Origin of the sequence: Pseudomonas siliginis (genome assembly GCF_024072275.1) — a bacterium.
Taxonomy (GTDB): Bacteria; Pseudomonadota; Gammaproteobacteria; order Pseudomonadales; family Pseudomonadaceae; genus Aquipseudomonas; species Aquipseudomonas siliginis.
Genome location: NZ_CP099597.1, coordinates 1 through 53812, shown reverse-complemented (window position 1 = coordinate 53812; position 53812 = coordinate 1). Strand labels below are relative to the sequence as shown.

General features: G+C 54.5%; 76 protein-coding genes (1 of these 76 cut by a window edge). 62 read left to right on the top strand and 14 right to left on the bottom strand.

Annotation, left to right across the window (positions count from 1 at the left end; all coding sequences use genetic code 11):
* The 8 genes in view from NF676_RS00380 to NF676_RS00345 are tightly spaced (at most 44 nt apart) and all read right to left on the bottom strand, a layout consistent with a single transcriptional unit that may run on beyond the window.
* Nucleotides 1-529, bottom strand: partial view of a putative type IV secretion/conjugal transfer ATPase gene (locus NF676_RS00380; protein ID WP_252886077.1) — the 5' end (the start) only. 2546 nt of this gene lie to the left of the window's left edge; only the first 529 of its 3075 coding nucleotides appear in the window; the start codon lies at nt 527-529; the stop codon falls past the left edge of the window.
* Between the two features lie 16 nt (nt 530-545).
* A complete protein-coding gene (locus NF676_RS00375; RefSeq protein WP_252886076.1) occupies nt 546-1292 on the bottom strand; it encodes an HNH endonuclease in 747 nt (248 codons plus the stop codon).
* Between the two features lie 44 nt (nt 1293-1336).
* Entirely contained in the window at nt 1337-1792 is a 456-nt protein-coding gene (locus NF676_RS00370; RefSeq protein ID WP_252886075.1) for a DUF6750 family protein, read from the bottom strand.
* A gap of 19 nt (nt 1793-1811) precedes the next feature.
* A complete protein-coding gene (gene traQ / locus NF676_RS00365; RefSeq protein ID WP_252886189.1) occupies nt 1812-2345 on the bottom strand; it encodes a conjugal transfer protein TraQ in 534 nt (177 codons plus the stop codon).
* Between the two features lie 9 nt (nt 2346-2354).
* Nucleotides 2355-3194: a hypothetical protein gene (locus NF676_RS00360; RefSeq protein ID WP_252886188.1), complete on the bottom strand. Its 840-nt coding sequence runs from the start codon at nt 3192-3194 to the stop codon at nt 2355-2357.
* A gap of 37 nt (nt 3195-3231) precedes the next feature.
* Nucleotides 3232-4593: a conjugal transfer protein TraO gene (gene traO, locus NF676_RS00355; RefSeq protein WP_252886187.1), complete on the bottom strand. Its 1362-nt coding sequence runs from the start codon at nt 4591-4593 to the stop codon at nt 3232-3234.
* Between the two features lie 10 nt (nt 4594-4603).
* On the bottom strand, nt 4604-5833 hold the full coding sequence (locus NF676_RS00350) for a DotH/IcmK family type IV secretion protein (RefSeq protein WP_252886186.1): 1230 nt from the start codon (nt 5831-5833) through the stop codon (nt 4604-4606).
* 8 nt (nt 5834-5841) lie between these two features.
* The gene (locus tag NF676_RS00345; RefSeq protein ID WP_252886185.1) at nt 5842-6588 is read right to left on the bottom strand and encodes a DotI/IcmL family type IV secretion protein; all 747 of its coding nucleotides are present in this window, start codon (nt 6586-6588) and stop codon (nt 5842-5844) included.
* 1315 nt (nt 6589-7903) lie between these two features.
* Here NF676_RS00345 and NF676_RS00340 point away from each other — a divergent pair.
* The 41 genes from NF676_RS00340 to ligD all read left to right on the top strand — a co-directional run bounded on the left by NF676_RS00340 (nt 7904) and on the right by ligD (nt 32439).
* Nucleotides 7904-8806, top strand: coding sequence for a replication initiator protein A (locus tag NF676_RS00340; RefSeq protein ID WP_252886184.1), 903 nt, complete (start codon nt 7904-7906; stop codon nt 8804-8806).
* Nucleotides 8807-9139: 333 nt separating this feature from the next.
* Nucleotides 9140-9433 carry a hypothetical protein gene (locus tag NF676_RS00335; RefSeq protein ID WP_252886183.1) on the top strand — a complete coding sequence of 98 codons (294 nt, stop codon included), beginning with the start codon at nt 9140-9142 and terminating at the stop codon, nt 9431-9433.
* Nucleotides 9417-9662, top strand: a complete 246-nt coding sequence (locus tag NF676_RS00330) for a hypothetical protein (protein WP_252886182.1) — start codon at nt 9417-9419, stop codon at nt 9660-9662. The genes NF676_RS00335 and NF676_RS00330 overlap by 17 nt, the downstream gene beginning before the upstream one ends.
* 105 nt (nt 9663-9767) lie before the next feature.
* The gene (locus NF676_RS00325) at nt 9768-10052 is read left to right on the top strand and encodes a hypothetical protein (RefSeq protein ID WP_252886181.1); all 285 of its coding nucleotides are present in this window, start codon (nt 9768-9770) and stop codon (nt 10050-10052) included.
* 871 nt (nt 10053-10923) lie between these two features.
* A complete protein-coding gene (locus NF676_RS00320; RefSeq protein WP_252886180.1) occupies nt 10924-12084 on the top strand; it encodes a ParA family protein in 1161 nt (386 codons plus the stop codon).
* A gap of 129 nt (nt 12085-12213) precedes the next feature.
* The gene (locus NF676_RS00315; RefSeq protein ID WP_252886179.1) at nt 12214-13230 is read left to right on the top strand and encodes a ParB/RepB/Spo0J family partition protein; all 1017 of its coding nucleotides are present in this window, start codon (nt 12214-12216) and stop codon (nt 13228-13230) included.
* 1092 nt (nt 13231-14322) lie between these two features.
* Nucleotides 14323-14559 carry a hypothetical protein gene (locus tag NF676_RS00310; RefSeq protein ID WP_252886178.1) on the top strand — a complete coding sequence of 79 codons (237 nt, stop codon included), beginning with the start codon at nt 14323-14325 and terminating at the stop codon, nt 14557-14559.
* A 422-nt stretch (nt 14560-14981) separates the two neighbouring features.
* Nucleotides 14982-15158: a hypothetical protein gene (locus NF676_RS00305; RefSeq protein ID WP_252886177.1), complete on the top strand. Its 177-nt coding sequence runs from the start codon at nt 14982-14984 to the stop codon at nt 15156-15158.
* Nucleotides 15159-15344: 186 nt separating this feature from the next.
* Nucleotides 15345-16016 carry a tyrosine-type recombinase/integrase gene (locus NF676_RS00300; protein WP_252886176.1) on the top strand — a complete coding sequence of 224 codons (672 nt, stop codon included), beginning with the start codon at nt 15345-15347 and terminating at the stop codon, nt 16014-16016.
* Between the two features lie 68 nt (nt 16017-16084).
* Nucleotides 16085-16333 carry an adhesin biosynthesis transcription regulatory family protein gene (locus tag NF676_RS00295; protein WP_252886175.1) on the top strand — a complete coding sequence of 83 codons (249 nt, stop codon included), beginning with the start codon at nt 16085-16087 and terminating at the stop codon, nt 16331-16333.
* A gap of 77 nt (nt 16334-16410) precedes the next feature.
* Nucleotides 16411-16749, top strand: coding sequence for a hypothetical protein (locus NF676_RS00290; protein WP_252886174.1), 339 nt, complete (start codon nt 16411-16413; stop codon nt 16747-16749).
* 47 nt (nt 16750-16796) lie between these two features.
* Nucleotides 16797-16955 carry a hypothetical protein gene (locus NF676_RS00285; protein ID WP_252886173.1) on the top strand — a complete coding sequence of 53 codons (159 nt, stop codon included), beginning with the start codon at nt 16797-16799 and terminating at the stop codon, nt 16953-16955.
* A gap of 43 nt (nt 16956-16998) precedes the next feature.
* Nucleotides 16999-17436 carry a hypothetical protein gene (locus tag NF676_RS00280; protein ID WP_252886172.1) on the top strand — a complete coding sequence of 146 codons (438 nt, stop codon included), beginning with the start codon at nt 16999-17001 and terminating at the stop codon, nt 17434-17436.
* Between the two features lie 130 nt (nt 17437-17566).
* Nucleotides 17567-17815, top strand: a complete 249-nt coding sequence (locus tag NF676_RS00275) for a hypothetical protein (protein WP_252886171.1) — start codon at nt 17567-17569, stop codon at nt 17813-17815.
* A gap of 360 nt (nt 17816-18175) precedes the next feature.
* Complete coding sequence (locus tag NF676_RS00270) at nt 18176-18316, top strand: hypothetical protein (RefSeq protein WP_252886170.1); 141 nt, start codon at nt 18176-18178, stop codon at nt 18314-18316.
* Nucleotide 18317: 1 nt separating this feature from the next.
* Entirely contained in the window at nt 18318-18488 is a 171-nt protein-coding gene (locus NF676_RS00265; RefSeq protein ID WP_252886169.1) for a hypothetical protein, read from the top strand.
* 153 nt (nt 18489-18641) lie between these two features.
* Nucleotides 18642-18857, top strand: a complete 216-nt coding sequence (locus tag NF676_RS00260) for a hypothetical protein (RefSeq protein ID WP_252886168.1) — start codon at nt 18642-18644, stop codon at nt 18855-18857.
* Nucleotides 18858-18958: 101 nt separating this feature from the next.
* Entirely contained in the window at nt 18959-19450 is a 492-nt protein-coding gene (locus NF676_RS00255) for a hypothetical protein (RefSeq protein ID WP_252886167.1), read from the top strand.
* 120 nt (nt 19451-19570) lie between these two features.
* Complete coding sequence (locus NF676_RS00250; protein ID WP_252886166.1) at nt 19571-19861, top strand: hypothetical protein; 291 nt, start codon at nt 19571-19573, stop codon at nt 19859-19861.
* A gap of 101 nt (nt 19862-19962) precedes the next feature.
* On the top strand, nt 19963-20577 hold the full coding sequence (locus NF676_RS00245; protein WP_252886165.1) for a hypothetical protein: 615 nt from the start codon (nt 19963-19965) through the stop codon (nt 20575-20577).
* A 15-nt stretch (nt 20578-20592) separates the two neighbouring features.
* A complete protein-coding gene (locus tag NF676_RS00240) occupies nt 20593-20835 on the top strand; it encodes a hypothetical protein (RefSeq protein WP_252886164.1) in 243 nt (80 codons plus the stop codon).
* A gap of 11 nt (nt 20836-20846) precedes the next feature.
* A complete protein-coding gene (locus tag NF676_RS00235) occupies nt 20847-21110 on the top strand; it encodes a hypothetical protein (RefSeq protein WP_252886163.1) in 264 nt (87 codons plus the stop codon).
* Nucleotides 21111-21118: 8 nt separating this feature from the next.
* Nucleotides 21119-21337, top strand: a complete 219-nt coding sequence (locus NF676_RS00230) for a hypothetical protein (protein ID WP_252886162.1) — start codon at nt 21119-21121, stop codon at nt 21335-21337.
* A 90-nt stretch (nt 21338-21427) separates the two neighbouring features.
* Entirely contained in the window at nt 21428-21748 is a 321-nt protein-coding gene (locus NF676_RS00225) for a hypothetical protein (protein WP_252886161.1), read from the top strand.
* Nucleotides 21749-22420: 672 nt separating this feature from the next.
* Entirely contained in the window at nt 22421-22840 is a 420-nt protein-coding gene (locus NF676_RS00220) for a DUF7831 domain-containing protein (RefSeq protein WP_252886160.1), read from the top strand.
* A 61-nt stretch (nt 22841-22901) separates the two neighbouring features.
* On the top strand, nt 22902-23132 hold the full coding sequence (locus NF676_RS00215; RefSeq protein WP_252886159.1) for a hypothetical protein: 231 nt from the start codon (nt 22902-22904) through the stop codon (nt 23130-23132).
* A gap of 268 nt (nt 23133-23400) precedes the next feature.
* Nucleotides 23401-23742 (top strand): hypothetical protein, encoded by a 342-nt coding sequence (locus NF676_RS00210; protein ID WP_252886158.1) that lies wholly within the window; start codon nt 23401-23403, stop codon nt 23740-23742.
* A gap of 714 nt (nt 23743-24456) precedes the next feature.
* Nucleotides 24457-25188 (top strand): hypothetical protein, encoded by a 732-nt coding sequence (locus NF676_RS00205; RefSeq protein WP_252886157.1) that lies wholly within the window; start codon nt 24457-24459, stop codon nt 25186-25188.
* 12 nt (nt 25189-25200) lie between these two features.
* Nucleotides 25201-25560 (top strand): hypothetical protein, encoded by a 360-nt coding sequence (locus NF676_RS00200; RefSeq protein ID WP_252886156.1) that lies wholly within the window; start codon nt 25201-25203, stop codon nt 25558-25560.
* A 341-nt stretch (nt 25561-25901) separates the two neighbouring features.
* Entirely contained in the window at nt 25902-26372 is a 471-nt protein-coding gene (locus NF676_RS00195) for a hypothetical protein (protein WP_252886155.1), read from the top strand.
* Nucleotides 26373-26389: 17 nt separating this feature from the next.
* On the top strand, nt 26390-26764 hold the full coding sequence (locus NF676_RS00190; RefSeq protein ID WP_252886154.1) for a hypothetical protein: 375 nt from the start codon (nt 26390-26392) through the stop codon (nt 26762-26764).
* A 98-nt stretch (nt 26765-26862) separates the two neighbouring features.
* A complete protein-coding gene (locus NF676_RS00185) occupies nt 26863-27372 on the top strand; it encodes a hypothetical protein (protein WP_252886153.1) in 510 nt (169 codons plus the stop codon).
* A gap of 902 nt (nt 27373-28274) precedes the next feature.
* A complete protein-coding gene (locus tag NF676_RS00180; protein WP_252886152.1) occupies nt 28275-28457 on the top strand; it encodes a hypothetical protein in 183 nt (60 codons plus the stop codon).
* 14 nt (nt 28458-28471) lie between these two features.
* Nucleotides 28472-28609 carry a hypothetical protein gene (locus NF676_RS00175; protein WP_252886151.1) on the top strand — a complete coding sequence of 46 codons (138 nt, stop codon included), beginning with the start codon at nt 28472-28474 and terminating at the stop codon, nt 28607-28609.
* 132 nt (nt 28610-28741) lie between these two features.
* Entirely contained in the window at nt 28742-28978 is a 237-nt protein-coding gene (locus tag NF676_RS00170) for a hypothetical protein (RefSeq protein WP_252886150.1), read from the top strand.
* A 15-nt stretch (nt 28979-28993) separates the two neighbouring features.
* Nucleotides 28994-29191, top strand: coding sequence for a hypothetical protein (locus NF676_RS00165; protein ID WP_252886149.1), 198 nt, complete (start codon nt 28994-28996; stop codon nt 29189-29191).
* Nucleotides 29192-29296: 105 nt separating this feature from the next.
* Nucleotides 29297-30016 carry a hypothetical protein gene (locus NF676_RS00160; RefSeq protein WP_252886148.1) on the top strand — a complete coding sequence of 240 codons (720 nt, stop codon included), beginning with the start codon at nt 29297-29299 and terminating at the stop codon, nt 30014-30016.
* 19 nt (nt 30017-30035) lie between these two features.
* On the top strand, nt 30036-30392 hold the full coding sequence (locus NF676_RS00155; RefSeq protein WP_252886147.1) for a hypothetical protein: 357 nt from the start codon (nt 30036-30038) through the stop codon (nt 30390-30392).
* Nucleotides 30393-30409: 17 nt separating this feature from the next.
* Nucleotides 30410-30643 (top strand): hypothetical protein, encoded by a 234-nt coding sequence (locus NF676_RS00150; protein ID WP_252886146.1) that lies wholly within the window; start codon nt 30410-30412, stop codon nt 30641-30643.
* Between the two features lie 81 nt (nt 30644-30724).
* Nucleotides 30725-31210, top strand: a complete 486-nt coding sequence (locus tag NF676_RS00145) for a hypothetical protein (RefSeq protein ID WP_252886145.1) — start codon at nt 30725-30727, stop codon at nt 31208-31210.
* Nucleotides 31211-31485: 275 nt separating this feature from the next.
* Nucleotides 31486-32439: a non-homologous end-joining DNA ligase gene (ligD, locus tag NF676_RS00140; RefSeq protein WP_252886144.1), complete on the top strand. Its 954-nt coding sequence runs from the start codon at nt 31486-31488 to the stop codon at nt 32437-32439.
* A gap of 6 nt (nt 32440-32445) precedes the next feature.
* On the opposite strand, the gene NF676_RS00135 is transcribed toward ligD, so the two are convergent.
* On the bottom strand, nt 32446-32724 hold the full coding sequence (locus tag NF676_RS00135; protein WP_252886143.1) for a hypothetical protein: 279 nt from the start codon (nt 32722-32724) through the stop codon (nt 32446-32448).
* 427 nt (nt 32725-33151) lie between these two features.
* On the opposite strand from NF676_RS00135, the gene NF676_RS00130 reads away from it, so the two are divergent.
* Genes NF676_RS00130 through NF676_RS00095 form a run of 8 tightly spaced genes read left to right on the top strand, consistent with a single transcriptional unit; the run spans nt 33152 to nt 35985 of the window.
* The gene (locus NF676_RS00130; RefSeq protein WP_016359316.1) at nt 33152-33334 is read left to right on the top strand and encodes a type II toxin-antitoxin system HicA family toxin; all 183 of its coding nucleotides are present in this window, start codon (nt 33152-33154) and stop codon (nt 33332-33334) included.
* 29 nt (nt 33335-33363) lie between these two features.
* A complete protein-coding gene (locus NF676_RS00125; RefSeq protein ID WP_252886142.1) occupies nt 33364-33786 on the top strand; it encodes a type II toxin-antitoxin system HicB family antitoxin in 423 nt (140 codons plus the stop codon).
* Nucleotides 33787-33806: 20 nt separating this feature from the next.
* The gene (locus NF676_RS00120; protein WP_252886141.1) at nt 33807-34490 is read left to right on the top strand and encodes a hypothetical protein; all 684 of its coding nucleotides are present in this window, start codon (nt 33807-33809) and stop codon (nt 34488-34490) included.
* Between the two features lie 15 nt (nt 34491-34505).
* Nucleotides 34506-34946, top strand: a complete 441-nt coding sequence (locus tag NF676_RS00115; protein WP_252886140.1) for a hypothetical protein — start codon at nt 34506-34508, stop codon at nt 34944-34946.
* An 11-nt stretch (nt 34947-34957) separates the two neighbouring features.
* Nucleotides 34958-35179 (top strand): hypothetical protein, encoded by a 222-nt coding sequence (locus tag NF676_RS00110; protein ID WP_252886139.1) that lies wholly within the window; start codon nt 34958-34960, stop codon nt 35177-35179.
* Between the two features lie 28 nt (nt 35180-35207).
* A complete protein-coding gene (locus tag NF676_RS00105; RefSeq protein WP_252886138.1) occupies nt 35208-35483 on the top strand; it encodes a hypothetical protein in 276 nt (91 codons plus the stop codon).
* Between the two features lie 16 nt (nt 35484-35499).
* Complete coding sequence (locus NF676_RS00100) at nt 35500-35721, top strand: hypothetical protein (RefSeq protein ID WP_252886137.1); 222 nt, start codon at nt 35500-35502, stop codon at nt 35719-35721.
* Between the two features lie 18 nt (nt 35722-35739).
* Nucleotides 35740-35985 (top strand): hypothetical protein, encoded by a 246-nt coding sequence (locus NF676_RS00095; protein ID WP_252886136.1) that lies wholly within the window; start codon nt 35740-35742, stop codon nt 35983-35985.
* Nucleotides 35986-36034: 49 nt separating this feature from the next.
* Here the strand turns inward: NF676_RS00095 and NF676_RS00090 are convergent, their stop codons facing one another.
* The 4 genes from NF676_RS00090 to NF676_RS00075 all read right to left on the bottom strand — a co-directional run bounded on the left by NF676_RS00090 (nt 36035) and on the right by NF676_RS00075 (nt 38178).
* Nucleotides 36035-36196, bottom strand: coding sequence for a hypothetical protein (locus tag NF676_RS00090; protein ID WP_252886135.1), 162 nt, complete (start codon nt 36194-36196; stop codon nt 36035-36037).
* A gap of 162 nt (nt 36197-36358) precedes the next feature.
* Nucleotides 36359-37006 (bottom strand): hypothetical protein, encoded by a 648-nt coding sequence (locus tag NF676_RS00085; RefSeq protein WP_252886134.1) that lies wholly within the window; start codon nt 37004-37006, stop codon nt 36359-36361.
* Nucleotides 36999-37703 carry a nucleotide-binding protein gene (locus NF676_RS00080; RefSeq protein ID WP_252886133.1) on the bottom strand — a complete coding sequence of 235 codons (705 nt, stop codon included), beginning with the start codon at nt 37701-37703 and terminating at the stop codon, nt 36999-37001. The genes NF676_RS00085 and NF676_RS00080 overlap by 8 nt, the downstream gene beginning before the upstream one ends.
* Nucleotides 37693-38178, bottom strand: coding sequence for a hypothetical protein (locus tag NF676_RS00075; RefSeq protein ID WP_252886132.1), 486 nt, complete (start codon nt 38176-38178; stop codon nt 37693-37695). Before NF676_RS00075 ends, NF676_RS00080 begins: the two co-directional genes overlap by 11 nt.
* Nucleotides 38179-38417: 239 nt before the next feature.
* On the opposite strand from NF676_RS00075, the gene mobA reads away from it, so the two are divergent.
* From mobA to NF676_RS00010, 13 genes are all read left to right on the top strand, one after another.
* On the top strand, nt 38418-38726 hold the full coding sequence (mobA, locus tag NF676_RS00070) for a plasmid mobilization protein MobA (RefSeq protein ID WP_252886131.1): 309 nt from the start codon (nt 38418-38420) through the stop codon (nt 38724-38726).
* Nucleotides 38723-40948, top strand: a complete 2226-nt coding sequence (gene traI, locus NF676_RS00065) for a TraI/MobA(P) family conjugative relaxase (protein WP_252886130.1) — start codon at nt 38723-38725, stop codon at nt 40946-40948. The genes mobA and traI overlap by 4 nt, the downstream gene beginning before the upstream one ends.
* Nucleotides 40949-41008: 60 nt before the next feature.
* Nucleotides 41009-41464 (top strand): DotD/TraH family lipoprotein, encoded by a 456-nt coding sequence (locus tag NF676_RS00060; protein WP_252886129.1) that lies wholly within the window; start codon nt 41009-41011, stop codon nt 41462-41464.
* A gap of 12 nt (nt 41465-41476) precedes the next feature.
* The gene (locus NF676_RS00055; RefSeq protein ID WP_252886128.1) at nt 41477-42988 is read left to right on the top strand and encodes a type IV secretory system conjugative DNA transfer family protein; all 1512 of its coding nucleotides are present in this window, start codon (nt 41477-41479) and stop codon (nt 42986-42988) included.
* A gap of 11 nt (nt 42989-42999) precedes the next feature.
* Nucleotides 43000-44688 carry a PilN family type IVB pilus formation outer membrane protein gene (gene pilN, locus NF676_RS00050; RefSeq protein ID WP_252886127.1) on the top strand — a complete coding sequence of 563 codons (1689 nt, stop codon included), beginning with the start codon at nt 43000-43002 and terminating at the stop codon, nt 44686-44688.
* A gap of 3 nt (nt 44689-44691) precedes the next feature.
* Nucleotides 44692-46041 carry a type 4b pilus protein PilO2 gene (pilO2, locus tag NF676_RS00045; protein ID WP_252886126.1) on the top strand — a complete coding sequence of 450 codons (1350 nt, stop codon included), beginning with the start codon at nt 44692-44694 and terminating at the stop codon, nt 46039-46041.
* Nucleotides 46028-46555, top strand: coding sequence for a type IV pilus biogenesis protein PilP (pilP, locus tag NF676_RS00040; protein ID WP_252886125.1), 528 nt, complete (start codon nt 46028-46030; stop codon nt 46553-46555). The genes pilO2 and pilP overlap by 14 nt, the downstream gene beginning before the upstream one ends.
* Before the next feature lie 8 nt (nt 46556-46563).
* Nucleotides 46564-48105 (top strand): GspE/PulE family protein, encoded by a 1542-nt coding sequence (locus NF676_RS00035; RefSeq protein WP_252886124.1) that lies wholly within the window; start codon nt 46564-46566, stop codon nt 48103-48105.
* Nucleotides 48102-49193: a type II secretion system F family protein gene (locus tag NF676_RS00030; protein WP_252886123.1), complete on the top strand. Its 1092-nt coding sequence runs from the start codon at nt 48102-48104 to the stop codon at nt 49191-49193. The genes NF676_RS00035 and NF676_RS00030 overlap by 4 nt, the downstream gene beginning before the upstream one ends.
* A gap of 19 nt (nt 49194-49212) precedes the next feature.
* Nucleotides 49213-49743, top strand: coding sequence for a type 4 pilus major pilin (locus tag NF676_RS00025; RefSeq protein WP_252886122.1), 531 nt, complete (start codon nt 49213-49215; stop codon nt 49741-49743).
* Nucleotides 49740-50681: an ATPase, T2SS/T4P/T4SS family gene (locus tag NF676_RS00020; protein WP_252886121.1), complete on the top strand. Its 942-nt coding sequence runs from the start codon at nt 49740-49742 to the stop codon at nt 50679-50681. Before NF676_RS00025 ends, NF676_RS00020 begins: the two co-directional genes overlap by 4 nt.
* A 23-nt stretch (nt 50682-50704) precedes the next feature.
* On the top strand, nt 50705-52033 hold the full coding sequence (gene pilV / locus NF676_RS00015; RefSeq protein WP_252886120.1) for a shufflon system plasmid conjugative transfer pilus tip adhesin PilV: 1329 nt from the start codon (nt 50705-50707) through the stop codon (nt 52031-52033).
* Nucleotides 52034-52268: 235 nt separating this feature from the next.
* Entirely contained in the window at nt 52269-53381 is a 1113-nt protein-coding gene (locus NF676_RS00010; protein WP_252886119.1) for an acyltransferase family protein, read from the top strand.
* 25 nt (nt 53382-53406) lie between these two features.
* On the opposite strand, the gene NF676_RS00005 is transcribed toward NF676_RS00010, so the two are convergent.
* The gene (locus NF676_RS00005) at nt 53407-53664 is read right to left on the bottom strand and encodes a helix-turn-helix domain-containing protein (RefSeq protein ID WP_252886118.1); all 258 of its coding nucleotides are present in this window, start codon (nt 53662-53664) and stop codon (nt 53407-53409) included.
* Between the last annotated feature and the right edge of the window lie 148 nt (nt 53665-53812).

Below are 53812 nucleotides of genomic sequence, written 5' to 3'. Positions count from 1 at the left end.
CGCGCTTAAGGTCGACACCGATACAACTCGCGTGGGTGTATACCACCAGCAGATTTTGCTCCCACGCAACCAGGGGTGCATTTCGCTTCACCCGGTCAATGATGATGTCTTCAGTGTTGAGTCCCATGCGCCGTGCCGCAACTATCTGCGGCTCTGCCAAACGCATGAGTTCGTCCATTGCCCGGTCAGGATCTCGCTCGAACCCAATCGAAATGCTGTGCCCAGGCTCACGCATATACCCGCTCATCTTCAATCGCAGGTTTTCTATCAACTCGTCGAAATCATGCTCAGACAGGATCTGGTACGTGCCCTGCACGTCAAACACAGTCAGCAAAGAGCCGTCATGCGTCACTAGCGTATAGGGATCTTTCAGCGATGGATCGCGGCTAATGTCATCGTCAGTGAGGCCGATCGCCGTCGCGAGCTCGCAATAACCGGCCAAGTCTTTACCGACCATGTACCGAGATACGTAGGCGAAAAACGCTTCCGTTGCATCGACCAAACCATCAAGAAACTTAGCAACGCCCATCGTGCTTTCCTCAAAACTATGCAGGTGGATTCATAACGCTGAAATAGACTTCCGACCATTTAGCGACGGGGTAGGATGAGCGCGATTCGCTCGCCCAGAGGGCAGCAACTTGGCTATATGGCCCGGGGTTAAAAACAATCGCCAGATCCTCAAAAACCAGCTCTCGAACCCCTTTGTCACCGTCGTCTTGACGAACCATGGCCTGCGCGAAGACTGCAGGCGCGAAAGTGCCCCAGGCGTCCTGCACGTATCGCCGGTGCGAGCCAAGCCAGTTCAGTATTTTTTTTGCGTCTGCTCGAACGCTCGGATCATCCGCTTGTAACGCAATCATGATGCTGCGCTGCAGGTGATTGACGTCTTGAGCAGCAAGCCCGGGTAGAAACGCGACTACGGCATTTCCGTCGCCCAACTCGCCTAAATGTTGCCAGCCGTGACAGAGATGATCGGCTACCCGCAAGTTCTGTTCGCGGATATCCCGATGATTATCCGAAAGGCTATGTATCTGGTTGTGGCTGGAATGGAAGCCGCAAAACATGCAGCGGAAGCCATCCTTGAGCATTACTTTATTTTTCAAGCCGCTGGACTTGTAATCACGACCAACGGGCTCAAGCTCGTTCCCTGACTTGTCACCCCAGATCTTGCTTTTTGTCGAAAAAAACAAAGCCGGCAACGCAGTCTGTTCCAACCCAGTTCCCAGTCCTTCCTTGGGAACGACCTTTTCCGGATCTACATCAGCCGGATCGTGTTCGGAGTGATCGCTCATCGTGTCTCATACGGCGACCCGAGGACCGCCGCTCCCGTAGAGAGTCAGTTAGGTACCTGGCCCCAGGTGCTGGTGGAAATACCCACAGTTTCGCCGCCCTTGCCCAACACGTATCCGATACCGCCAAGCACTGCACCGGCGATGATTGGGACAAAAATCTGAGTGGCTTTGACGTCGCTACGCTCGCCTTCCTTCCCTTTTTTCCACCAGTTAAAGCCACCAGCAGCCGCGGCGCACAGGCCACAGAACTTCAAAATCTTCGCTACAGAGTTGGAGCCAGAATCGGCCTGATCACCGGCAGTGCTGAGCATGCCAGCGAAGCCATCGCCATCGGCCGACGCTCCCGCGCAGAATGTCAGCGCACCAAACGTAACCGCCGCTGTCGACAACATGATCCGACGCTGAGCGGGATCAACAGCGCACTTGTCAGTTGCTGCCAGCAGTTTGATATGGGCCTTACGGCTCAAGTCCGCTGCGACTTCCATTGGATTAAACTTCATCGTTCTTACCTTTTTAGAGTTACCAGACAAGCTTGAAAGAAGCCCGGCCTGCTTCGATCACATCCGGGATTTGCACTAACATCGATCCGAATACCATGTGTACGATCGCTCGCCAGACCGAATCATCTGCGCCTTGGTTGGACTGGCCATCCATCGCTGCTTTTTTGAGCAGCAAAACGCCTTTAAAAAACGCAACACCACCGAACACACTCGCCAATGTGAGTACTGCGTTGATCGCGTCAGCGAAGCGTCCGAACTGCTCAGCACCGCTGTAGGCAATCGGCCCGTAACTCACAGTGCCCTTTCCGAAGGAATTCCACGTCGCGTTGATAAACCGGGAAAGATTCGCCATTAGCGATGCGACGATGATCAAAGGGACAACGTCGCCCAATGAGATTGATGAGGAACCTGGGAGCCGAGACGCCTTCTGCATCTTCATCACAGCAGAAGCGGCCCAAACCATCCCGACAAACATCCCCAGCAACCAAAGGAACCGCCACAATGCCACCGCAAAATCGTTGGCAAAGTTGGTGATCATTTGTGCCAGATCCATGACTGCTCCCTAGCGAATAACGCCCTTGTTCGTCATGACTCGCCGAAGCTTTGAGTCGATTTTCAGGATCCGCAGGCCGTCCTGCTCCTCGAGATAGTCGTTTTCCCGCACGACAAACATTTGCTCCGAATTCTGAATCCATGCTTGGCCCGCATAGATGGTGTTCAACGTGAAGGTCTTGCTGATCACTTCGCTCTTCGCATCGGCAGTCGCCGGCTTGCGTGTTTTGGCATTCGTCGTTGTTACGCCATCTGCTTTACGCTTGGGCGGCTGCGAGTTTGCAGCGGATCCGCTTCCACGCGCTGGGTCGATGGATCGGGATGATTGAGCGCCCTCGAGCAGCGCGACTTTCGCCTGCAGCTCACGAATCGACGACTCCAGCGCAAAGAAACGGCCCTGGACCTGGGCGTCATCTGATCGAACGTCGGCTTTCACCGGTTGTTCAGGAACAGCGGTAGTAGGTTCGGGTGTCACTACAGTCTGTGCAGCGACAGGCGCAGAGACAGGCGCCACAGAACTTGTAGCCGCCATCTGCTGCATCGCTGCCAACGGGTTTGGCAGTGCCTGAGCTGCGCTGGACGACTTCGACTCACCGCCCTTCCCCAACGGAGGGCCATCAAAATTTGGAAGCAACCCAGGGGCAAAAATCCAGAGGCACGCCACGACAAATGCGCATACGCCCAATCCAGGAACAAACCATTTTTTCAAAGCATCCGTAGGCAAATTTATCTTGGACACTGACGCTTTTTTGGATTTAGTCGCAGCCGGCGCGCTCGGCTCAGATTCCGGCGGCGGTACCGGCTGCTCCATATCAAACACATCAACCGCTGAATCACTTTCGCTGACCATGCGTCACCTCTTTTCGTATCATGGCAATGATACAGAATTAATAGGTAGGATAGCTACCACGGACGCCCGGGTAAAGCCCAGGCGCTGACTGGCCGCTGACTGGATAGCCTGCAGGGCGCACAGACGGCTGTTGCTGAATGGATTGCTGAACAGGTGGCTGTGAAGCTGGTTGACTGAGTACGGACAGGTCCATCGCCGGCGCACCGGCCCCCGCTGACAGATCGTCCGTCGACAGCACAGGTGCCATGAACTGGATGCCTATCGTAGTTTTTTGGGGTATCAACACCTGCTTCGCAGGCATTTGCGCCGCGTCCTGGGCCAACACTCGACCCGCTGTTTCCCCCATCCCTCCTACCATTGTTCCTAGAACGGCGGTGCCATTAGGTGTCGTGGGGTACGTTTGAATGACCCCACCCTGCGGAGTGATGATGTTTTGCGAGCTCGACTGTTCGTAGAGTTGACCTGTTCGGCCAATGCCGGCGGCAATGGCCGGAAGAATGATGCGTGTGAAATAGCGATTGTTGACCTCTCCCGAAAGCGCGCTTCGCAGAGTGTTCTGATCGATTGCTTTAGCGGTGATCTTGTAGGACCGACCCTGCCATTTCATGGTAGTGAACGTCATGTCCACGGACTCGTTGATCCGCTTGTACCCGTTGGCGATCACAGTCAGACCCGCATAAGGTCCAGAAGGAACTGAAGCGAAAACCGTCGAGTTTTCATCAGTGTCTAGATCCGTATCCAAAAGCGCCGGGATCCGGACAAAGTCTTCGATGATTTTCACGACAGGAGCCCCGTTCGCACCAGGGGTACCAGCCGAGTGCACGCCAAGCTGCCCGGCAACTGGCGCGTTACTCGCTACGTTGATTGAGCTCGCGTAGGCAACTTCTTCAGTGCCCGTCGCGGATCCGTGCTTACCACCGCTCCAGTTCAGCATCAGTGCCGCCGCCTGGTCACGAATTCCCTGCCGTCGATCTTTTTCCTGATCGGAAAGGACTTGGGCCTGTTGCTGACCAGCTTGCGGTGGAGCCGGTTGATAGATGTAAACCACTTGTGGAGCTTGTGGTGTCTGCACAGGAGGAACCTGGCCTCCACCACCCGCAGGTGTCTGCTCCGCTACGGCCTTATCCCGCGTCGATATCACTGACAAGTACGTTTTGCCGCCTTGAGCGGCCTGCTCGGCATTGGTGTCGTTATATTGTTTGAGCACTTTACCGTAGTGCTCGCTTTCTGAGCTCGGCGTGCCCTTCGCGGACGTATTGACAGTGACAGAGCTCGGAGGTGTTTCTGTATTCCCAGCCATGTAGGTGTAACCGATGTAGCCAACCGCAGCCATGGCCACAACACCACCTAAAACGATCCAAACCGTGTTACGGCCCGCATCTGCCTGCATTTCACTCATTTACGAAACCTCAAAGGATGTCGAGCTGGACAGTGACGGATCGCCCCATGTCCGAGAACGTGACAAAGGGCGTCACTGGCATGCGATAAACGCGCGTGCCGTTGGCGGCTGAACTGGTCTGATCGAAAGGAGACTTGATGTCGTAGGTAGTCCTGACGAAAAGTTCGTTATCCAACTGCCAGACTTTCGTACCGGCGGGAACCTCGCCATTCGCCTTGACGACCTGAGCACCACTCGGCGGCAGACCGTCCAAAAAGGCTTGAAGTGTGTCGTTGTAGAGTTCGATTTTTCCGGGACCGGTCACCGCAGATTTCGCATTAGGTCCCCGACCTGGCACCCGAACATCGAGTCGCACGTCGACCACCCTGGTGCTCTCTTTGCTTTCAGGTTCCCCGGTCGCGATTTGGATCACGACTGGTGTTGGTAGCCCCTGAAGGAAAACCGTCAACGTTCCGGTTTCGTATTGACTGAGCGTGGAGATCATCACCGCCGGTGTTCCACGCAACCACTCGACGTAAAACAACTCAGGATTGGAAACCCGAGGTGCAGCTGCAATGGGCCAAGGAGCTCCGGTTGAGTCAATGAAGATCACAGCTCCCGGTGTTCCCGGGAGAACTCGGGTGATAGGCATTGCCGACCCCGGCGACAGATCAACTGAAACGCTGCTGATTCTTGGCACCGCGCGCAGCGTTTTCTCCGACTTTGCAGCGCGCGAAGCATCGTATTGCTTATGGAGGTTGCGGATTTCATCCGGTGTAAAAGGCGAAACCACTTCACTCGCTATTTCGCCAGCTGACGGTTGTTTCGGTGGAAAAAGGCCACGTGTTCCATCATCAGGGTAATGACCGCCTTGCACGTTGCCTTGAGCAACCTGCGGTGCGTACTGAGGCGCAAACCCCTGTTGAGGCGGCATAGTCATCACGACCTGACCATTAGCTGTTGTCGGAAAGGATTGACCAGGCTGCTGAACTGGATAGTTGGCTGGACCGTAATTGGTCTGCGGAAAAGCTGCATTGATCTGTTGCTGTGATGAAAGTTGCTGTTGTGGAGCAGGAGTTACCCACTCCAGTTGTCCATTGGGCGCTGAGGTTTGAGTGCCAGGAGCTCCCTGATATTGCCCTTGGACGGCAGCCTGCTGTGGACCTTGCTGGGGGTTCGGTGGAAATTCACTCGCTGCCATGACAGACGCTGAGCCCAAGGCAGCGAGAATCGCCGTCGCAATCATCGAACGATAAAACATGAGCTCACCTATAACGGCTTTGTAACAAGTTGACCGACTCCAATTGCTTCGATGGAGTCCAGCGTGTCGACGCGCTCGACGCGCACCAGTGCAAGGAGTCGCTGTGCAGGCAACTCCGTTGTCTGTCCTGTCAGCTTGATTTCGACTGGAACCTCAACGAGCCAGAAGTAGGCACCGTTTTCCATACCGTCTTTGACCAGAACGCCGGTCCCAGCGGTCATCGACATATTCATTCGCCGTTGACGAACCATGTCGAGGATGCCTGACGTACTAAGCGCATCGATGTAGGACTTGAAACCGCCGCGGGTGTACCGACCCCGGTTATCCTCGATGTCCTGGCGGTAGTTCTGGAAGTCCATCGTGAACGACCTGATCATTGTCTCTTTCGCGTACTGGATGACATCACTGGGTTTGCGATACGGCACTGACAACGGGATCATCGGGAACAGCCGACCATTATCACTGGCGAAGTATTCACGTTGTGGATGGATCGCAAACCACGTAGTCACACACAGCAAGCTCAATGAGATCACTAAAGCCCCACCGAGGATGTAGTTGAGCTTTACCGACGAAACTGCGAGGAATGAAATTTTCTTCCGCTCCTCTCCAACGCGCACAGCAGGATCTAATGCGTCGCTGGTACGAACGAGCGATTTGACAGCATCAGCTATCATCTCGGTGATGACTGCTTTGTTTTCCGCCGAAAAGTCGGCCGTCGGAACAGCTTCCGCCAGCTTTTGCGAATCCGTTGTCATAGCATGTCGGCCTCCAATTTTTCCGTATTATATACACGATGCGAAAATGAACAAGGCTGAGCGACAGGGCTATGGCTCCGGCACGGCCAAGTCACCCTAGACGGATATTTCCCACGATGGATGTTTTACAAAATAGTGGTATGCCGGCTTGGATCAACAATCGCTCGTATATCGCCGACAAAAAGGTAGGTATTTCGTATATCGCCGACACGAATGCCTGCTCTTAAGCCTTGTTTCGCTCAAGAAACACACAGTTTTCGACCACTAGCCTAGGAGCGTGCGGTAAATGGCCGGCACTCTGTCAAGCTCGTCTATCGCCGACGGTCGTTGGATATCGCCGACATCTGTGGATAACGATCATCAACCGTCGTATATCGCCGACAAGGGTGCGTGTATATCACCGACATTTACTCGTCTATCGCCGACACCACTTTCGTCTATCACCGACAAGCGGTAGGCATGAACGCCTTTAAAACCGGGCATCTCACTGAGCTATTGAAATTGTTAACTCGCGCGCGCGGTTTTACTTGCCTTAACCAGTCTTAAAGCTTTAACCCGTTTTCCACAGGCGGGGTCAATTCAAGAAACCCAGATGTGTTCAACTCATACCCCTTCCATGCATGTGCAGTACCAGATCAGATCCCGCACCTACTATCAGAAAAATCAAAAGCGTAATCAGGAAAAGCCGTCCGTCGAATAGTCCAGTTTGTCGGTGTTCTCCAACGATCGCAGACGTGAAAATACTTGGATCCAACTACAGTTAGATTCGACCATGGGACGACGTTCATTGTTATCGGTATTGAAATGCCGCCGGCGGCGGCAATACCCATCCCCCCGCCCTTCCCTCCAGGAAGGGAGCGAGTCGGCCTCTGACCCCATCGGCCATGGGGGAGAAGCAACCCCATGACCGCCGGGGGAGCCTTATTCAGAAGCAAATCCGGTAAAGGGACGCTGCGCTTCAGTCCTCACCCGTTCGGTGCTCACCTGCAAGCAGGCTCCGCTCCGCGTGCGGCTTCCGGGCTGACCCTTGACAGGAACCAACCTGGAATCTGGTTAGAGGATGAAAATCCGGAGGAATTGAAATGCGTAATTACGTATTTACGTACCTACGTAGTCGGGCTATGATCCTGCCCTGAAAAGACGAAGCCCGAGAGGCGGCTACCTACTCGGGCTTCTACCCGACAAGCGTCCGTCTAGGAGCACGTTTGGGTGCTGCCATGTTAACGTTTCAATTCCACGATCAGCAACAGCGTTGGCGAACACTATTTCTGTCTGATGGCGGTTGTCCCATCGACAGACACTTGAGGGGATGAGCGTGAGCTCGAACAAAGATCACAAACCATTTGAGCAGGCAGACCTATTTCACGCCAACTTGATGGAATGGCCTGTTAAGGACGACCTGGCCAGCATGGAGTTCCCGATTTTTTCGCTGTCGAAGCAGCACGACACGGTTATCCGTGAGTATGAGAACCCGACAACCAAAAAACGGATCCGCATCACACCCTCTGTCGTAGGCGCTGCGACTGTTTTCGACAAGGACCTTCTCCTGTTCATCGGTTCGCAATTGATCGAAGGGCGGAAAAAGGGCCAGCCCCTGGCCAGAAAGGTCAAAGTTGACATCTATCATTTTCTAACCGGCACGTGCCGGTCGCCTGGCGGTAATTCGTATCAGCTTGTGGTGGATATGCTGCGGCGTCTGAAAGGTACGAACCTTGAGACCAATATCATCACCGGTGGTGTTGAGCAGGTGAAAGGATTCGGTTTCATTGATGATTACGAAATTGAACGCCGAACAGCAAACGGCAAAGGTGCTCTTGAAGTCAGCGTCACAATTTCAGAGTGGCTATTCAATGCGCTGATCCATTTTGAGGTGCTCACGATCGATCGGCGGTACTTTGAACTCGGCCAAGCCTTGGAGCGTCGTCTCTATGAACTGGCTAGGAAACATGCCGGTGACAAGCCGTTCTGGAAGTGCGATATCGAAATCCTGCGTCAAAAAACGGGTTCGAGCCAGGATCTCCGCCGCTTTCGTTCAGAAATCCGCAGCATGATCAAACGTGACTCTTTACCTGACTACCGTATCGCTCTGGACACGAGCAAGAAGATTCAGCGTGTCGTCTTCATCACTCGGAACAACAAAGTGCTTTCCGACGAGCTATTCAAAATGGTCGACGGATTCACCTGGTACGAGAAGCTCGAGAAGCACATTCCAGCATAAACAGACAGTCGGATATCGCCGACAGGCCCGCCTATTGCCTCTTCCCTCATAAAAATTGAGCGTTGAACACGCCTAGGCCAGGACTGGGTTGGTTTCAGCGCGCTCCGCAAGAAAAATTGACGATTTATTTTCGCACGCAGGAGGCTCTTGGAGGAGCTCTATGGCTGTGTTTAGAGGCATGGATATCGCCGACATCTAATCACTTCATTACGTACGTACGTATTTACGTAATTACATATAATGACTATACTCCGCATGCCACGCCCAAAACGCAGCAAGCCACTGGCGGCTACCAGTTCTTGCAGCGAGGAAAAACCGTCTAGGAGTCTTGCGATGATTTTCGCTCCATGCCCACCCGATCCCGAGCTCGTCAATCAGATCGTTGCGGAAATCCGCCGCCTGAAAGATGCTCAGCAAATGATGCAAGACGCAAACGCTGCGGTTATTGCCGCCGATGAGAAGACACTGGTCATGATGGGGTTCGAAACGGACCATATCGACGAGCTGTTGAAGCGCAACGAATCCGGCAAGCCAGCCTTCCCTGCCTACGCGCTTCGTAATAATCAGGAAGCAATTACGCATTTGGAAAGCCTCCTTGAACAAGCGAGGCGTGGCCGTTTCATCTAACGGCCTGGTGACCCACATGCTCAGAAATTACACCGTTCTTTACGTCAATATGAGTGCAACCATTCGTCGTCCGGAGGAGTTCACACTGTCAATTCAGGTTGCAGACCTTAGTGAGGAACAGATCGAAAACACACTTCTCGACAAGGCCCGAAACGTGCTGTCGGAAAAGTTGAGCACCAGTCAACGGCAGATCGCAATTCATGGATTTACCTTGATTTCCACAGCTTAAAACACTAGATTTACGTAAGTACGTACATAATTACGTTATGTAGAGCTTATGAGTTCAGCTGGCCAAATGGCGGCAGTTAAAGTTTTTCCATTAAGAGAACAACTGATGAAATCTAATCAAAACCCCGACGGGCTTGGATCTTTGGCTCGAGAAGCGCTTTCAAGCGTTTCAGCATCGCCTGTCAAGCCATCGGCCGCGGATGAAGGCTCTAACGAGCGTCAGAACAAGACGATTCGCATCCGCAAGTCTTTTAATGAGCGCCTTCGTGACGCGACCCACGCACACTCCAAAGCTCAGAGTAAAAAAGTTACCGAGTCGGACATCATTGACGAAGCCTTGGTCGATTGGTTTGCGAAGCAAGACCGTCTGAACGAAAAGTCCAAAAAATAATTGCGATTACGTGCAATTGTTGCAACCAAACCGCCTTTGGCGGTTTTTTTGTCGGGGAAAAACACGTAGCTCTACACAGTTTATTGCACTTCTGTTTTTTGTGCCTACGACGTAGGTGATCATTTTCGATACCTATTGCTTCCTAAGATCGTCATCTAGCATCGCGCAATAGCGCCGCCGGCGGCGGCAATACCCATCCCCCCGCTCTTCCCTCCAGGAAGGGAGCGAGTCGTCCTCTGACCCCATCGGCCATGGGGGAGAAGCAACCCCATGACCGCCGGAGGAGCCTTGTTCTGAAGCAACCTGGTAAAGGGACGCTGCGCTTCAGTCCTCACCCGTTCGGTGCTCCCTGCGAGCAGGCTGCGCTCCGCGTGCGGCTTGCGGGCTGACCCTTGACCAAAAAGCGCGAGCGAGGAAAATTTTCCACGTATTTACGTACGTACGTATTTACGTAGTTACGTAACGCGACTATAGTGGCATGACCTGCTCAGCAGGCCTGATTACCTTGGGAGATGTGACGATGTCGAAAGCGCGCTTGACTCCGGTTCAAATGACACTCGCTGAGATCAGAGAATTGCCACTGCGGAAGCTCGTGGAAATCCCGCTTCCGGTTTGGTCTTTGGCGGCAGCGATCGCCAGTTGCCCAAGCGCTCTTCAGTCCGGAATCTATCGGATGCTTGAGCGTCAATCGCGCATCTCCTGAGTCCGTCACCATATAAACGACCTGGCGCATGTCGCGAAACAGTCGGTAAAGAGCAACCACGAGACCGATGTTTTTGGTATACGCAAGTGAGTTAATTCCGGTATTTTCGTATATTCTTGGTTTAAACCCGAATAACGGCGATTTGAACACTTTTTTGGGAAATTGCTAATGAACCAGCTTGAAGGAACACCTGTGAGTACGGACGACACCAACGATAGTCTGCCGAATTTTGTTGACTTTGATTCGGTGCTTTATACACCTGCTTTCGCAGCAAACTGCCTTGATCTGTCCCCGCGCAGGCTCGCTGATATCGAGGCTGAAAATGGTCTGGAGATTCGTCGAGTTTGCAGTGGGTCAAGTTCCATTCCTCGTCGCACATATACTGCTCAGGACATCTTCAAGATCTCCGCTTTGCGTCGTTCCCTTAACCATGTCAAAGGTCTCGCTCGACAGATCATTGTGTCGACCTTTGTCCCTAAAGGCGGTACAGGCAAGACCAATACTGCGGTAAGCCTAGCGATTTGCGCACAGATGGCGGGGCTGAAAGTTCTGCTCATCGACAATGATCCTCAAGGAGATTCTTCGAGCATGCTGGGTTATGACCCGGACCTTGATCCTGATGACCTCAAAGAGATGGGCATTCCTGCTGACCGTCTTGTAGACGGCCACCTCGGGAACCTCATCAGCCCCCTGCTCCGTATGCGACCATTCGAAAACAAATCGTTGGACCAGGTGATTAAAAAGCCGTTCGGCGAGTTTGGTATTCACCTTATTCCAGCAGACAGCACCCTCGAAGATCTTGGGTTTGCACTGGATGCCTCGAACAATTCGGACATGTGGTACGCAAAATGGATCGATGACGCAGCGACCGGCAAGATTCCAGGTTGCGACCTATCCGTTTATGACCTCATTATTTTCGACAACGCGCCCTCTGGGTCGCGGTTGACTAAAAACTCTGTCGCGGCCAGCGAACTGCTTCTTTGCCCGGTACGGATGGATAAGTTTTCTTTTCGGGCTCTGATCCGTCTGCATGACTGGTGCGCCCGGTTTGCTAAAGAGTACAACTACGCCCCGGTTATTGCGGCGATCCCTACGATGTTTAAACGCAATCGCCCTCGCCTCCTCAATAACCTTCTTCGCCTCAATGGGCTGTTTCCGAGGGGAGTCACTGAGGAAAAAATCTTCTTTTCTGAGGACTACGAAAAAGCCTTGGATACAGGTATTCCATTGATGCTTTGGAAAGGCGCTGACAAGGACACGCTGAAGTCTGCTCGTAGTGTCTACGCGGAGATTCTGGATAAGGTTCGTGATCTGGCAAAAGCGGACTAGCGTGTTGCTAGTAGCAACAGTGTCCAGTTATCAGGTGTTGCTAGTAGCAACACTCTAAAGGTCGCGGTGTTGCTAGTAGCAACATTCGCAGTGTTGCTAGTAGCAACACCGAATGAAATGAGGTTGGAAATGAAATCTAACGACTTCCCGGGCAATCCAAACAGTAAAGTCATTGCTGGTCTCCGTACTCCGGAGGAAATACCTGCGCCACAAGGTTCCAGAGCTGCCGCTAGAGCCGCGATGCTGGCCGGTGTGAGCGCTGAAGATGAGGGCACACATCTGGGGGTTGCGCCGCCTGCTGCTTCGGCTCCATCGGCGGAGCTGATTGTGGGGGAACGGATGGGTGAGCGGGTTCTGGCGGATATTCCTGTTGATCAGGTTGTGAGGTCGCCGTTCCAGCCGCGATTGGTTTTTGATGAGAAGAAACTTGAGGAGCTCGCAACTTCGATTCAAACAATTGGCTTGGGTAAACCGATCATCGTGCGGCGCTTGCCGAGTGGTAAGTACGAGCTGGTTGGTGGAGAAAGACGTTGGCGGTCGGTTAAAATCATAGGCCACGCGACTATTCCCGCCGTTATTCAGGACATGACTGATGGCATTGCCATGATTCTTGCCTTGACCGATAACGGAGGCGAGGATCTCTCAGACTACGAGTACGCACTCAGTTACCACCGCATCTTGGAGGCAAAAGAGGAAAGCAGCTTACGAGGACTAGCGCGTCGTCTCGGTATTGACGTTTCAATTGTAAGCCGTTGCCTTAGTCTTATGCGCCTTCCTGAGGCTGTCAGGAAAATCCTTGATAGCAATCCTTCGCTGATCACCAGTAACTATGCGAAGCGGTTTTTGGAACACGCTGAGACTCATCCGGTAATCGTCGAGAAAGCTGTCGAGGCAATGGCACAAACGGGAGGACAGCAAGAGGCCGCTCTGCGCTCGATTGAAAAAGAGATCGCCGCACTCAATAAGACTCCGCTCCCTGCGAAAAGCAACTCGCTGAAAGTGAATGGTGTTGGCACCATTAAAATTTCTGGGACGAAGCTCGAGCTCAAATGTGACAAAGGGATCGATGTGCAGAGCTTGGGGGATAAGTTTGAAGCATTCCTGAAATCACTCGACCTGGGTGAGGTTAAGGTCAAAATGCCTTGAGCATTCTCCTCAGAACAGAAAGGCAGAATCAGAACAACCTGTACTGTTCATTTTTTCAATGATGAAAATACTGATCACCACTGCATCCGCTGTGACTCAGCGTTCATGATTTGCTGCAGCAAGTGAAGTGCGACCAGATTACCGCCGACCTGGTCGCGCCAAGCTTGATGAGTTCTTTTGTACAGCCCCTCAACTTCCTTAATGACCGCGCGATAACGGACGACCTCGAGGATTAGTCGCCGGACATCCTCATTTTGGTGCCGCTTCCACAGCGTGCGCAGCTCCGTATGTGTGAGCGTCTTGAAGGGTGGCAGCTCGCATACCATAGTTTAGGTCCTTATGCTGTATGTACATACAGTATGAAGATAAGCAGTTCGGTGGGCAAATTTGATGCGCTCCGATGCCGATTCGCATCACAAGCGCAAAGGACCGCCCGTGCTCCATGCGCTTCGTGATTTTTACGCTCTTTTCACCCCACCAAACCTCGGTGTTCCCAGCTGCCGGGCTAGGTATTGGATTGGCGCGGATGAATATCAAAAGCTTAAAGCGTAGGAGCAAACATTCAGCGTTCTTTCAACTCATTTCAGGTTCGACCAGCGAATATAGGATGTAGGGGAGGGTAGGGAGGGGAGGGCGACGCGGCTGCCGCCGGCAACGGCTGATTTCAAACGCTGGCCACCGGCGCCATCGACCAACGCCCGAGCCAGCTCGAGGCTTCGTTTCGCTCAATCGAATAGCGCCGCCGGCGGCGGCGACGCCCATCCCCCCGCCCTTCCCATCAGGAAGGGAGCGAGTCGGCCTCTGACCCCAACGGCCATGGGAGTGAAGCAACCCATGACCGCCGGAGGAGCCTTGTTCTGAAACAATCTGGTAAAGGGACGCTGCGCTTCAGTCCTCACCCGTTCGGTGCTCCCTGCAAGCAGGCTGCGCTCCGCGTGCGGCTTGCGGGCTGACACTTGACCAACCAAGCAATATCCCGTGATCTTGATGATGTGCTAATAACATGAGAATTGAGCGATCTTTTTAGGGCACTGACAGGCCTGTGGTGGCCGGCCTATGATTGTCCCTAAGTGAGATAAATGGGAAACCACAATGAATGTGTTCGACACATTGAACCTACCGACATCGGTTCAGGCCCAAGCGACCAAACTGCTGCACGCCATCCAGGGAGCCCGCAGCCTGATCGACCTACAGCGCGCCGCTGATCGCGCCGAAGGCTTCGGCTTGGGCATCGAGACGCTACGTGCTTTGAACCCAAACAGCATCGAGGCGCTGTATATCGCATTCGAACACGCGGCCACGGCTCGCCAGATGGAATTGGAGCTGTAACAGCGGCCCCTAAAATCTGTCTCCGCCTTCGCTTCGAACAGGGGCTTGCCCCTGCGCTGCGCTACCCCGGATCGTTATCAATCGAACGATCGACGGTGTGTCAGTGACAAGTCTCCGCCGTCGCTCCGAACAGGGGCCGACCCCTGCGGCCTACGGCCTACCCCGCTCGCTGCACCATTGCACCTACCGGGACCAATCCTCCTGTAGTGCTGCACGTTGTGGATCCGCGCACGCTCCCGCGATAGACCGCGCACTAAAAGCAGGGTTGAACAGGGCGCGGGGTGGGCTTTTTGCCGACTGGTCGATCTGGCTCGCGGGCGACACCGTGGTGAATTTTCCGTGACCTTTGGGCTTGTATTTCGGCACATTGCCACCATGTTGGATTTGTCGACAATGACGTCGACTCATTAGGAGACAATCCCATGGCATTACCAGCAGGCACCACAGCGAACACCGGCGAGAGCTGCCCACAAGGTGGTATTTGGCACCCGGTCGGCAACCCGAGCGAAACACGTGCAATCGGCATCAACAACAAGATGCCTCCGACTCCAGCCGGTGAAACTCACTGGGTATTGCAGACCCCGACCGGCGACAAATAAGCCAAGTGGTTGATGGCTGACAGCCCTCCGTCATCGAGCATGCCGGGGGGCTTTTTGTTTATGGCGTCACCAGGTCATTTCCCGTGAACACCAGGTGGGGCCTACTGATACCCTTGTCAGGAGGCTCCGGCCTGACTCTCTCCAGATCAAACACGATTCCCGTGCAATCCTGACAGAGAGCCCCGCATGACCATCCGCCGCGCTACTTCGCTACGCCCAGGACAATTCAAACACTTGATTCGCGCTGCATCCGTCACTGGCCGTTTGCCAGAGCGCGCTGTGGCTTTGTTGTGGCTGACCCATACCACAGGTATTCGCGTCACTGAGCTGGCCTTGCTGGAGGTCGCAGACGTGCTGTACCCCAGTGGTGCCATCAAACCCGAGGTTTACTTGCGAGCGGACATCACAAAGGGTTGCAGGCCCCGAAATATCTATCTGACCCATGCTAAATGTCTTGCCGCCCTCGATGCGTGGTTTGCGGTGCGTCATCGGCGCCGCTGGGGGCTTTCCAGCGCGGATGAATACCGAGGGTTTCGCCCAGGTTCAAAGCTGATCATGACGCACAAGGGGCAAGCCTTCGAGCTTGCGTTCAAACATCGCCAGTTGGACAGCGGGCCTGAGGTTTACCGGGCTTGTGACGCGCTGCAACAGACCATCACCAGGCTCTACCGGCAGGCCGGTATCAAGCAGGGATCGTCCCACAGTGGCAGGCGATCTCTTGCGGCCAAGGTGCTTGCCGCAACTGGCGATGTAGAGACGGTGCAGACCATTCTCGGACACGCCTGCCTTGACCACAGCAAACCGTATTTGAGCGTTGACCAGGCTGTCATTCGGCGGGCGTTCGAGATGGCACTATGATGCTGGCTCTATCCATGAGAGACTTTACCGATAACGGTAAATTAAATCCTACGCCACAGGAGAGTTTGATGGCAGTTGCAAAGCGGGATCTTGTCCCCGGACAGGTAGATCCTGAGCACCTTCGACGCCTCATAGGCCTTACCAGAATCACCGCTGAGTCGGTGATATCTGCGCTGTACAGCCACTTTGTTGACGGCAAGAAGCAGACCGTGGCTTGCGCAGAATTCGGTGTAAGTGACACCACGCTTTCACGGAAGGTATCCGACCTCAACAAGCTAAGCAGTGAGGTTCGTGAGCTCGCTGTTTTTTACCGTTAACGGTAAATATATTTTGCTTCTGTTTACAGTTAAGTGTAAACTTATCCTCATTGAAACGAATCACTGAGGAACAGGAAATGTCACTCGCACCGCCCAAGAAGGTTTACCAAAGCTTGCACCAACTGACCACCAAGCTCCATGTTTTCAAGTCCCGTGTTGAGTTCGTTGTCTTGGCGTTCAAGTACGGTGTGGTAAGCGAAATCACCAACTACGAGTTGTGGGATCGTGGTTACGAAGGGTTGGGCGAGCGGCAGTTTGATACCTGCTTTGAAATGGGTGATTCGGAAGAGGTGATTGCCGAACTTATCCGCACAGCGCGCAAGGAAGGGTTCATCGACAGCATCAAGAACTGGTGCGGGAATGAGAGCTTCGCCCGCTGGTGTTCGTATGCCGACCGCCAAGGCGAATTGTTCTAACCCACATTGGCCCGGCTCGCCGGGCCATCACTTCAAGGAAATCGACAATGCCTGATTTCAACAACATGACTGCCGCCGAGCTTTCGGACTGGTACATCGAAAACGTCGGTTACGACATCGGTGCCGAAGATCCGAGCATGTCGCTTGAACACTACCGCGAACTCTGCGCAGAACTGTACGAACTGCACAACGAAGCCGCCGAGTAATCAGTCTGCCCCGATTCGTCGGGGCTTCAAGGAAAACGCACCAATGACTATATCGCCCAACAACCTGACATTTGTCGCAGTGCTCGATGCTTACGCGGCTGTTTTGCAAGACCAGCCGGGCAAAGCGTTGCTTCAGTCGAACGGTGAGGCTGTTTTCCTAGAAAATGGCGAAATCTTTGCCGCCACCATCAACGAGGCCGGCGAGCTGGATATGGTCAATGCTGCCCAAATCAGCCCTGTGGCATGGGAGGAATGCATCGACAGTGCCGAAATGTGTGCGTTGGCAGTCAACTCCCCGGTTTTTATTCACCTCGACTCACCGGGTTGGCTTGAGTTTTCTCACGGCGGCACGCGCTGGGCGTTCGACGCTGATCAGTTGGCTGAGTGGGATGACGACGACGAGGACTTTCAATTCCTTGTCTTTCATGGTCTTGCAGACCCAACCGTTGAATCCGTAACTCGGTTTATTGAACAGCTTTAACCATCCAGATTGAAACTGCCCCGGTAAATCGGGGCTTCAAGGAAAACGCTGCACACCACCGGCCCTTGATTGGGCCTTTGGCAGTACCAGGATGCGGGTTCCGCACCCTCAACCAACGAGAGGAATCGCCATGGATATTCGTAGCTCAGACGAAGTGGCAGAAGACATTGCCGTAACGATCCGCAAGCTCCGTCAGTACGGTTTCAGAATCGTTCGCGATGAAGCTGGCTCTGTGAATGAGCAGCAGCTGCAGGAGGACGCGGCAGCCGTCGGTTGTTCAATGCTCGGGCTGGAGGATACCCGCGATAACAAGAGCAAAGTGCCTGTGAACGTGATTGCTCGGGCCATCACTCGAAACCTCGCTCAACCGTCTAACTGATCGCGGAAAACAGCATGACCGAACTTCAGAGGGTTGCTCGGCGCTCGAGCTTGATTTGGGCCTGGGGTGGTCTGGCAAACCTGCTCATCGCCTTGGCGGGCGCGCTTGCGATATGGGCTTATCCATTCGTGGGGCCTGATCTGCGCAGCGAGTTTTGCGCGCTTCTGGTGCCGTTTGGGGGCCTCGGGTTGGCCGCAACGTTGGTCGGGTGGTATGAGCTGAGAGTCGCCAAGAAAAGGGATTGGTAGTTACCACTACCAAGCATGAGAAAAGATCGCTCCACACCACTGGCCCTTTATTGGGCCTTTGGCAGTACCAGAACACGCTTGTTCTCGGATAAACCTAAAAAAGGGGAAGTTTATGGCTCTGTGGTTTGTTGGAATAATCTACGCATGGCTTGTTTGTTTCGGTATTGCCAGCGTCAATCTGGTTGCCAACGCCAATCAAGGGGAAACCAAGGAGTTTTTCCAAAATTACAAAAATGCTCAGAAGGGGCCATGAGATGCGATTCCGTGCTCAACATTTGCATTTAACGGCAGCCGGCGGCGCATTGCTCGGCGCCTTAGCAGCGCTGATCTATGCGAAATATCTTCTCTCAATACTTCTATTGGCAGGGGGTGTTGTCGCGTTGATCTATTGGAAGGCAACTAAATCCGGACTGATTGAGCTTTGAGGCTGTTTGTTCACTGAAGACTGGTAAGGCTGCCGCCGGCGATCACGACCAGCGTTATGTGAAAACTAGCTGCACCCTCAAGCCCGCCTCGTGCGGGCCTTTTCAGTAGGAACAGGGCACTTTCAGCCCTCGGCATCGAGCAGGAAACAAGTGATGAACACATTGGCGTTTATATCGGTGCGCGTACCGCTTCCCGCGCTCTTAATCGTCGTATTCGCCACCGGTATTGCCGCTGGTGTCTGGATTGGAGTTTCATCGTTTTTGTATGGCTACAACAAGGCTCAGGATGAAGCCCATATTGAGCAAGCAGCCGATCCTCAACCAGCAATTGCGGATCTTTGTCCTCCTCCGCTGCCACCTTCGCAATAGCGCGTTAAAGGAAAGACCAGCAATGTCCAAGCCCAGCCATCGAGCTGGGCAGCGGCAGTAGAAGGGCCGCCCATCGGCGGCCGACCAAGGAACGAGAGAATATGAAGTTAGCAGTTTTTACGATGTTGGTTTTTGCAGCTGCGACTGCCTCGGCTGAAACAATCAATATCACCTCCGAACTTACTCACAACGGTCAGGTAGTGAGTAATTTTTCTGCCGGTGTCGAAAACGGCAAATCGCAGAATTTCCGTGACGTATCTCTGGTGGACTACACCGAATCAGCTACTGAGAAAGCAGGTGCCGTCAAACCTAAAAAGGCAACACTGGAAACGGGTTTTCAAATGTTGCTCGTGCCTCGTATCACCAGCACCGGCGATATCAGCTATCAGGTAACTGCGAGCAATACCTCGCTTAAGAGCATGGAAAAATCACGAGTTGGTAAAGCTGTGATTGATGTTCCACACACCGTAAGCAACAGCTTTACTCAAACTCGAATTGCTAAAAACGGCGAATCTGTAGATTTCCCATTTGGCGCAAGTGGTACCGATCCAGGCTATGTACTGACCATCAAAGGATCACACGCTCAGAACTGAAAACAAGCGAGCCAAAATCGACTGGTTCGAAGCTTGGTCGACGGATGCTCATCTGGCGATCCAGAGGAACAATCCGGACGAAGACGACTTGCACGCAGCCGGCTAAGAGGAAAAGACGCCGTGAAGCCAATCGACAGGCAGCAGTGGATTGAGGCGTGGATGCGTGAAGGCGCACCAGGGCGAGAGTGCGTCGACGTTCTCGACTCTGACTTTGTGTGTGCCTACGCCGATGCGACTAAAGCTCAGGTCACGTTCATGCACGTTGGTGCGCCGAAGTGCAAACAATTGGCCCGCGACCTGGGAGCCATGTTTGCCGCAGGCAAGCTCACGCGTAGCGCGACCGGCCTGTCCACTGGTGATGCCTCAATGGGTTTTCCAAAGTGGGTCTACACCTACGGTCTACCAGCATAGGAAATCGAGTACCAGGTACACCCAAGCCCCGCCGTCAAAACGTGGGGCTAGGTGCGTAGAAGGACGCCCACTAACGCATCCAAAAAATTGAAGGACTGTGCATGCAAAATCACTTGTTCATGTTCGCTGCGCTAGCGCTGCTCGCTTCTGGCGTACACGCTGAAAACGAAACTGTGGAGTTTTCAGTCAGCACTGAAAATACCACGACGATGGCAACCGTTTTGATGGGGAACCTCACTCCCTTCCAACACAAGCGGCATGTGATTTCGACCGAATGTAATTCAAAGCGTGACTTGGAAGGTACGCCCATTGAATCGACATATAGCGTTGAAACCGGCACCGGCATGACCACTATGGTCCTACCTCTTGAGCGGACCGCGACCGGCATCAAGGCTTATGTTTCGGTCACCATGCAGTCTGCTGACAGCGTAAATTCGGCGGTAATTAACAAAGATTGCAAACTACCGATCGGAACAACGAGCTCATCGGGTATCAGCTTGATTGACAGCTTCGACTGGGGGAAGCCACACAAGCTCAAGCTTTCTGATGGTTCCGTTGTGGTAGTCACAGCCAACCAAACCCGGCGAGTAGGTATTGATTATCAGAAACTGAGCAAAGCCGTTGAAAACGGCGAGGTCAATCTTCCAGCCCAGAACGCATCGGCTACGGGCTATGAAGCCAAAATATTGCGCCCGGTCGCTAAAACTGCCGAGTGATAGGAATTCGACGCCATGACAACGAAACTCAGCGGTTCGATGCAAAACGTCCTCAAGCGTATGGGCAACGGTGATGACTACGATGATTTTGGCGTTCATGGCCCGCTGTCCCTTGCTGCCCGTGTACGCACTTGTGATGCCTTGGTGAAGCGTGGGTTGATGGTAAAGACGCTGTTCGGTCACTACTTGCTCACCGACGCTGGTGAAGCCCTAGCGGGCGACCTGAACGCTGTTCCAGCTGACCACCAAACTGTTTAAGGAAATGAACAATGAAATTCAAGAAAACACTACAGGGCAGGACGAAGGGGGATATGCCCGTTGAGGCGTTGCTTCAACACCTTCAGCATCTGTCTCGCGAAACGGTGAACATGAATACGTCCAGTTACACGGCGTCCGCTCTCATCGTCGAGCAATGGCGGTTTGACGGTGAATTTTTTGATGTTCAGTTCTCGCAGCCAGCAATCGAATTTCTCCAGGCAACTGATGATCCGCGAGGCGAAATCGTAGCTGTGCTGTTCAATGAGATTGGATAGGAACGAGCATGCAAAACAAATCGCTTGCAGAGCAATTGAAGGCCCATTGGGCGCGCATGAACAGCCCCGAATCCCTGGCGCTTGCCAAAGGCTTGCGAGCGTCGTCCGGCATGCCCAAAGTGACCATCCAACCCACCCTGCCAAACCATGGGCGGGTGATGGTTTTTGAAGAAGTGTTCGACGTGCCTGAAGCTGGAAACGCAGCCTCCGACGACCAACCGAACTAGCACGGAAAACGCTGCATACCACCGGCCCTTTATTGGGCCATTTGCAGTAACAGGGCGCGCTTTTCGCGTCCACTGATCGAAGGAGCGACCATGGCACCGGCCGTGAGTGACCAAGTAGTAGATTCTGAGGGAAAGCCTCTCGTTTTAACGTTCACCAAAGGCATTCCACCCTCAGCCAGCGAGGTGTTTCTGTTTCTTCTGGACGATGGTTCTATCCATCAAGGGGTGATCGACTATACCTCGACAACATTCCCCCAAGGCGCCATCAGCACAACCAATCCTATTGGTGGGTTTCATGAAAAGTTTGAGATACCACTGCGCCGGGTCGCTGGCTATGCCTTCTCTGGCCCTCAATATGACACCCGCGAGCGAGCTATGTGGCTCAAAGCGGACCACATAGCTAAAGGTTAGGGAAAAGGACTCATGCGAATGAGGGTAAGTTTTTTGAGGAGCTGCGCGTTGCTTCTGGTCATCTGCTGTGTTCAGACCTCTAATGCTGAAGAAAGCACATGGAATGTTAACGGCGAAATCCTACCTCTAGGTGTGGTCAGAACATGTATAGGGGATCAATCTTATTTGATGGTCGTTGACGGCGGGGTGCCCGGTGGTGGTTGGCCGAAATCAATCACTCCAGCACTGAAAAACGGTCAGCCAGAACGATGCAGACAACCTTCGGTTTCGGATGACCCAAGCGCGTATGGGGATCGTCTTCGTGAGTTAGAAGCGGATAGATTGCGTAGGAAGGCATCGAGCTAGAGTATCGCCGCCCCGTCGGCACATTGTATCGTTCAAGGAAAACGAAACATGGTGATGCAGAGCGAAGATCAAGCAGTGTTCAAGTCCGCTGTGCCGTATGCGCCTGCATCGCTGCGAACCTTCCGCCTGCACTTGACGGTAGTCAGTCCGAGGCACACCGCAAGGGTTTGGCTACGCCCAAAATGCTCACCCGTTCAGACTCGCTCTGCTCGCTTAGCTGCGGCTTCCGCTTTTGCCCTTGCAGTGCGCTTTCCCGGACAGTCAACCGGCGTGCTACGGCGAAAGGCACTCAGCGAAGCAATGGTAACTACCTCGGGGGAATCCGATTTGAATCACTCTCAAGCAAATCAAAAGCCGGCAAAAGCATCTAGCAAAGCAATGGTTGAAGCGCATTTGAGCGTGGAGCTGTTGCGTAGTAACCCGGATCGCATCTACGTCTTCGGCGACAACCTGTTGCGCCGTGGTACTGCCGGGCAAGCTGCTGTGCGGGGCGAGCCGAATGCTTTTGGCATCCCAACCAAGCGTGCACCGTCCATGCTCCCATCTGCTTTCTTCTCGGATCGGCCTGACGAAGTGGTAGCAGTGTTGCAAGCGCTGCGCGAACTGTACGTGCTTGCTCGCACCAGGATGATTGTCTTTCCTGCCGCTGGTTTAGGCACGGGCCTAGCGCGGATGGCGACTAGCAGCCCGGAGGCGTACCAGCAGATGCGCATCATTCTTTCGGCTCACTTTGGGTTCGATCAGTGACTGTCGAGAGCCGATCCAGCGAGTCGGCTGCCGACAGTCACAGACACAATGGAAAAGAGCAATGGCAGCAATGAAAACGTTTTGGAAGCGATCAGCCAATGAATTTGTGCTGCTCGTTTTGGGGTGCTCGCTCCCACTCATCCTCCTGCTGCCTGCCAGCAAGTGGGTTTCGCTCGGCGCCCTGTGCATCGCCGTCGCTTTTGGTCGCGTCTATGGAGCCACCCGATGGGTCGAAGGATTTACCGAGGGCCACCAGGCAGGTGAGAAATCCGCTACAGGGCACGAATACTAGGAAAACACGATGCGATTTTACTTGGGTTTGTTAGGTCTCTTGGTTCTCGCCGCTCTTGCTTGCCTTGCCGTGATGCCTTGGCTGATTTTGGCGTTTGTGCTGTTTGGGCTTACGCCGCTGATTCCCAGCGAAGTCGTTAGTCTGTCGGCTTGGCCTTGGCTACTCGGCTCGCTAATGGCAGCCATCGTTTTGTGCTTCGTTTCGTACGCCATTCCTCGCTGGATGACCAAGGCATTGGCCCGGACTTAAATTCTTCAAGGAACTGATGATGGGAATCGGATCGGCAGCAAACACTCACTCGATGTACAAAACGATCCACCACGAGCATATGGATGGGCTTGTTTACTGGGCCAGAGGTGAATTCCCTGATGCTGGTTTGAACCTGGTTGAATGCGCCGATGGTCGCTGGTTTGTTGAAGTTGATCATGGAACCGACTTCGATGGTTTAGATGGCGTTTCTAAGCCAAACGTCGCTCCATTCGTTCAACCACGGTTTTTCATTGCTGAAATTGATGCGCGGGAGTTCGCTTACTCATGCATCAAAATGGTTTATCCCGATCTGAAGGGTAAAGACCTGTCCGAGTACTACTCGGACGATGACGACGAATAGTCACGGAAATTGTCGCTGTACCGACAAGGCCGTCGTCCTGATGGCCAAGGCAAACAAATCGAATTGCCCAAGGTTTCTCAGTCCTAAATCATTCAGTAGCGGAGATACACGCCGATCGCAGATCTGCCGTTCTGCCCGGGAACAAATCCGGATTAGATGCGGCCGTGCCGATCGGCGGTGGCCTCGAGCACGACCATCTGCAGCTTGCCTGCGTAGCCGGCAACAGATGATCAACTGTAGAGCCTGCAGCATCAGGTGCACGCGGTATCGACGAGCTGACAGGGTAGGGCATGACAGTCATCCGTAGCCTAGTGCCACATCTACCGACAGCCGAACAGCTCGAAGCTTCGCTTCACTGAAGACAACAGCGCCGCCGACGGCGGCAGTCCCCATCCCCCCGCCCTTCCCTCCAAGAAGGGAGCGAGTCGGCCTCTGACCCCATCGGCCATGGGGGAGAAGCAACCCCATGACCGCCGGAGGAGCCTTGTTCTGAAGCAACCTGGTAAAGGGACGCTGCGCTTCAGTCCTCACCCGTTCGGTGCTCCCTGCGAGCAGGCTGCGCTCCGCGTGCGGCTTGCGGGCTGACCCTTGACCAAGAAATCCGGGCGGAGCAAAGAACTAAATTGTGTGGATACGTAATTGTGTAGAAAATCCGTATCAAGGATATAATACGGAATTATGCAGGTCTTGAAGCCGAGTTGAAGGGAAAACGATATGAGCGAGTCCGACCTACCCGAAATTTCAAAACCAGTGCGGCGTGATACGACCAGTGTGTTGCTGGTGTGTCCGCATTGCCTTGAAACTGACAGGCACCAAGCAAGTGCTTGGCAGCAAATCAATTTGGAAGGCGTGTTTGTAGTTGCCCCGACGGTGACCTATGGAGTGGTTTGCCAATCGTGCCAGGGTGCGTTTTATTTCAGGCCAAAGGCCGCAGAACAAGCATGGCCGTCCGGGCCTACCATGGACGTGGAATGCCCAAATTGTGCTCGCACAGTGGCCACGCAAATCAGTGTGGTTCGTGATGATGACCTGCCATTAAGGCCCGAGGACTGTGAGGCCTGTAACTCGCAGTTTGAAGTTTACCCGGACGGCAAAACCGAGTTGGTATCAGCTCCCAGTTCAGGTCCGCTAACTGAGCGTGGGCTGAAGGCAATCAAGTTTTTTGAATCAGTCACTTTCGACCCCAACGGCGCCCGTGATTGGCCATTCACCACGGAGGTTGAACAGTTGGTGACGGTGGCCTGGTTGCATGAGTTCGAAGACGGCACCCTGCAGTTCATGGATGCCGACCAAGAACCACCACAGGTCTACAGCCCGCGCTTGACCCCTGATGCATTGGAGCAGTTTTGCGAAGCGAACATCGAAGCATACCGGGGGTTCCATGATATCCATGAAGCTGCATTGGATCGGCGCGAGTCCGTCCCGATGGTTACTTTCTGGGAATAGGTAAATCTGACCATGACCACTCAAATGAAAACCACCATGACACCATCCGAATTCACCTCCGTTCTTGAGCAGGCCACTGAGGCTGAGCGTGAAGCGCTTGATGGGGCTCATTGGCGTTACATCAGCTTGATCGGGCTTGTACACGATGCACTGCCAGCAGAAGTGGTTGATGCTGACCAGAAGGCATTCCCACACTTCATCAAGCAGGTGGATGGTAATCCTCTCTTTAGCGATGCTGATTGCACCGCGTTTATGGTTGCAGTCACTGGGCTTTCGGCGGAGTTCTGTGAAGCTTGGAAGGATCACGATTTCTACGAGTTGCACGGTGAAACCGCCGAGGAAATGGCAGCCCGCGAAAGTGCAGCCAGTTAAGGGGAAACGACCATGACACGAGCGCTATGGCCTGAGTGGGCCACTTTCAAATGTCCTTTCTGTGATGAGAGTCATCGGGTGCGACTGGCCCGTGATGCCCTCAACGGCCCCTTAGACGATGATGGGAGCCAAACCCCTGATCCCGTTGATTTTGCTTTCTGCCCCACGGCCGATACCGATCCGCCGTTGGTTGTTGCACTCCAAGCTGATCGCCGTGTTTTGAGAGAGTCAGCCCCCGCCTCGATGACGTTTGAAGACACCGGCAGTCACTGGACGTAAGTAGATAGGAAATCGCCATGAAATTTCTGGATCGAGCGACCGACGAAGCCGGGTACCCGGCAATGGGTTTTGAGGTGTTCTACCAGCAAGGCATTTCCTGCTTTGTGTGGGGGCTGCCAAAGCCATTGGTGCGTCAGGCTTTCAAGCGCGTTTGTGCCGATCAACAAGCAAAGGGCAATGCGGTTGCGATGTGGCAAGTGCGTGCCTTCGTGTACGGCCTCTCAGGGAGCTGTGAAGGCGGGCAACGTGAACGCAAAGCACCCGCAGGGTATGAGTGGCCAACGCCGCCTGATGCGTCTTGGGAGCTGATCGTGTGCATCTATCCAGACGGCTCATTCGACCTCGACCTGTTGCACCCGGTCAGTTGCCGATTCTGGTCAGAGGACAACGGTTTTTTCGACGTGCCGACCGAAGATCGCTCGTTGATGAATCGCGATTGGTTTGAGTCGATGGGGTTTGATGTGATGACCATGCAACCGGCGATGCAGGTACAGATTGCCGACTCAAAAACGCCTCACCTGAAACTGGTGTGAGGTTCGAGGAAAACAGCATGAAGAACGAATACGAAGAAATCGACCTCAAGACGGTGCTGGAGCAGCGTTTCGCAGCGGGTCAGGGCGTTGTCTCTTTGTCGGCCAGCATGACCGATGAGCAGATCCTGACCTTGATCAAAGGCGCTTGCACCTGGAGCAAGGGCAAAGCGTTCCAGGTCATTCCGCCAAAGCTCGAAATTGAACCCCGTGACTGGAGCCAGCTCAAGCCTTTCACTTGCCCGTATTGTGACTCCGCAACGCCGGAGGCTGATGAGCTTGTATTAGATGCTTGGGGGCATTTCCATTGTGCCGTAGAGGAATGCGGCGCCCGGCTTCAACTGGACGACAGCGGGCGAGCAATCGGCTACATCAACTGCACCCCGGAAAGTTAAGGGAATTATCGACCGCTGTACCCACGCCTCGGCCAGTGTCGGGGCCGAGGACGTAGAAAAATGCCATTTAGGCGTCCACATGAACAAGGAAGCTACTAATGAACCAGACCCCAAGTCTTGAATCCGTAATGGCTTTGAATGACCGCATTTTCGCCATGCTTACCCCGGCAGAGGTCGAGGTGCTTGAGTTCTATCGTAACCAAGGCCGCAAGCTCGGTATCGCGGTCAGCATCATCAATCAAGCTGACCCTGCGGAGTTGGCTAAATCCACATCCAAAGCGGTGGCTGATGATGTTATGCGCAGCGCAAACAGCATCGTGTCAGTTCAAGTGATGCACCAGTTTGTGCCCGGCAAAACCAAGGAAACCCCCTTTATTGCCAAGGTTGAAATGCTGCTCGGCGGAATTCCACAGTTGATGTTCCCCGATGGGACACAGCAGTTCGCAGATCAAGACAGCACGCCAGTTGTCGTCTATTCGCCCCGGCTTCCAGAGCTTGAGCTTGAAGCGTTCTGTCGTGAAAACATCGAGCGCTACGAGCAGCATTATGCTCAGCACAAACAAGCTATTGACGAGTACGAAACACCGGCAATCGTACCGTTCTGGTAACGGTGATTTGTTCGAGGAAAATAGCTATTGCAGACCCGCTGTTCTGCCCGAACAGATCCGGACCAACTACGGCCGTGCCGATAGGCGCCGGCCTCGAACACGACCAGCTGCAGCACGTCGACCTCGCCGGCGACGGCGGATCCGCTGCTGGAATGCGGCGTCGTCGGCTGGGCGGGGAGGGTATGAGCGCCTTGCGATCGCCACCGGCGCCGCTGGCGGAAACTCTGGCTCGCCTCGCGGGCACCCTCGTTGCCGACATTTCCTGCCGATCGCACAGATCTGCTGTACACCGCGGGAGCGGATCCGGACCAGATCCGGTCGCGCCGATCGGCGCCGGCCTTGAGCACGATCACCTGCAGATCGTTGACGTCGCCGGCGACGGTTGACCAGCTGCTGGATGTGCACCACCAGGTGCACGCGGCGCCGTCGCGTTGACAGGGTAGGGCAAGACCATTAAGCGCTGGCCACCCAGCACGCTCGACCAACGACCGAGGGGCTCGAAACTTCGTTTCGCTGAAGTCCACAGCGCCGCCGGCGGCGGCAACACCCATCCCCCCGCCCTTCCCTCCAGGAAGGGAGCGAGTCGGCCTCTGACCCCATCGGCCATGGGGGAGAAGCAACCCCATGACCGCCGGGAGAGCCTTGTTCAAGAGCAACCTGGTAAAGGGACGCTGCGCTTCAGTCCTCACCCGTTCGGTGCTCACCTGCAAGCAGGCTGCGCTCCGCGTGCGGCTTCCGGGCCGACCCTTGACCAAAAGCAGGGCGAAGCAAAGAAATAAATCCCACGGGTACGTAATCACGTAATCACGTAATCACGTAATTGCGTATTTACGTAACTCCGTATATAGGCTATAATACGAAACATAAAAGGTTCTGGTGTTTAGTTAAGGGAGATCGCTGCAATGAAATATTCTGAGTGGGAAGTCGCGGTAACTGAGGCAGTGGCTACGGCCCTGCAAGTCAATCACGCCGATGCATCCGGCGTCGTTGAAGCGCAGCCGTTCTACATGCAGCAATCGTGGGTCAAAGGGATGGATGCACAGCAGACCGCTACTAAGATCCTTGCCGCCGCTCAGGTCGAATAACCGAGGAAAACGCCATGACCTCGAAAATCCAGCTCCGCGTGTTCGTCAAGGCCAACGGCCAAATGATCATGTCTCGCAACCGCCGACTGTTCGAAAAGCATGTGGTTGTTAGTGGTTGGGATGGGCCTTGCTGCAAGGTCGAATTCTACTGATTCAACTGCCGGTTCGCCGGGCCACCACTTCACGGAAAACGCTGCTGATCACCAGCCCGCCGAGTGCGGGCTTCGGCAGTACCAGGGACGCCGTTATCGCGTCCGTGAATCGACCGATAGGGACTCCAAGCCATGAGCAAATTTCTCACATACGTCATCCGCCTGCCGGAAGACCAAGAAGCCAAGACCGCAATCAAAACTGGTGTGCGTGCCCTGGTTGAGAAGCACTGCGGTGAAATCACCGCTGCATCCAACGAGGACGAAATGACCATTCTCGACATGATCGAGAATCACGAGGACTTCCCCGAATACATCGCAGATGAAGCCCGAGCCCAGGCCAAAGAGCTGTGTGCGGAAGCGGTTCACTGATAAAGGAAAACTACGATGATTATTACCCTGCAAGCTGTGAACCCCGAAACCGGCGACGCGGCCAGCTATCAGATGGGCGCCCGTAACTCAAGTGCCGCCCGCGAAGCGTTCCGCCATTTTCTGCGTGGTCGTGGCTGGACGGAGGCGCAAATCACTGCCGCGAAGATCGAGAACGCGCCGAACGGGCACGAGCTGGTCACCGGCCTCGCATAACGATCAATCTGTCCAAGTAAATCGCTGCACACCACCGGCCCTTGATTGGGCCTTTTGCAGTATCAGGACGTGGTTTCCCGTCTACGAATCGAAGGAATGTGCCCAATGAAAGTTCGCTCGATCTTTTTCAACGACCATATGGCCCGTGCCGTCTTGCAAGGGCGAAAAACCGTTGCCCGGTTTGCTGTGGAAGGTGCAGCCGCGAAGTGGTTGATCGATCAATCGCCGGAGTGGGTTGGAGAGCGCGCTAATGAGCTTTGTCCATTCGGTCAGCCGGGTGATCGGTTGGGGGTTCGGGAAAGCACCGAAGCCTACCTATCGCCCTGCGGGGCGGTGATTTTGTCGCGTTACACCGCAGACAAGGCGCCGGTGTTTTATTCGGGCTGTGAAGATCCAGAATTTAATGGGGCAGTGGCCCATTGGGACTATTCGAAAAATGTGCGCCCAGGATCACGCATGCAACAGTGGGCCCGACGCATCTTTCTCGAAGTCACTTCTGTCCGGATCGAGCGGTTGCAATCAATCAGCGACTATCAATGTGTCGCTGAGGGAATCCTTCCCGTGCCTAAAATCAACCCTGCAAACGAACATGAACGCCAGTTCTGGCGTGATTACCATCTGAGTGGCGATGGGTCGTCATGTGTACACACGGCACGGGACTCGTTCAAAACGCTATGGCGCCACAACAATGGCTGGTCGTTCCCAAAAGGCGCAAAGCTTGAGGCCAGTGCGGCTAATCGCTGGGATGCTAACCCTTGGGTGTGGGTTGTCGAATTCCGCCGCGTCGAAAGCGACCAGTTGGCCCACCGCCGCATCGCGGCCTAATTGTTCCGGGAAAACGTTGATGAGCCAACACATAATCTGCGTGCCGTGCGAGCAATCCGGTGGATTGGTTCGCATCCAGTTCGGTTGGGACAAGCCCATGTCGGAGTTCTATTTCGTGGTTTTCGTGGAGCCGCAAGTGGGTCATCAGCTCGATGAAGACGACGATACGGATGAGGACGAAATCGTCTATTCCAGCCTTGATGATCGACTTGCTGATGGGCAAAAGACTCTTACCTACTTCAAAGCAATTACCGCCCGGCTCGGTTGCGAAGTTCCCGATGCCTTGTGGCGAGCCGCGTACCAGGATCGAGAGTTCAACGTCGTTAACAAGGTTTGCCACTACTCACCGACCGGGGAACCGGTCGAGCCGTTTTGAGAAGGAAAACAACCCGTATGAGCATCGAGAAGACCGAGCAAGAGCCGACCGCCGCGAACGCGCCGCATCGTCTGATCTGCCAGCATGTTTGCCGCTGGACGAAAACCTATGCCATGCCCTGCCACGTCCTAAAGGCTTTGCCAGACGGTCGGCTCAAGGTACTGGTATTCGGTGATCGCTACTGGAAGGGCCGCGAGCATGTCCAGCGCGTGCGCTATGTCGAAGCTGGCCGCGTTGTTGCGGCAGAATAAGGGAAAACCGACCATGAGAAAGACCATCACCCGACCAATCGCCAGTCACGCTAGTTACCACTTCCAAGTATAGGAACAGTCATGACGAATCGATTTCTGCCAAAAACTTTTGCCGGTGGGATTATCACCGGAGTAGCAGTTCTGGTCTTGCTGTGCATGTATCGGTCAGAAGTTTTTATGTCTGAAAACAAGCCGTTGAGTGAAGCGTTCTCTATTGCGTACTCGGGACCAGCTTTTAAAGTCTTACGCTTGAGTTGCAGGTTAGTTCGCGGGTTGGGTAACGAAAATGAGTATTGGAGCATTACCTTCAACCAAGGTGATATCTCGGTAGACCAGGAAGGAGGTCGTGTTGAGAATCCTTGCCTTGTTTATGCAGGGGAAAAGCCAGCCTTTGTCATCAAGAGAAAGTCTAGTTATCCCGGATACGTCGTTTTCACAACCGGCGAGGAAAAGGAAGGAACATACTCGCCTGAGCTCGTAACGAAACTGCTAGCCGCGGTGGCGGCTGGGAATGCCGAAGTTCAACGGCAAAAACAAATAAAGTCGAGTTGGGATGCCGCTCGCTGAATAGGTAAGCAAAAAATCTATGAAATTTTGGACTATCTGCTGTCTTGCAGTCGCTATGGGGATCTTTATCGGTTTCGTAGTGTTAGCGCCAAGCGCTCGCCAGCACGGAAAGGATCAAGCGACGTTGGTAATCGAAGCCTCAGCCTGTGGTGACATTTCTGGTGTTGTTTCGAGTGGCTGGGAAGTGCGTTGTTCCGAACGAGCGGCCAAGCCCTAAAATTGATCAAGGAAACGTCCCCTGTCTACACTGGTAAAACTGCAGACAGGAGCCGGGCATGAGCAAGCGCAAACAACCGGTCGCGGATCCGTGGCCGGAACAGATCCTACCCAAGCTGGTCACCTTGGCCAGCGTCCCCCCAGCCGGCGATTGGCATTACGAAATCAAGTTTGACGGCTATCGCTTTACCGCGCGGATCCGCGAGCACGTCACCCTGTTTACTCGCAACGGCCACGACTGGACGAACCGCCTGCCCCGGATAGCGAAGGAGCTGGCCCAGCTTGGCCTGACCTCGGGTTGGCTGGACGGCGAAGTGGTTGCCCAGGACGAGGACGGTCGACCGATCTTCCATCCCCTGCAAGGCGCGTTCAGTTCGGGGCAAACCGATGACCTGGTGCTGTTCGTTTTCGATCTGCTGTATATGGCCGGACGGGACCTGCGCGGCGAACCTATCGAGCGCCGCCGGGCCTTGCTGCAGTCAGTGATCGAGCGCACGCCATTGGAGCATGTACGTTTTTCCGAAGCCTTTGCCGTGGATCCGCGTGACCTGTTGGCCAACGTCTGCGCGATGGGCATGGAAGGCGTAGTCGGTAAGCGCGCCGGGAGTCGCTACGTCTCCGAGCGCGACGGGGAATGGATCAAGCTCAAATGCCACAACCGTCAGGAGTTTGTCATCGTCGGCTACACGCGCGCGGCCGGTGGCATTGGCTCATTGCTGATCGCCCTGCACGACGAGGCGGACGAGCTGGTCTACGCCGGCCGGGTGCAGTCCGGTTTGAGTGATCGAAAGTTGGTCGGGTTGCGCGCGCGCCTGGGCGATCTGCAGCGAGACACCAGCGCGCTGGCCCGAGTGCCGGCATTGCGCAAGGGGTTGGACGTGGTGTGGCTGGATCCGCAGCTGTTGTGTGAGGTGAAGTATGCGGAAATCACCCCGTCCGGCCGGGTGCGCCATGGTGTGTTTGAGGGGATGCGTGACGACAAGCCCGCCACCGGCATCGGCCGTGAAGGTTGAACAAGGTCAAGCGACGTCCTGCCGTTCGGCCTTGATCTGCCGCCACAATTCTTGCTCGATCAACTCGGCATAGTCCTCGGCAATTTGCGCGCAGGCGTTGCGGCCGGCGTCGATGGCTTGGCCATGTTCGTCGTAGATCCGCGCGGACACGATCCGGAACACCAGCTCGCGATCCCCGTAGGCATCCCAGTCGCTGGACGTGGCCCAGGGATCGGGCGGCACGTCGACCAGTTCGATGATGTCGCATTCCAGCTCGTACTGATCGATGTTCACTGTATAGGTCATTTGCGCGCCTCCCGTGATGACCTGGTGCGCCTGCTTTTTGGAACCTGTGGGTTGACAGAGGTGCAGGCCGGATGGCCGAAACGTTCAGGGCTGGCAGGTCACGACGACCAATGGCAGTGACAGGGTGATCGCCGGCGGCGGCGGAAAAGCGGCGGACAGGTTCGCGGCGATTTGACTGGTGCCCAGCAGAGCACCGCAGAGCGTTGACAAGGACAGCAGCAGGATCTGCACACAGCGCATGGGAGGGTGACTCAGTCCGTGGAGGGATACCCATTTGAATGTCACGACGGCGGCAAAACCACTTGGGGTTTTTCCAATCACCGGCCAACTAGACCGGGGAAAAAACACAAATAAAGCAACAGTTGTGTTGCCGCAGCAACATATGTGTTGCTATAATGGATCTACCGAAACGGCAAGGACTAAAGCAATGAAGTGCAGCGAGTTTCGGCGGTGGTTGTTGGCCCAAGGCGTGGAGTTCAAGAGCGCTAAAGGCAGTCACTTCAAGGTCTACTTGAATGGCAAGTCAACTATCTTTGCGGATCACGGCAGCAAGGAAATGCACGAAGGATTACGCAAAACCATTATCAAACAGCTGGGCCTCAAGGATTGAGGCTTGGCTGTACCAAGAGGCGAGACACCATGTATCAATACCCGCTAGAAGTGCATCGTGAACCGACCGGCGTATGGCTGTCATGCCCGGACATTCCGGAAATGAACGCGGCCGGCGATACCTTGGCAGATGCGTTCGCCGAAGCCTTGAACGGCATGGAATCGGCTTTGTCGCTGTACGTCGAGCAGCGGCGCAAAATCCCCGCAGCCTCGGCGCCGAGCGATCCGGCCCTGGTGCTGCATTTGCCAGCGCTGACCGTGGCCAAAATTATGCTGTGGAATGCCATGCTCGAGGAAGACGTGAGCCGCGCCGAACTGGCCCGGCGCCTGGGCTGTTCGCGCCAGGTGGTCGATCGCCTGGTCGACTTTATCCATGCTTCCAAGATCGAGCAGGTCGAGCGCGCGTTAGGTCTGTTGGGACGTCGTCTGTCCCTGGTGCTGGAAGCAGCGTAAGGACGTCAAGGATGGCCGTCATGAGTGATTCCGATCTGTCTGATTGGCATTGGAATGATCTACCGCCGCTGACCGATGCCCAGGTGCGGGCCGGTGCATTGCCTGGCGAAAGCTGGAAAGCCGCCCGCGAGCGCCTGGAGGCTGAGCAGTACCATAGTAAGCGGCCAGCGCGACGTGTGGACGACTCACGGCCCGATTACTTGCGACCACTTCCAGCCCTGCCGTGCAAGTTGCTGACCGCTCAACGCTTTGCCGAGCGACAAGCAGAGTGGCAGGCTGATCGCGAGCTGACTCCGCGCGAGCGCTTCAATCGTCGCAACCCGGACCAGTATTGGCCGACCTACGCCGAGCTGGTGGGCCAGTTGCCGACCAGTGAACTGGATTGGGTGCCCTGCGCCGCAAAATTGCCGAACTGGCGCGACACGGCCCTGCGCTATTGGGTTCACACGGCCAATGACCAGCGGCTGACGATCTGTCGCTATGAAGGGGTGGGTATGTGGTCGCGGGTCAGCGATGGTTCGTTACTCAGCGGTGCCCGGCACTGGCGGATCGCCCTCGACGATGGCCCGGCGACACGCATTGCCACTCGCGAGGAATGCTATGCACTCGCCCGGTTGAGTCGCCTGCACAAGCTTCCCCCGTTTGAAGACGCGTACGACGATGTTTGGCCGTGGCATATCCATATGGCGCGCCGTAAACCCTGAAAAGGAATTCTGACGATGACCGCATCAACCCAAGAACCGCGTTTCCCCTTGGCCCTCACCCAGCGTCAGCTGCAGGCACTGACGGGCTATCTGGACACCGTGTCGACCAGTGAAGCCGATCCGGACGCCGAGGTATTCGCCTTGATCGACCAGGTGCGTCAGGTGCGCAAGCTGGCCGCGACCGGTGCGCCGATCCAGATCGAGCAAAACCACACCGCGCGGCTGGCCAGCACAGCCACCGGGCCGTCGGATCCGCTGACGCTGACCCTTAATGCCGAGGCGGTTGCCGCCCTGGCGCATTATTGGAAAGCGCTGGACGCCGTCCCGTTGGTGGATGACGAAACAGTCTCGGAAACCGAGAAGGCCAAGCTGTACCAGGCCAGCGAGCACGCCGCCATCGAGCTGGGCGCGTTGGTCGCGGGCTTGGCGCCGGTGCACCTCTACAAGTCGAGCTGAAAGGAGCCGCCATGCGCTTGCAACCGATTACCAACGTTGCCGAATACCGCGCCGTCCTCGATGTCGTCGTGAAGGCCGAAGCCGAAGGTAACAGCGTACTGGCCCGGCCACTGCGCGCGCTGGTCGACGCGTCCCCGTTCGACGGCTGCCGCTGTAACGGCCGGTCGACGCGACCACTGGAGCCGGCCTGCCCGATCTGTGCCGGCGAAGGGTTCGTGCCGGCGAGCGAATGACCCCATACCCCCAACGGAAGGAACACCCATGCGCACTACTGCAGATCTGAAATTTTCCTACGCCGTGATCGGCCGGCCGCAAAGCGCGGAGCCAAGCCAGCAGTACACCGGTGTCGACGTGTCGATTGACGAGCATCAGCGCGGCCGCGAAACCCAGCTGATCATCACCCTGCATGAACCGCTTGAAGGGTTGGCCGACTTCAACCAGGTGTGGGTCACCGTCAACGGCGTGGTGCGTGAAGGGCAGGGCCGGTACGACGCCGAGCGTCGCTGCCTTGTCGTCAACTTGTACCAACATCAATAACCAGAGGAATCCCCCCATGAGCAATACCGTTTCCCTCACTGTTCACCCAGGCCAGCAGGCCCTGGTCTTGTCCACGGACGGCGTGCTGGCCCTGCAGCGTTGGGAGCGTCTTCGCGACCGCGCGAATGGCATGACCGAAGGCGGTGCCGAGTTCGCGGCGGCGTGCTTGCTGGCCAAGGACGCGGCCAGTGACCTGGCGTTGCTTGTCCGCGCGGCCGTCGACGTGGCCAACCAATAACCGAAAGGAACCTCCGCCATGTCCATGATCGACATTGATGACATCAAGCACGGCCTGTTGCCGGTGCAGCAAGCCGAAGCCCGGTATAAACAGGCCAGCGCTGCCAGCGCTGCCGGCAGTGAAGCCGGGGCGGACATGGCACCGCTGTTTGCAGCCGTGGAGCAGGCGCGCACGGCCTATCTGGATGCGTGCGTCCGCTTGCACGGCTACGTACAGGGCGCGGTGAACATCGCCGAGGGCCGTCGCGCCGATCAGGACGAGTGATGCCGCGTGCTGAAAGAAAACCCCCACCGGATCCGGTGGGGGACCGAGGTCACCAGTGATGAATCACGTTGGCCACGGTGAACACACCGACGACGATGGCCACCATCAAACTGAGGAACGGGAACAGGGGACTGTAGGGTTTAACCTGGTCGGCCCAGTTGAGGGTCAGAATTTGGAAGGACAGAAAGAGGAACGAGAGATAGTCGAACATGGAAGGTTTTTCGAAGGTACTGACTATTTACACGTCCTCGATGTCGACCTGACCATTAAAACCCGGAAATCCGGAAAAAAATCCAAACCCGGTACCCGGCGAAAAATCGGCCGCGCGGATCTGCGCAGCGGGGAGGGTGCCACCGGGGAGTGCCCGGTGCCTTTAGATAAATGGGTAAAGCAACGACGCCGACAATGTCAGCAGAAAAATCCCAGACGCCAGAAGTCCATACCGCTTCTGCTCAATGATGTCTTTTTTTGCTTTCCAAATGGAGCATGCCACCGCTATGCAACCGGCAATGGACGCTAGCCATCCAGCAGGCGTCCTAGCGATCGCAGAGATCACGATAATGAACGGATGCTGGCTATCAGTAACGATCGCCCAGTAAGGCATCCGGCCCGTGCCTAAAACGAATCCCACAAACGTACACAGCGCCCCGAACATCACCAGTCCGATCATACACATGCCAATGAACTGGTAACGAGAGGCCGCAACGGCGTTCACCGCCACCACCTGGCTTGTGTGCGAAACCGCCTCAGAGAGCGTTCCCAGGGCTTTACGGCTTTCGGCCTCAGAAACCTCCGCTGCCGTTCTCCTGATGTCCTCCATGATGTGTTTGGAGTGCGTGGATATCATCGCAGGATACTTGGAGAAAAGAGTATCGTAGGACTGGAGCGCCATCAGTATCAGCCACAGTGAATCATTGTCCCTGATATTGAGCGCATTCTTCGCACGATAGAGTTCTTGGATCTCCTTTTCCGATGGTTGCCGACCGAGCAACTGGGCGAAGGCTGATTCCAAATCACCCATCAATGAAGCCTCCGAGTATTGCCCTGGATTCGTTTCTCCACCGTGTCAGCTCCGCGCGGTTTCCGATCGGCAATTCCTTCATTGCCGTGCTGATCGACATCCGCCGACTGTAAAGGTCATCGCTGACCCGGTCTGCGAGATCAGGAAAGGTGATTGATTTGCCTCCAGCAGCTTCAACCGCCTCTCGCAGATTCGAACTATTGTAGAGCTCGAATTTGCCCTCATCGCCAAAGTAGCTGTTCCGTACAACGTTTACTGACGAGTTTGGAATTGCCTCCATATAGTCCTTCAGAAGCTCCAAGCTGTCTCTCTGACGATTGATAACCCAGAACGTTACAAGCTTCCTGTTGAGCTCCTCAATAGTCGAGTTCAATGTGCCGCCATAGGAGCTCACGCCTTTGTTGTTTCGTGCTGCTGTGTTGATGATGATCACAGCATCCCGATTCTGGTCACAAAGGTTGACCAGATCGATCCATCCATTCGCCACATCCAGATCAACCAGATGCGTTTGGATTTCATCCTTATGCGCCTTCCAAACATCCGGATTAGACGTGTCTGATTCGATCAGGATAATCTTCTTGCCGTGATGCAAAGCGGTGTCGATAAGAGCAATCACTAGCATGCTTTTGCCGACGCCGCCTTTGCTCCCACCGACTACATAAATCGATTCGTAAGGTTGTGTTTGTTTAGATGGCATCACTGTCCCCTCTTGGACTGAATTGACCGCTCGGTGTAACTGGAGAAGTCTTCACATCGGTTGTGTTTATGCTACCAGCATCGGTAGGACTATTCTGCCCGCCGTCGGTGTTCACTTTTGCACCAGATGGTGCCTTAGATTCGTGCTTTCCAGATGCCTTTTCTTTGTCCTCATGTGCTGTATTTCGCGGAGTTACTTTGGAACGCTTTTTCCGTGCCCCCGAATTCCTCCCGCCGGACGCTCTCGCTCGCGTGATATAGCTTTTGAGCGTTGACGCTTTCAGCTCGAGGCCATTCTTCGTAAGTATCTCCGCAATCATTTCAATCGTGTATCCGCGCTCTTGCAGATCCGCAATCTCGGAAGCCAGTAATTTAACTGCATCCGGCTTGGTTACTTCACGCTCCTTGTTTTCCACCGGAGGTAAGTCTTTCAAGCTTTTTTGCAGGTTTTCGATCGCTTCGATCGTAATCTTCATTTCGTCACCTGGCTTGCATGCTTTTCCGCATTTTAGCTTTTGCCGTTGCTGCGTCAACAAGTGCGCTATATAGTTTGAGTGTAGAGCTTTTAAAGATTGGGACAAGGTAGGGTTTGTACTCCCGCCAAAAATGGCGATCCTACAACCGGCGGCGCTCCAGTCGTTCCACTCCCTCTGCTCTGCCTACCTCCCCTGCTCAGGGCAAGCCCCGAGACCCCAAAACCTAGTAGGACTGCAATATGAGTGACAGTGAGCAGCGTCGACGCACAGGGCGGTTACCACCCGTGCGCTGCTTTGAGGAAGAAGAAAAAATCGTGCGAGCAAAAGCGCACGACTGCTCCATGAGCATCGGCCAGTTCATGCTCAGCGCTGCGCTCGGCCGAAAAACCATGAGTAAGACCGATCAGCACATCGTGAATGAGCTTCGCAAGCTGGGGGGGTTGCAGAAGCATTTGTTCAAGGAGGGAGGGGGACTTCTGTCAAAGGAATACTCGTCCGTGCTTGTCGAGATCCAGGCGGCGATCAAACGGATTGAAGAAAAGCCATGATCGCTAAAGTCCCAGAAAAACGTGCGGACGGTGACTCATCCTTTTTGGATCTGGTTGAGTACATGACCAATCGTGACGAAGATCAGGAAAACTACGAATATGAGCTCAATACTAGCGAGCGAAGAAGACACCTCGACATTCTTAAAAACGTTGGAATCAATCTCGCATCAGCAGATGATCATCTGCGCGCAGCTGGACGAGTTGATCACCTTGATGGAGCAACCCTCCGAGTCCGTCTTGGAAGTGCTCGAAGGGCTGCTCGCGCCGATGGAGCAGAACATGAACAATCTGTCAGAGGCTCTGACGGTTCAACTGAAGGTGAACTGAATGTCACTCAACTTAAGAGAAGTCTTGCCCGCATTTACGCAAATCTTAGATCAGCAGGTCGCTATCTCGGACAGACTCCAGAAGCTGATAGAGACTTTCAAGAGCGAGCCCGAGCCCGTCGAGCCAGCATTGCGAGCGCTACTCCTTCCGCTCAACGACGGCATCGACGTGATGCAGGAAACGTTGACCCCGCACAAGGACTAGATTCTCTCGAGCTCACGCTCGGACCGCAGCAGTTGGTGACGCCGTCAGGTGTGGCCTGTGAACACAACTGCTTGTCACTCATCACTGCCAGCGCCGAAATGGAAGCGGTAGCCGCACAGAATCCCCGCGTCGGTGATCCGGTTTATCACGTCGTCGTGTCCTGGGCGCCGGGTGAAAATCCAACTGACACACAAGCATTTGAGTGTGCTCGGTACGCGCTCAAAGCTGTGGGCATGGAGGATCACCAGTACGTGTTCGCTGTCCATCGCGACACAGATAATGCTCACGTGCACATCGCCGTGAATCGGGTGAATCCTGAGACGTTCAAAGCCGTATACCCGGAGCGCGATTACTACAAGCTTGATCGCGCCATGCGCGAGCTCGAAATCGCCCACGGCTGGCAAGAAGTTGAAGGTGTGTTCTCAATCTTTGAGCGCAATGGAAAAAAGGTCGTCGACTGGACGAGCTCGTCGCCTGACACAAAGGGCAAACGTCCGAGCAAAGCGTCCGACATGGAGCGCTTCGACGGTGTGGAGAGTTTTTTCACCTATGTCCGCAACGAGCCGAGAAAAGCGATCGCCGCATTGCTCAAGCGTGAAACTCTGACCTGGCAAGCCATCCATCACCAACTGGCGAAGCACAACATCGAATTGCGCGAAAAGGGCCAGGGGTTTGCGATCTATGACCTAGCGTCCGACACGACCACGCCTGTCAAGGCAAGTGATCTACACGAGGGGCTCTCCAAAGCCCGCCTCGTAAAACGTTTGGGTGCGTTCGAACTGCCTCGCTCAATCGATGTTGTGCCGTCGGCGATCTACGACAAACACCGGCCTTTGAAGCGTGATCCAAAACAGCGTGAGGAGCGCCGGCTCGAGCGAGCTACCGGTCGACGCGCTCTACGTGAGCAATACCAGAAATACAAAAAAAGCTTCGTATATCGACGACTCGACCCTGCTGCTGTGAAAGCCAGGTTCGCGGCTATCGCAGACGAGGCGAGAGATCGTCGCGCGCAAGTGAAAAACTCCAAGGGATCTGCCGCCGTGAAGAAAGCGATGTACAGCGTCATCGCCTTCGAAACACTGCGCGAGCGCGAGCGGTTGAAGGTTCAGCTGCAGCGGGAGCGAGAAGAGTTGCGTGCAGATCCTGCTAACCGATCTTTGACTTTCAGGCAGTGGGTCGAGAATGAAGCGGCCGCCGGTGTTCCGGCTGCAATCAGTCAGGTACGTGGTTGGGCATACTCCGAAAAACGTATGGCCAACACCCTGGAGCGTAGCGCCGGTGACGATTTGAAGGACGGCATTCGATACGACACAGTTGCCGATCCGGTTGCGATTTCGACAGCAGAAGGACTGACGTTCAAAGTCCGGCGAAGCGGCAGTGTTCACTATGAGACTCAGCAAGGCGTCGAGTTGTTCGTTGACCTTGGCAGGGTGATCCACATGAGCGATGTTTCTGCCCGGAATCATCAGGCAGTGCTGGCCGCCCTACGCCACGCAACAGAAAAGTTCGGTTCTACATTCGAGCTTACCGGATCGCCGGAATTCAAACATTCAACCGTTGCATTGATGACACGATACAAAATGAACGTAACGCTCAAGAATCCTGACCTTGAACAGCTTCGCAAGGCTATGGAAGCCGAAATAAAGGCTTCTGAGCGAAAAGGTGGCAGCAGAGGTACGCGGCCAGCCTAAAACTGCGTTTGCGTGAGCGCATTCCGTATAGTACCCTTAATACAAAATTTGGGGGTCATTATGGATTTGTGCCGCGTCTCCGTCAGTGTTCTTCTCCTGGCAGTCGGCTTAACAGGCTGTGCAACAAAGTCGAACACTGCCGATGTTCAAACCGAGATCGATCGCTTGATCCTTGATTCAGCCCGGACAATCCAGGCGGCTCAAGCTGATCTGTACCAGGCGGGCGCGCTCAATAAGCCGGTTCCCCCAACACCCGCTCGAATCTTCAGCGGGCAGCAACCCCTGTCATTCACATGGAAAGGGGACGCTTTCGTCCTTCTTCAAACGCTCGCTCAGGACAGAGGATTCACTTTCTCTGCTGTGGGCCTGCGATTGCCGTTGCCGCTGAATATGGATGTGAAGGAAGTGCCGTTCGATACGGTGCTCACCCAGATCAGCGCACAAATTGGCTACCGCGCATCAATCGACAGAGGCACTTCCAGTCTCGTTCTCCGTTACAGCCGGCCTGCGCCCTAATCGGAGAACCTGATGAATCGCATCGCAATCGCTGTACTCATCGCCCAAGCCACTTGCTTCAGCTCCGGCGTTTTCGCCGCAGGCAGTATGACGAGTGATCCACGCCTTGAAAGTGCCGGTACCGGACTTTCGCTCGACGACCTGATGAATCCGACATCTCAAGCCAGTACCGGCGTTAACAGCTTGCGTGCGCAACTTCTGGCAGATGGCGGACGTACCGTTGGCTTTCGCGGCGGACTGGCTGCGCGAGCGCAGGATTTGATAACAGCGCTCCGCCTGCGCGAGCGCGCGCTCGACGTACAGTACGAGTTCGGGTCCCTTATCAGTCCGAGCGGGGTACTCCCTCCCGTCATTGTCGAGTCACGTGACGTCGCGTCCTTCTCCCCGGATCAGATCCGAACCGCGAACCGCGTGTTCAAGAAAGAACGCCCGGAACGCTTCGTCAGTGTTCCTCCCACTTGGCGTGATTACTTGCTGGTCGGCCTTCCAACGCAGGCAAATGTCGATTTGCCTGTCATGGAGGCCCGCCCCGTTGACTCGGCCGAGATGAAAGTCTGGCAGGAAGCTGTGAAACAAGGCTGGCAGGAAGGCGCTGACCAGGCGATGGCGATCCTGGAAGCGAACTTCAACCGGCTCACGCGCGATTACAAAGGCATGGTGCTGTACTCGACCCTGCTTCAGCAGGAACTGGTCACCCAAAGCCAAGTCAGCGAGTCTCAGCAGACTGTCACAGGGGACGGCGGTCAGTTGACCCTGGGCGACAAACTGCGTCGACTGGTAGGTAAAGCAGAATTCCAAGTGGACGCTTCAAAGTGGCGTCCAACAATCAAAGTCGGTCCGGTTCCTGCTCCGCCACCGGAAGCGGTGCCTGTGACTACGGCTGCCGTCAGCACGCCGGCGCCGGCGGCTCCAAAAATCGTAGTGGCAAACGAACCACAAAAAAGCGGTGCTGCATCTACAGCTGTTCCTGCACCGTCTGCTTCCGCGCCGCTGCAACCAAAACCCGCACAAGGCTCCTTCAAGGTGGTCACTGTCTCGAAGCCAGTAGCTGAAGCGACTCAATCGGCCGCACCTGCAGGCAAGCCAGTCGCAGCAACTGCACCAGTGGCAACTGCAGCAATTCCTGAACTGCAAGCGGGTTACGTGCCTTTGCCGCCGAAGCCGGTTACGACAGCACCTGCACCTGCACCTGCACCTGCACCTGCACCTGCACCTGCGCCGGTCTCCGCTCCAGCGAAACCCGTGGCACCCCCTGCACCTATAAAGCCAATCACTTCGACTTGGGAGGCAAAGGACGGCTCGACACTGCGCAAGACATTGGAGCAGTGGGCTGCTAAAGCCGGCTGGACTGTGGAGTGGGAGCCTGAGGATCTCAATTACGAACTGCCGCATTTGAGCATCGATGGCACGTTCGAAGACGCGGTGATCAAGCTCTTCTCGTACTTCCAGAACGCCGAACGACCACTTGTTCCGAAGGGCTCTCGGCTGCAGAAACACATCCGTATCACGGAAAAAACCAAATAGAGGAAGTCTGCATGAACTTCAAAAAAACAGGCAGGCTGACTGTCGCTATTCTCGCTCTCTCGGTGGCCTCTGGCTGCGAAGTCATGCGGGTGCATCAAACTGCAGAACGTGTTGACGAGCAAACAGCGGAAGCATCGAACCTCGTCGCGTCGATGCGCGATCCGAAGGTGCAAGGGCGTGTAACACCAAAAGACGCGTTCCAGGATGAGCCCCTCATCAACCTGAAACCGCTGCCTGTAGTCGCCGGCCTGCCTGAAAGCAAGGACTGCGAAATCACGTATACGCTCGACAGCGACATCACCACCCTCGCGCGATCCGCGACGAGAACCTGCGGGATCCCTGTGCGAGTGACGTCGGATGTCATGGACGGCGGCGCTCGTCAATCTCAAGGTCAAAACGGTTCGGCCCCGGCCGCACCTATGCCAGCAAACGACCTGTCAGGTCTGTTTCCCGGTGGGGCAGTCGCGCGCGGTACGGGCGCCGGCTATGGCGCTTCGAGTGTTCGTGATACTCAACTGCATGGGATCAACTACAGAGGTCCCCTCTCTGGCCTGCTGGACACGGCGACTTCGCAGCTCGGGCTGTCCTGGAAGTACAACCCGAAAGATCGAAGCATCACGATCTTTTACCTGGATACTCGGACCTACAATTTTTATGTGTTCGCCTCGAGCACTGATATGCAGTCGACTGTGCAATCGGGTACGACCGCGTCGGCCGGAACCGGGGGGAGCGGAAGCGGTTCGGGTTCTGGGGGCACCTCGGGCATCTCCGGTTACTCCGGCAGCAGCCAAGCGACCACATTGAGCCTGAAGACGTCAATTTCGGACGACGTTGAGCGCAGCGTCAAGACCATGCTCAGCGGTGTCGGACGCATGTCCTATTCCCGCTCGACCGGCACGATTACCGTTACCGACAGACCGGATGTCCTCGACCAGGTCGAAACCTATGTCGCGGCCGAGAACGCAAACCTGTCGAAGCAAGTTTTGCTCAACATCAAGGTTTACTCCGTCACACTGAACGACCAGGACTCGGCCGGCATCGACTGGAACCTCGTCTATAAAGCCGCCAATGGCAACTGGAACTTCAGCATGAAGAATACCTTCCAGGATGCCCTCAGCAACACAGTCAACGGCCAGATCGGCATTCTGGATGGTTCATTCGCCGGATCCAGCGCAATCATCAAGGCTCTGTCCCAACAGGGTCGCGTTTCGGTGATCACTTCCCCGTCGGTGCTTACGCTGAATCTGCATCCTGTGCCTGTACAAGTTGCCCGTCAGACAGGGTTCCTGGCCTCGGTTCAAACCACCAGTACGGCGCAAGTCGGTTCAACTACTTCCTTGACCCCGGGCACCGTAACGTCCGGCTTCAACATGAGCCTGCTGCCCCAGGTTCAACTCGATAACACGATTAATCTCGAATTCTTCATGAACATCAGCTCGCTCATTCGACTGCGTGCAGAGTCCAGCGGCGAAAGTCGCATTCAGGTGCCCGAGATCGACAACCGGATCTTCAACCAGACCGTGGGTCTTCAGTCCGGTGAAACTCTCGTGCTGTCCGGCTTCGATCAAACCTCGGAGCAAGGAACGAAGGCCGGCACCGGCGCAAGCTGGAACTTCCTGTTAGGCGGCGGTGCAACTCGCACCACCACCCGCGATGTGATCGTAGTGATGATCACTCCAATTGTGAAAGTGAAGGGCTGACCCATGGCAGGCATAGGTCAAGTACGCGACGTGGAGCCGCGGCGCCCCACGGTAACGACGACCACCATCAACGGCTTGAAGTTTGTGTCTGGCCTGTTCTGGCAGGCTCTTCACAGCCCTCGTCACTACATGAAGGAAGCCAAGGACATTGGCAAGCGCGATGGCCTGGAGATGGTGGCCATCCGTGACACTGTCGAGGTCAAACAAGCTGGCTTCGTCGTAAAAACCGACGGCGTGACCAAAGGGATGTACAGCCTCGCGGCGGCATTGGCCGGACAGTTGGGTGACACCTGGATCGGCGCTTTCAAGCTGCCTGACGGTCGGTACGCTATCGTCGCGGTAGTCGGCGGCTCGGTACTACCCGGTTCCGACAAAATTGGCGACTTCGACACCATCAGCAAGTTGCTGAAGAAGCTTTTCAGTCGAGGAACCGAGTTCAAGGAGGTTTACGCACCACCTGAAATGGGCTTTGGCGGGGAAGACCTCGACATTGAAACTCTCCTGAAGCCAAGCAACCTCAATAAGGCCTACACCCTCAAGCCGCTGACCTTTGGACTGACAAAAAAGGAATGGTACGCGCTCGGCGTGGCTGGAGTAGCGCTTTTAGCATTGGCTATTGGCGGTTGGCAGTGGCACCTAAAGCTCGACCGTGAGGAAAAAGCGGCCGCGCTTGAGGCTGCTCGAATTGAGGCGCAGCGCCTGGCAGAACTCAACGCTAAGACCCGCGCGGAACAAGTCGCGCCGGCGCTCAAACATCAATGGGCCCAACAAGCATCGCTCCACGATTTCGTAACCGCCTGTTTGAGCGTAGCCAACTCCAAACCACTGTCGATTTCTGGGTGGCCTGCAGGGACCGCTACCTGCTCGAACGACCAGTACGCGGTCTCGTACAAACGGACAGGCACTGCAACGGTGAACCAGTTCATCGTAGCTGCGCGTGCGTGGTTTGAGCTGGTCCCTGCCTTTACGAGCGGTGGAGATACAGCACTGCTCAATCAATCTCTCGCAATGACCCTTGCTGGTGACGAAGAGCTTGGCGACCTCGACAGCACGCTCGCTGGATTCACCAGTCACTTCCAGCAGGTAAAGATCAAGCCAACCTTGGTCGAAATTCCCTACAAAGCTCCTCCGCAGCCGGCGGCGTTGCCGGGGTCGGCTGCAAGCGATTTGCCTCCGCCGCCTTTGCCTGACTGGACTGAGTTTTCATTCTCGATCGAGTCGGAAATTCCTCCGGAAATTCTGATCCAGGGAATGTCCAGTCGCGGGATCCGCATAACTGAAATCGTCATTGAAGTAAAAGAGTCCGCTCGAATGAGCTGGACCATCAAAGGTGCGCTCTATGCGAAAAAATAAGCGTTTCACAGCCTCGATCTTCGTGCCGCTCCTGCTGGTTGGTTCGACCCACGCAGCGGACTTGCCCGCTGGCTACGTTCCGACATTCGGGGATCTGTCCGCGTTACAGGCGCAACAGATGTACTACGAGTTGAAGGCCAAGCGCGACGAAGCTCAAGCCCAAGCGGACAAAAACGGCCGAACCATCGGCGATGGCGGCAGCATCACTTCCACGTCGATCGATATCGCGAGCCCGATCCCCGAGCTACGCGGTGTAGTGGGTCGAGACTTGAACCTCTTCGGCTCATTTGTCTACAGCACAGGCAGCAAGGTAGACGCCCGAGCTGGCGACATCTTGCCGGGTAATTATCGAGTGTCGTCGGTCGGCTTTGGCAAAGCCTCTCTTATCGACACAAAGGGAAAAACCATACAGCTCATTCAACAGACCCAGGGAGCCCCCGTGCTACAGCAACAACAGCAGCCCGTGACTCTGCCAGGCGCCTTCCCGCCAGTTAATGCGCCAGTGATGCGGTAGGAGTCAGCATGTCAAGTCTACAGGCAGTCAGTATCGGTTCCATCGCGCTACTCCAGCGCAAACCTTTGAGCGCTCAGGGCGAACTGTGGGAGGCAGATCCTGAGCTGCGCAAAATGGTTTGTCTCACGGCCGACCTGAAACTTTATGTATCCAGCTCGCATATGAACAATGTGTTCGTGCTCGGCTACATGGAGAGACTCGACTATAACGACGTTGAATACACCGTACACAAAGTTCGGGTTGAGGAAGTTGAACGGTTTTACCAAGGCACAAGCACTGATGCATCGAGTTCTAGCCATAAACTGGCTAATGGGCAAGGAACCAGTGACTTCCAACGGATGGTTATTCAGACCATAGCCAAGGCAACGGAGTTGGAGGCCAGCGATGTGCATTTGATGCTTGAGGAGTCTGCACTTGAGATCAAGTATCGAGTACATGGCGACCTGGAGCACGCAGGGCAGTTGCACCGTACCGAAGGTGGACTGTTCCTCAGTACCATTTATCAATCCATGTGCGAAGCTTCGGAGGAGTTTTTTAAACCGCATCTGAGCCAAGATGGCCGGCTTAAAAAAGAATTCGTAGGTCAGTGCGGCCTATTCGGCGCGCGAGTTGCTACCCGGCCAATGATGTATGGGCCACTTATGGTTCTTCGGCTGCTTTACGACAATGGCCAACAGCGAAAGATGGAGGAGCTTGGCTATTTGCCAGAGCAAATCGCGATCATCCGACGTTTCATACAATCCAAAAAAGGGATCATCGTTGTTTCGGGCGTAACTGGATCTGGTAAGTCGGTGAGTCTTCAAGTGTTCCTGCAAGAACTGCTCGAGCACTTCGAACGAAAGATTCATCTTCTAACGGTTGAAGATCCACCCGAGTATCGCATTGATGGCGCAAATCAGACAGAACTCGGCCAAGCCGATTGGCCCAGCTCCATCAAAAACGCAGTTCGTCTAGACCCGGATGTTTTGATGGTGGGGGAGATGCGCGATTACGAATCAGCTAAAGCAGCGTTTCAAGGCGCGCTGACTGGCCACGGTTTGTGGACCACACTGCACACACCTGACGCCATATCAAGTATCCAGCGTTTGCTGGATCTCGGTGTTGATCCAACCCTGGTTCTAGATCCTTCGTTGGTAAAGGGTTTCATCAATCAATCGCTCACACGAGTTTTATGTCCTGCTTGCAAAATCCAGTATTACGAGGGGAAGCATGCCCTGAAAGAAGATCTGTGCCAGAGGGTAGAGACATTTTGTACTCCGGCAACAGTTTTTGTACGCGGTCCTGGGTGCGAAAAGTGCCATGGGAAGGGTGTGTCCGGACGTACTGTAATCGCAGAAGTGCTGCCACCCGATCTGGATTTCATGCGCGTTTTCGCTAAAAGCAAAGCCGAGGCCAAAGTTCATTGGGTGAAAAACATGAATGGTATCACTAAGAACGCTCATGCCATCAGGCAATTAAATGCTGGTCTTGTGGATCCTTACATGGTCGAAGGCGACGTCGGTCCTCTTGATGAGGACTTTGTAACACTAGGCGGAGCTATAAAACAATGATAAAACGAGTCATCTCCACATTAGACGAAATGCTGACCGCAGCGCGCTTTAGCGCGGAAATGCGGGTTGACTTCTACCGCTCGGTTGCATTGTTATTAGACAATAACGTGCTTTTGAATGACCTTCTGCTCGAACTCTACAATTCATACAGTGACGATGGAAAAAAGCCGAATGAGCCTTTAGCGATCATTGCATTAGAATGTTACCAAGCGACTTCAAACGGAAATAAATTAAGTTACGCATTGGCACGCTGGGCTCCGCATCAAGAAGTGACTTTGATTGCAGCTGGTGAACAATCTGGTGCATTAGTGAAAGCGCTAAAAGACGCGACGAAAATTATCGGTTTTAAACAGCGCATCAAGTCTGCAGTCATGCGAGCGACCCTTTATCCTTCGTTCACTTACGCACTTGCGGGTGTATTGTTGTGGGTGATTTCGACACTACTGGTGCCGAAGCTTTCAAAGCTCTCAAATCCCGATACGTGGGAGGGCGCTGGTTATGCGCTAAGCCTGATATCTAGCGCCGTCACAAATGGCGGCGCATATATGGTTATTGGGATTCTTTTACTCTTGGTCGCTATATTTTATAGCTTGCCCAAGTTGAAAGGTGAGCTACGTATCGTTTTAGATCGAATGCCGATCTATACAACCTATCGGGTACTTCATGGTGCGACGTTTCTGCTAAATGTCTCGGTTATGGTCCGAGCTGGCATTCAACTGCACGATGCGCTGTTGCTTCTTCATAAAGACGCTCCCCCCTGGCTTGCGGAGCGTATCGGCGCCGCAATTATGGGTACACGACAAGGCGGTAACTTAGGCGTGGCACTTCATAGAGCTGGCCATAATTTCCCCGATAAACGCGCTGTTCAGTATTTGAAGATTTTGGCTTCTCGGCAGGGCTTTGATGAGGCCATCGGGAACTTCGCAGAGGACTGGCTGGAGCAATCGATCACACGCGTTGAGAAGTCGGCGTCATTTTCGATTGTTGTCAGTGGTGCTTTTGTAGCGGGAATCATGGCGTTAGTGCTGTTGGGTACTTTCGATATGCAAGACGCGATCGACAGGTCGCTTAGTTCCAAAGTTCATTAAGTCAAACGGAGATAAACACATGAAAATCAATAATCATAACCGGCTTCACAAACAGTCGGGTACGAGCAACATGGAAATGTTGTTTTACTTCATTATTGCCGCTTTGGTGCTTGTAGGAGCGGTAGCACTTGGCATGAAGTTATTCGGTAAACAAACTAACAGTAGTGAACAGGCTGGCATCACGAACCTCATTATCAATACACGCGCGCTCAAAGGTAGTCAAGGCTACGGTCCAGCCGGTACTGACCTTACTTCTCAGTTGATAGTTACTGAGGGTATTCCCGATACATTTACTGTCACCGGAGGGGTGATTTATAACGCTTGGGGTGGTGTAGTGAGTCCTGTCTCAACCGGGCCTGCATTCACACTCACCACGCGAGCCGTTCCACCTTCGTCCTGTGTCGCTCTCTCTACCGCTATCGGCCGCACCAGGGCATATACAACGAAAATAAACTCCGGCACTGCAACCACTGGTGAAGTGACCTCTGGCGTCGCATCCGCTTCTTGTGATAGTGACTCTAACACCGTCGCGTGGACTGTCAGTCAGTGAGCTTGATCGCCCTAGCAACGTTCGCCGATTTGCATATCGGCGACACGTTTTGCGAAGTGAAGGGCCTGGACGGGGCGCATGCGTCCCGTGTTCCAGCACCCGTTGATTGGCAGGAAGAGATCGATGAACTCCGGCACTTGTGCAAAGAAGGAGCTCAGGCGCACGGACCAGAATTTTCCATTCCACGCGGAGAAACGCTGCTGCGGGTTACGAAAGTCGTCGACATCAAACAGGAGGACGTTTTTTTTATACGAAAGTCAGATGCCCGGATTCGTGATATCGATGATTTAAGCTTGGCTGACTACGTAGTGGATACTTGGAGAAACCCAAGATTGCGGGGACTCGTGCTTATTGCGGGTGAAATGGGTAATGGGAAAACTTCGACGGCCGCTTCATTTATCGTTGATCGACTCACTGATGGCGGGCTTTGCATAGCGATCGAGGATCCCCCCGAGGCTAACTTGAATGGCGTTCATGGTCAGGGCCGCTGTGTTCAGGTACATGCATCGAGAAAAACAGGCGGCTATCCGGAGCACATTTATCACTCTATGCGGACAGGAGCGGATCTGATCTTTATCGGCGAAATCCGTGATCAGGACACTGCATTCGAAGCCATAAACGCGTCGATAAACGGCCACTTGATTCTCGCTACTATTCACGCGGGTAATTGCGCTCAGGCAGTCGAGCGAATTATCACTTATGCGTCCGGAAAGATGGAAAACGCTGCCGATGTACTCGCAACTGGTTTAAGCATGATTGTTTGGCAGTCTTTGAATCAAACTCATCAAGGTGGACGCGTGATCACCAGGATGGTGTTCCAGCCGTTGGTTCTGACTCGCGAAGATGGATTAGGGATCAAGGAAAAAATTCGACAGGGTAAGGTTCAGCAAATTATGCAGGATGTCGCACGGCAACAAAGTTCCGATGTCTGGAGTTAGAAAACGTCGTTATGGAGGTCAGTATGAAGCAGATTCAAACATTAAATAAACAAAGTGGTTTCACGCTGATTGAGACGTTGTTTATCTTGATACTGGCCTCTATCGCTACGGGTGTGGCGACAGCTCAGTACAACAAGTATTTGGACAATATCACAAATAAGCAAGTGGCCGATCATGCCGAGTTAGTGGCTGACGCCGCCGGCAAATACTTGAAGGATTACTACTCCGTGATTGCCACGACCGCCGGTCCAAGCTCTCCTGCGGTGATCACCGTTCCGATGCTAAAGAGTACTGGTTACCTTGACGCCGGAATCAGCAACCGAAATTCTTTTGGTCAGGATTATTCTGTATTGGTAATCCAGCCGGTGCCTAATCAGTTGCAAGCACTCGTTGTGACAACGGGGGGGCAAGCCATTGCAGAGCTGGATGGTCGACGGATCGCTCAGAACATGGGCGCAAAGGGTGGTTTCATCTCGAAAACGAACACTGCTGTGGCGACTGGCAGTTACGGCGGCTGGGAAATGCCCCTGGCACAGTATTCCATCGCTCCGGGTGCCGGGCATATCGCCACGGCGCTGTTCCTGAAAGACGGTGCGGTAGTGAACGATTACCTCTACCGCAACGCAGTGCCAGGGCATCCTGAGCTCAACCGTATGAACACCGCGATCGACATGAACGGCAAAAACATCAACAACGCCGCGACTGTCGCCGCAACAGCAGTTACGACCAATACGATGACAGCCAGCGGTAACATCACTGCCGCAAACGCAACGATCGCGGGCGAAACTACTACCGGTGGCTGGTTTCGCACAACGGGCGATACCGGTTTGTACAACCAGAAATGGAACGGCGGCTGGTACATGAGTGATCCATCCTGGGTCAGATCGTACGCTGACAAGGGCATTTACACTGGCGGCGAAGTACTCGCCGGCAAGGTGACGTCTGCTGGTCGAACCCAGGTCGGAGAGTATCTCCAGATGAACGGTGTTGCCGCGCTGTGGACCGGATGCTCGCCTAACGGGCTCGTGAGCCGCGACGCTAATGGAAGGCCGCTGTCTTGCCAATCCGGCTACTGGCAGACCGTTGGCAAAAATCGAGTGATGAGTTTGAGTCCCTTCGGTGGTGGCATCACTTCTTTTGTGACGGGGCAACCGTACTCCATGGATCTGGGCTGGCATAACGAGTGTGTTTTGACACGATTTGGTGATGCGCAGGGCGAGCCTGCTCGAATGTCCCTGGGCCAGGTGACTCCTATCAGCGGTCCTGACCTATTTGGCCGTTATCAGTGGCTAATCGAGCTCACTGCTCCAGTTGGCAGTTCTGTAGCCGCAACCTGCTATTCGGATATCTGAGGTGGGGAGTCGTCAATCAATTTGGGCACCCTGCCAAATTCCGATTGGTTAACGGTGCTCCTGCTATACAATCAGCGGCATAAAGCGAAACCTTTTGAAACGACCGGTGGCACTGGTAGAGCGCTTGATCAGCACACGGCAAGGGGACAGCTCTCACCATCTGGTGAAGCGCTCTACCAGTACCACCCCGTTCATTTGTTTTTTGACACCCTAGCGACTCAACGGTTTAACTCTCATGATCGATAATAAAAAACGCTTTGGTCACATTGACAGTTTGCGAGCCATTGCGGCGCTCTTGGTCGTTTGGTTACACACCTCGGAAATCTTCGTCCATATTGCAAAGCCATCAGCGCAGGATGCTCTTTATCGTGTTGCCGATTTCTTTGATTTTGGCCGAATTGGTGTTGTCATTTTTTTCGCCATAAGCGGTTTTCTGATTCCCTCCAGCCTTTATGGCAACGGGATATCAGCGGTTCGCAGTTTTACAATTAAACGATTTTTCAGAATGTACCCTATGTATTGGGTTTCCATTCCTCTCGGATTGATAACTTCCTGGTACATCTGGGACAAGCCGCTAGCTGCAACGTCCATTCTCTGGAACTTCACCATGGTGCAGGAAGCCGCTGGCCATCCAAGCATCCAAGGCCTCTACTGGACACTACAAACCGAGCTCGTCTTTTATGCTGCCTGCGTCGTGCTGTTTCTTCTCAATGGATTGAAATCCGTTTTTGTACTGGGCAGTATGGCTCTATTATTCACCGTCGCTCATCTCGGACCTCCTGTCCTCGCTGTGGTTGGAGTGCACGTTCCCTCCATTACGATACCTTCACTGGCGACAATGTCGCTTAATCTCGGTGTAATGTTCTGGGGAGCGGTTTTCCGCCAAGTTGTAGATGAAGGTAGATATCTTACGGTCGCCAAAACCATCGTTTATGGTTATGTGGTCGCTTGGGTATGCCTGGTGTCCTATGCGATAAAAATGATCAGCATAAACCCGGCCTACTGGAAGCTCTGCGGTCCATACGCAGTCGGAGTTATAGTCTTCACAGGTGCTGTACTCTGGGGAAAAATGCGGCCCGCAATTCTTGTGTGGCTTGGCACTGTGAGCTATTCCATATATCTGCTTCACCCGGTTGTTATGTATTCGATTTCAAGAATTGTGCAAGTTTCAGATATTGAATGGATAAAGGGATGGACGACAGGAAGCTATATGGCTCTTACTGTACTTCTGACAGTGTTAGTGTCTGCGGTTACTTATCGATGCATCGAGCGTCCGTCAATTAAAATTGGCGCTGCGTTATCAAAAGCGAACGTAAAAAAGCCAATTGCAGTAGTTGATGTCAATTAAGTATCTGGCGAGGGTTGATGTTTCTTCAATCCTCGCTGGCATCCATCTTCTTTTCTATTAGTCCAGCTAATTGACTGAGTGATACCTTCAGCACCCCGCATAGCCGGCAAATAGTATCTAAGGTCGGTGATCGCTTACCGCGTTCGAGCAAACTGATAAACGAGCGGTCCATCTCTGCTTCAAATCCCAACTTTTCTTGAGACAAGCCCATCTCCTTGCGTTTTTCAGCAAGTACCGTTCCGAACGCGGCATTGTGGTTGCGTATCTCAGGTTGACCTTTCAATTTACCGGCTCACGAAAATAGGCCGGGATTGTCAGGTTGCTGACTATTGTCGTCAGCGGACTATTGTCCGCAGGTTTTTTCATGAGCGCACTGACGGGAGTGTTTCACGTAGTTTACAGGTGTGGCCGTATGCCACTACCTTTGTGGT

Bases quoted from the DNA above. Each gene is read 5' to 3' on its own strand.
- NF676_RS00260 (WP_252886168.1), top strand. From the start codon at position 18,642: ATGAACACATTGGCGTTTATATCGGTGCGCGTACCGCTTCCCGCGCTC.
- NF676_RS00135 (WP_252886143.1), bottom strand. From the start codon at position 32,724: ATGACCTATACAGTGAACATCGATCAGTACGAGCTGGAATGCGACATC.
- NF676_RS00150 (WP_252886146.1), top strand. From the start codon at position 30,410: ATGAGCATCGAGAAGACCGAGCAAGAGCCGACCGCCGCGAACGCGCCG.
- NF676_RS00270 (WP_252886170.1), top strand. From the start codon at position 18,176: ATGGCTCTGTGGTTTGTTGGAATAATCTACGCATGGCTTGTTTGTTTC.
- NF676_RS00125 (WP_252886142.1), top strand. From the start codon at position 33,364: ATGTATCAATACCCGCTAGAAGTGCATCGTGAACCGACCGGCGTATGG.
- NF676_RS00265 (WP_252886169.1), top strand. From the start codon at position 18,318: ATGCGATTCCGTGCTCAACATTTGCATTTAACGGCAGCCGGCGGCGCA.
- NF676_RS00090 (WP_252886135.1), bottom strand. From the start codon at position 36,196: ATGTTCGACTATCTCTCGTTCCTCTTTCTGTCCTTCCAAATTCTGACC.
- NF676_RS00095 (WP_252886136.1), top strand. From the start codon at position 35,740: ATGTCCATGATCGACATTGATGACATCAAGCACGGCCTGTTGCCGGTG.
- NF676_RS00240 (WP_252886164.1), top strand. From the start codon at position 20,593: ATGACAACGAAACTCAGCGGTTCGATGCAAAACGTCCTCAAGCGTATG.
- ligD (WP_252886144.1), top strand. From the start codon at position 31,486: ATGAGCAAGCGCAAACAACCGGTCGCGGATCCGTGGCCGGAACAGATC.
- NF676_RS00060 (WP_252886129.1), top strand. From the start codon at position 41,009: ATGGATTTGTGCCGCGTCTCCGTCAGTGTTCTTCTCCTGGCAGTCGGC.
- NF676_RS00105 (WP_252886138.1), top strand. From the start codon at position 35,208: ATGCGCACTACTGCAGATCTGAAATTTTCCTACGCCGTGATCGGCCGG.
- NF676_RS00120 (WP_252886141.1), top strand. From the start codon at position 33,807: ATGAGTGATTCCGATCTGTCTGATTGGCATTGGAATGATCTACCGCCG.
- NF676_RS00325 (WP_252886181.1), top strand. From the start codon at position 9,768: ATGAAATCTAATCAAAACCCCGACGGGCTTGGATCTTTGGCTCGAGAA.
- NF676_RS00195 (WP_252886155.1), top strand. From the start codon at position 25,902: ATGGGTTTTGAGGTGTTCTACCAGCAAGGCATTTCCTGCTTTGTGTGG.
- traQ (WP_252886189.1), bottom strand. From the start codon at position 2,345: ATGGATCTGGCACAAATGATCACCAACTTTGCCAACGATTTTGCGGTG.
- NF676_RS00175 (WP_252886151.1), top strand. From the start codon at position 28,472: ATGACCTCGAAAATCCAGCTCCGCGTGTTCGTCAAGGCCAACGGCCAA.
- NF676_RS00305 (WP_252886177.1), top strand. From the start codon at position 14,982: ATGGCATTACCAGCAGGCACCACAGCGAACACCGGCGAGAGCTGCCCA.
- NF676_RS00010 (WP_252886119.1), top strand. From the start codon at position 52,269: ATGATCGATAATAAAAAACGCTTTGGTCACATTGACAGTTTGCGAGCC.
- pilO2 (WP_252886126.1), top strand. From the start codon at position 44,692: ATGGCAGGCATAGGTCAAGTACGCGACGTGGAGCCGCGGCGCCCCACG.
- NF676_RS00160 (WP_252886148.1), top strand. From the start codon at position 29,297: ATGAAAGTTCGCTCGATCTTTTTCAACGACCATATGGCCCGTGCCGTC.
- pilP (WP_252886125.1), top strand. From the start codon at position 46,028: ATGCGAAAAAATAAGCGTTTCACAGCCTCGATCTTCGTGCCGCTCCTG.
- NF676_RS00335 (WP_252886183.1), top strand. From the start codon at position 9,140: ATGATTTTCGCTCCATGCCCACCCGATCCCGAGCTCGTCAATCAGATC.
- NF676_RS00315 (WP_252886179.1), top strand. From the start codon at position 12,214: ATGAAATCTAACGACTTCCCGGGCAATCCAAACAGTAAAGTCATTGCT.
- NF676_RS00280 (WP_252886172.1), top strand. From the start codon at position 16,999: ATGACTATATCGCCCAACAACCTGACATTTGTCGCAGTGCTCGATGCT.
- NF676_RS00255 (WP_252886167.1), top strand. From the start codon at position 18,959: ATGAAGTTAGCAGTTTTTACGATGTTGGTTTTTGCAGCTGCGACTGCC.
- NF676_RS00085 (WP_252886134.1), bottom strand. From the start codon at position 37,006: ATGGGTGATTTGGAATCAGCCTTCGCCCAGTTGCTCGGTCGGCAACCA.
- NF676_RS00215 (WP_252886159.1), top strand. From the start codon at position 22,902: ATGGCAGCAATGAAAACGTTTTGGAAGCGATCAGCCAATGAATTTGTG.
- traO (WP_252886187.1), bottom strand. From the start codon at position 4,593: ATGAGTGAAATGCAGGCAGATGCGGGCCGTAACACGGTTTGGATCGTT.
- NF676_RS00320 (WP_252886180.1), top strand. From the start codon at position 10,924: ATGAACCAGCTTGAAGGAACACCTGTGAGTACGGACGACACCAACGAT.
- NF676_RS00155 (WP_252886147.1), top strand. From the start codon at position 30,036: ATGAGCCAACACATAATCTGCGTGCCGTGCGAGCAATCCGGTGGATTG.
- NF676_RS00170 (WP_252886150.1), top strand. From the start codon at position 28,742: ATGAGCAAATTTCTCACATACGTCATCCGCCTGCCGGAAGACCAAGAA.
- NF676_RS00165 (WP_252886149.1), top strand. From the start codon at position 28,994: ATGATTATTACCCTGCAAGCTGTGAACCCCGAAACCGGCGACGCGGCC.
- NF676_RS00200 (WP_252886156.1), top strand. From the start codon at position 25,201: ATGACCACTCAAATGAAAACCACCATGACACCATCCGAATTCACCTCC.
- NF676_RS00245 (WP_252886165.1), top strand. From the start codon at position 19,963: ATGCAAAATCACTTGTTCATGTTCGCTGCGCTAGCGCTGCTCGCTTCT.
- NF676_RS00205 (WP_252886157.1), top strand. From the start codon at position 24,457: ATGAGCGAGTCCGACCTACCCGAAATTTCAAAACCAGTGCGGCGTGAT.
- NF676_RS00180 (WP_252886152.1), top strand. From the start codon at position 28,275: ATGAAATATTCTGAGTGGGAAGTCGCGGTAACTGAGGCAGTGGCTACG.
- traI (WP_252886130.1), top strand. From the start codon at position 38,723: ATGATCGCTAAAGTCCCAGAAAAACGTGCGGACGGTGACTCATCCTTT.
- NF676_RS00225 (WP_252886161.1), top strand. From the start codon at position 21,428: ATGGCACCGGCCGTGAGTGACCAAGTAGTAGATTCTGAGGGAAAGCCT.
- NF676_RS00290 (WP_252886174.1), top strand. From the start codon at position 16,411: ATGTCACTCGCACCGCCCAAGAAGGTTTACCAAAGCTTGCACCAACTG.
- NF676_RS00075 (WP_252886132.1), bottom strand. From the start codon at position 38,178: ATGAAGATTACGATCGAAGCGATCGAAAACCTGCAAAAAAGCTTGAAA.
- NF676_RS00360 (WP_252886188.1), bottom strand. From the start codon at position 3,194: ATGGTCAGCGAAAGTGATTCAGCGGTTGATGTGTTTGATATGGAGCAG.
- NF676_RS00230 (WP_252886162.1), top strand. From the start codon at position 21,119: ATGCAAAACAAATCGCTTGCAGAGCAATTGAAGGCCCATTGGGCGCGC.
- NF676_RS00190 (WP_252886154.1), top strand. From the start codon at position 26,390: ATGAAGAACGAATACGAAGAAATCGACCTCAAGACGGTGCTGGAGCAG.
- NF676_RS00100 (WP_252886137.1), top strand. From the start codon at position 35,500: ATGAGCAATACCGTTTCCCTCACTGTTCACCCAGGCCAGCAGGCCCTG.
- NF676_RS00370 (WP_252886075.1), bottom strand. From the start codon at position 1,792: ATGAAGTTTAATCCAATGGAAGTCGCAGCGGACTTGAGCCGTAAGGCC.
- NF676_RS00110 (WP_252886139.1), top strand. From the start codon at position 34,958: ATGCGCTTGCAACCGATTACCAACGTTGCCGAATACCGCGCCGTCCTC.
- NF676_RS00375 (WP_252886076.1), bottom strand. From the start codon at position 1,292: ATGAGCGATCACTCCGAACACGATCCGGCTGATGTAGATCCGGAAAAG.
- NF676_RS00345 (WP_252886185.1), bottom strand. From the start codon at position 6,588: ATGACAACGGATTCGCAAAAGCTGGCGGAAGCTGTTCCGACGGCCGAC.
- NF676_RS00130 (WP_016359316.1), top strand. From the start codon at position 33,152: ATGAAGTGCAGCGAGTTTCGGCGGTGGTTGTTGGCCCAAGGCGTGGAG.
- NF676_RS00235 (WP_252886163.1), top strand. From the start codon at position 20,847: ATGAAATTCAAGAAAACACTACAGGGCAGGACGAAGGGGGATATGCCC.
- NF676_RS00300 (WP_252886176.1), top strand. From the start codon at position 15,345: ATGACCATCCGCCGCGCTACTTCGCTACGCCCAGGACAATTCAAACAC.
- NF676_RS00295 (WP_252886175.1), top strand. From the start codon at position 16,085: ATGGCAGTTGCAAAGCGGGATCTTGTCCCCGGACAGGTAGATCCTGAG.
- NF676_RS00115 (WP_252886140.1), top strand. From the start codon at position 34,506: ATGACCGCATCAACCCAAGAACCGCGTTTCCCCTTGGCCCTCACCCAG.
- mobA (WP_252886131.1), top strand. From the start codon at position 38,418: ATGAGTGACAGTGAGCAGCGTCGACGCACAGGGCGGTTACCACCCGTG.
- NF676_RS00055 (WP_252886128.1), top strand. From the start codon at position 41,477: ATGAATCGCATCGCAATCGCTGTACTCATCGCCCAAGCCACTTGCTTC.
- NF676_RS00285 (WP_252886173.1), top strand. From the start codon at position 16,797: ATGCCTGATTTCAACAACATGACTGCCGCCGAGCTTTCGGACTGGTAC.
- NF676_RS00035 (WP_252886124.1), top strand. From the start codon at position 46,564: ATGTCAAGTCTACAGGCAGTCAGTATCGGTTCCATCGCGCTACTCCAG.
- NF676_RS00310 (WP_252886178.1), top strand. From the start codon at position 14,323: ATGAATGTGTTCGACACATTGAACCTACCGACATCGGTTCAGGCCCAA.
- NF676_RS00080 (WP_252886133.1), bottom strand. From the start codon at position 37,703: ATGCCATCTAAACAAACACAACCTTACGAATCGATTTATGTAGTCGGT.
- NF676_RS00030 (WP_252886123.1), top strand. From the start codon at position 48,102: ATGATAAAACGAGTCATCTCCACATTAGACGAAATGCTGACCGCAGCG.
- pilV (WP_252886120.1), top strand. From the start codon at position 50,705: ATGAAGCAGATTCAAACATTAAATAAACAAAGTGGTTTCACGCTGATT.
- NF676_RS00210 (WP_252886158.1), top strand. From the start codon at position 23,401: ATGGGAATCGGATCGGCAGCAAACACTCACTCGATGTACAAAACGATC.
- NF676_RS00185 (WP_252886153.1), top strand. From the start codon at position 26,863: ATGAACCAGACCCCAAGTCTTGAATCCGTAATGGCTTTGAATGACCGC.
- pilN (WP_252886127.1), top strand. From the start codon at position 43,000: ATGAACTTCAAAAAAACAGGCAGGCTGACTGTCGCTATTCTCGCTCTC.
- NF676_RS00025 (WP_252886122.1), top strand. From the start codon at position 49,213: ATGAAAATCAATAATCATAACCGGCTTCACAAACAGTCGGGTACGAGC.
- NF676_RS00145 (WP_252886145.1), top strand. From the start codon at position 30,725: ATGACGAATCGATTTCTGCCAAAAACTTTTGCCGGTGGGATTATCACC.
- NF676_RS00275 (WP_252886171.1), top strand. From the start codon at position 17,567: ATGGATATTCGTAGCTCAGACGAAGTGGCAGAAGACATTGCCGTAACG.
- NF676_RS00350 (WP_252886186.1), bottom strand. From the start codon at position 5,833: ATGTTTTATCGTTCGATGATTGCGACGGCGATTCTCGCTGCCTTGGGC.